At 67.1% G+C, this 55,608-nt stretch carries 55 protein-coding genes and 4 pseudogenes (1 of these 59 running past the window's edge); 30 read left to right on the top strand and 29 right to left on the bottom strand.

Features of this window, described 5'->3' with window-relative positions; genetic code table 11:
• From AB0I98_RS02705 to AB0I98_RS02695, 3 genes and pseudogenes are all read right to left on the bottom strand, one after another.
• Positions 1-619, bottom strand: partial view of a hypothetical protein gene (locus AB0I98_RS02705; RefSeq protein WP_362934847.1) — the 5' portion only. Its footprint begins 113 nt before the window's first position; 619 of the gene's 732 nt are visible here — the first part of the coding sequence; the start codon lies at positions 617-619; its stop codon lies beyond the left edge, outside the window.
• 121 nt (positions 620-740) lie between these two features.
• Positions 741-1,040, bottom strand: a pseudogene (locus AB0I98_RS02700) (3-beta hydroxysteroid dehydrogenase); the annotation flags it as partial.
• 67 nt (positions 1,041-1,107) lie between these two features.
• Positions 1,108-2,208 carry an ROK family transcriptional regulator gene (locus AB0I98_RS02695; RefSeq protein ID WP_362934844.1) on the bottom strand — a complete coding sequence of 367 codons (1,101 nt, stop codon included), beginning with the start codon at positions 2,206-2,208 and terminating at the stop codon, positions 1,108-1,110.
• 101 nt (positions 2,209-2,309) lie between these two features.
• Here AB0I98_RS02695 and AB0I98_RS02690 point away from each other — a divergent pair, with 101 nt between their 5' ends.
• Together AB0I98_RS02690 and AB0I98_RS02685 are read left to right on the top strand one after the other, a co-directional pair.
• A complete protein-coding gene (locus AB0I98_RS02690; protein WP_362934199.1) occupies positions 2,310-3,383 on the top strand; it encodes a Gfo/Idh/MocA family oxidoreductase in 1,074 nt (357 codons plus the stop codon).
• Positions 3,380-3,886, top strand: a complete 507-nt coding sequence (locus AB0I98_RS02685) for a heme-degrading domain-containing protein (protein ID WP_362934195.1) — start codon at positions 3,380-3,382, stop codon at positions 3,884-3,886. Before AB0I98_RS02690 ends, AB0I98_RS02685 begins: the two co-directional genes overlap by 4 nt.
• Positions 3,887-3,971: 85 nt before the next feature.
• On the opposite strand, the gene AB0I98_RS02680 is transcribed toward AB0I98_RS02685, so the two are convergent.
• A complete protein-coding gene (locus AB0I98_RS02680; RefSeq protein WP_362934192.1) occupies positions 3,972-4,829 on the bottom strand; it encodes a fumarylacetoacetate hydrolase family protein in 858 nt (285 codons plus the stop codon).
• A 202-nt stretch (positions 4,830-5,031) separates the two neighbouring features.
• On the opposite strand from AB0I98_RS02680, the gene AB0I98_RS02675 reads away from it, so the two are divergent.
• Positions 5,032-5,817 (top strand): SAM-dependent methyltransferase, encoded by a 786-nt coding sequence (locus tag AB0I98_RS02675; RefSeq protein WP_362934189.1) that lies wholly within the window; start codon positions 5,032-5,034, stop codon positions 5,815-5,817.
• Positions 5,818-5,830: 13 nt separating this feature from the next.
• Here AB0I98_RS02675 and AB0I98_RS02670 read toward each other — a convergent pair whose 3' ends face one another.
• The 3 genes from AB0I98_RS02670 to AB0I98_RS02660 form a co-directional block, all read right to left on the bottom strand.
• A complete protein-coding gene (locus tag AB0I98_RS02670; protein WP_362934186.1) occupies positions 5,831-6,553 on the bottom strand; it encodes a YidC/Oxa1 family membrane protein insertase in 723 nt (240 codons plus the stop codon).
• 97 nt (positions 6,554-6,650) lie between these two features.
• Positions 6,651-6,926, bottom strand: a complete 276-nt coding sequence (locus tag AB0I98_RS02665) for a DUF6412 domain-containing protein (protein WP_362934837.1) — start codon at positions 6,924-6,926, stop codon at positions 6,651-6,653.
• 101 nt (positions 6,927-7,027) lie between these two features.
• Complete coding sequence (locus AB0I98_RS02660) at positions 7,028-7,555, bottom strand: helix-turn-helix domain-containing protein (RefSeq protein WP_362934183.1); 528 nt, start codon at positions 7,553-7,555, stop codon at positions 7,028-7,030.
• A 69-nt stretch (positions 7,556-7,624) separates the two neighbouring features.
• Between AB0I98_RS02660 and AB0I98_RS02655 the strand changes: the two genes are divergently transcribed.
• Positions 7,625-9,022, top strand: a complete 1,398-nt coding sequence (locus AB0I98_RS02655) for an MFS transporter (protein ID WP_362934180.1) — start codon at positions 7,625-7,627, stop codon at positions 9,020-9,022.
• An 89-nt stretch (positions 9,023-9,111) separates the two neighbouring features.
• Entirely contained in the window at positions 9,112-9,957 is an 846-nt protein-coding gene (locus AB0I98_RS02650; protein ID WP_362934177.1) for an alpha/beta hydrolase, read from the top strand.
• Positions 9,958-10,035: 78 nt separating this feature from the next.
• Here AB0I98_RS02650 and AB0I98_RS02645 read toward each other — a convergent pair whose 3' ends face one another.
• On the bottom strand, positions 10,036-10,812 hold the full coding sequence (locus tag AB0I98_RS02645; protein WP_362934834.1) for a class E sortase: 777 nt from the start codon (positions 10,810-10,812) through the stop codon (positions 10,036-10,038).
• Between the two features lie 230 nt (positions 10,813-11,042).
• Here AB0I98_RS02645 and AB0I98_RS02640 point away from each other — a divergent pair, with 230 nt between their 5' ends.
• From AB0I98_RS02640 to AB0I98_RS02630, 3 genes are all read left to right on the top strand, one after another.
• Entirely contained in the window at positions 11,043-12,515 is a 1,473-nt protein-coding gene (locus AB0I98_RS02640; RefSeq protein ID WP_362934174.1) for a beta-1,6-galactanase, read from the top strand.
• Positions 12,516-12,856: 341 nt separating this feature from the next.
• A complete protein-coding gene (locus AB0I98_RS02635; RefSeq protein ID WP_362934171.1) occupies positions 12,857-13,897 on the top strand; it encodes a hypothetical protein in 1,041 nt (346 codons plus the stop codon).
• Positions 13,898-14,151: 254 nt separating this feature from the next.
• Positions 14,152-15,159, top strand: a complete 1,008-nt coding sequence (locus AB0I98_RS02630) for an SEC-C domain-containing protein (protein ID WP_362934168.1) — start codon at positions 14,152-14,154, stop codon at positions 15,157-15,159.
• Positions 15,160-15,223: 64 nt separating this feature from the next.
• On the opposite strand, the gene AB0I98_RS02625 is transcribed toward AB0I98_RS02630, so the two are convergent.
• A complete protein-coding gene (locus AB0I98_RS02625; protein ID WP_362934165.1) occupies positions 15,224-15,892 on the bottom strand; it encodes an HAD-IA family hydrolase in 669 nt (222 codons plus the stop codon).
• A gap of 594 nt (positions 15,893-16,486) precedes the next feature.
• Between AB0I98_RS02625 and AB0I98_RS02620 the strand changes: the two genes are divergently transcribed.
• From AB0I98_RS02620 to AB0I98_RS02610, 3 genes are all read left to right on the top strand, one after another.
• Positions 16,487-18,037, top strand: a complete 1,551-nt coding sequence (locus AB0I98_RS02620) for an ATP-binding protein (RefSeq protein ID WP_362934162.1) — start codon at positions 16,487-16,489, stop codon at positions 18,035-18,037.
• A gap of 112 nt (positions 18,038-18,149) precedes the next feature.
• Positions 18,150-21,086, top strand: a complete 2,937-nt coding sequence (locus AB0I98_RS02615; protein ID WP_362934158.1) for a Z1 domain-containing protein — start codon at positions 18,150-18,152, stop codon at positions 21,084-21,086.
• A 16-nt stretch (positions 21,087-21,102) separates the two neighbouring features.
• Positions 21,103-22,068: a NaeI family type II restriction endonuclease gene (locus AB0I98_RS02610; protein ID WP_362934155.1), complete on the top strand. Its 966-nt coding sequence runs from the start codon at positions 21,103-21,105 to the stop codon at positions 22,066-22,068.
• Positions 22,069-22,103: 35 nt separating this feature from the next.
• Here the strand turns inward: AB0I98_RS02610 and AB0I98_RS02605 are convergent, their stop codons facing one another.
• Positions 22,104-22,943, bottom strand: a complete 840-nt coding sequence (locus tag AB0I98_RS02605) for an NgoMIV family type II restriction endonuclease (protein ID WP_362934152.1) — start codon at positions 22,941-22,943, stop codon at positions 22,104-22,106.
• Positions 22,944-23,028: 85 nt separating this feature from the next.
• On the opposite strand from AB0I98_RS02605, the gene AB0I98_RS02600 reads away from it, so the two are divergent.
• Positions 23,029-23,496, top strand: coding sequence for a very short patch repair endonuclease (locus AB0I98_RS02600; protein WP_362934148.1), 468 nt, complete (start codon positions 23,029-23,031; stop codon positions 23,494-23,496).
• Here AB0I98_RS02600 and dcm read toward each other — a convergent pair.
• Positions 23,493-24,659, bottom strand: coding sequence for a DNA (cytosine-5-)-methyltransferase (gene dcm, locus AB0I98_RS02595; protein WP_362934145.1), 1,167 nt, complete (start codon positions 24,657-24,659; stop codon positions 23,493-23,495). The genes AB0I98_RS02600 and dcm overlap by 4 nt on opposite strands.
• A gap of 161 nt (positions 24,660-24,820) precedes the next feature.
• Between dcm and AB0I98_RS02590 the strand changes: the two genes are divergently transcribed.
• Positions 24,821-25,594 (top strand): HNH endonuclease, encoded by a 774-nt coding sequence (locus tag AB0I98_RS02590; protein WP_362934142.1) that lies wholly within the window; start codon positions 24,821-24,823, stop codon positions 25,592-25,594.
• On the opposite strand, the gene AB0I98_RS02585 is transcribed toward AB0I98_RS02590, so the two are convergent.
• A complete protein-coding gene (locus AB0I98_RS02585) occupies positions 25,567-26,199 on the bottom strand; it encodes an ATP-binding protein (RefSeq protein WP_362934139.1) in 633 nt (210 codons plus the stop codon). The two genes, AB0I98_RS02590 and AB0I98_RS02585, sit on opposite strands and share 28 nt — an antisense overlap.
• A gap of 215 nt (positions 26,200-26,414) precedes the next feature.
• Here AB0I98_RS02585 and AB0I98_RS02580 point away from each other — a divergent pair, with 215 nt between their 5' ends.
• From AB0I98_RS02580 to AB0I98_RS02560, 5 genes are all read left to right on the top strand, one after another.
• Positions 26,415-27,260: a helix-turn-helix transcriptional regulator gene (locus tag AB0I98_RS02580; protein ID WP_362934136.1), complete on the top strand. Its 846-nt coding sequence runs from the start codon at positions 26,415-26,417 to the stop codon at positions 27,258-27,260.
• Positions 27,261-27,461, top strand: coding sequence for a DUF397 domain-containing protein (locus tag AB0I98_RS02575; RefSeq protein WP_362934133.1), 201 nt, complete (start codon positions 27,261-27,263; stop codon positions 27,459-27,461). It begins immediately after the preceding gene.
• A 227-nt stretch (positions 27,462-27,688) separates the two neighbouring features.
• A complete protein-coding gene (locus AB0I98_RS02570) occupies positions 27,689-28,852 on the top strand; it encodes a DUF262 domain-containing protein (RefSeq protein ID WP_362934130.1) in 1,164 nt (387 codons plus the stop codon).
• Positions 28,853-28,860: 8 nt separating this feature from the next.
• Positions 28,861-29,391, top strand: a complete 531-nt coding sequence (locus tag AB0I98_RS02565; protein ID WP_362934127.1) for a HEPN domain-containing protein — start codon at positions 28,861-28,863, stop codon at positions 29,389-29,391.
• 65 nt (positions 29,392-29,456) lie between these two features.
• A complete protein-coding gene (locus AB0I98_RS02560) occupies positions 29,457-29,918 on the top strand; it encodes a DUF397 domain-containing protein (protein ID WP_362934831.1) in 462 nt (153 codons plus the stop codon).
• Between the two features lie 92 nt (positions 29,919-30,010).
• Here the strand turns inward: AB0I98_RS02560 and AB0I98_RS02555 are convergent, their stop codons facing one another.
• Entirely contained in the window at positions 30,011-30,181 is a 171-nt protein-coding gene (locus AB0I98_RS02555) for a hypothetical protein (RefSeq protein ID WP_362934124.1), read from the bottom strand.
• 148 nt (positions 30,182-30,329) lie between these two features.
• Here AB0I98_RS02555 and AB0I98_RS02550 point away from each other — a divergent pair, with 148 nt between their 5' ends.
• A complete protein-coding gene (locus tag AB0I98_RS02550; protein ID WP_362934121.1) occupies positions 30,330-30,992 on the top strand; it encodes an HAD family hydrolase in 663 nt (220 codons plus the stop codon).
• On the opposite strand, the gene AB0I98_RS02545 is transcribed toward AB0I98_RS02550, so the two are convergent.
• Complete coding sequence (locus tag AB0I98_RS02545; RefSeq protein WP_362934118.1) at positions 30,973-32,247, bottom strand: transcriptional regulator; 1,275 nt, start codon at positions 32,245-32,247, stop codon at positions 30,973-30,975. The two genes, AB0I98_RS02550 and AB0I98_RS02545, sit on opposite strands and share 20 nt — an antisense overlap.
• A gap of 212 nt (positions 32,248-32,459) precedes the next feature.
• On the opposite strand from AB0I98_RS02545, the gene AB0I98_RS02540 reads away from it, so the two are divergent.
• The 3 genes from AB0I98_RS02540 to AB0I98_RS02530 all read left to right on the top strand — a co-directional run bounded on the left by AB0I98_RS02540 (position 32,460) and on the right by AB0I98_RS02530 (position 33,943).
• Complete coding sequence (locus AB0I98_RS02540; RefSeq protein WP_362934115.1) at positions 32,460-32,936, top strand: hypothetical protein; 477 nt, start codon at positions 32,460-32,462, stop codon at positions 32,934-32,936.
• Positions 32,937-33,139: 203 nt separating this feature from the next.
• Positions 33,140-33,364 carry a DUF397 domain-containing protein gene (locus AB0I98_RS02535; RefSeq protein ID WP_362934112.1) on the top strand — a complete coding sequence of 75 codons (225 nt, stop codon included), beginning with the start codon at positions 33,140-33,142 and terminating at the stop codon, positions 33,362-33,364.
• A 111-nt stretch (positions 33,365-33,475) separates the two neighbouring features.
• Positions 33,476-33,943 carry a hypothetical protein gene (locus AB0I98_RS02530; protein WP_362934109.1) on the top strand — a complete coding sequence of 156 codons (468 nt, stop codon included), beginning with the start codon at positions 33,476-33,478 and terminating at the stop codon, positions 33,941-33,943.
• A gap of 95 nt (positions 33,944-34,038) precedes the next feature.
• On the opposite strand, the pseudogene AB0I98_RS02525 reads toward AB0I98_RS02530, so the two are convergent.
• A pseudogene (locus AB0I98_RS02525) lies at positions 34,039-34,450 on the bottom strand (hypothetical protein); the annotation flags it as partial.
• A gap of 71 nt (positions 34,451-34,521) precedes the next feature.
• Here AB0I98_RS02525 and AB0I98_RS02520 point away from each other — a divergent pair.
• Complete coding sequence (locus AB0I98_RS02520) at positions 34,522-35,325, top strand: hypothetical protein (RefSeq protein WP_362934106.1); 804 nt, start codon at positions 34,522-34,524, stop codon at positions 35,323-35,325.
• Between the two features lie 877 nt (positions 35,326-36,202).
• On the opposite strand, the gene AB0I98_RS02515 is transcribed toward AB0I98_RS02520, so the two are convergent.
• The gene (locus AB0I98_RS02515; RefSeq protein WP_362934103.1) at positions 36,203-36,469 is read right to left on the bottom strand and encodes a hypothetical protein; all 267 of its coding nucleotides are present in this window, start codon (positions 36,467-36,469) and stop codon (positions 36,203-36,205) included.
• Positions 36,470-36,953: 484 nt separating this feature from the next.
• On the opposite strand from AB0I98_RS02515, the gene AB0I98_RS02510 reads away from it, so the two are divergent.
• Positions 36,954-37,841: an alpha/beta hydrolase gene (locus tag AB0I98_RS02510; RefSeq protein ID WP_362934100.1), complete on the top strand. Its 888-nt coding sequence runs from the start codon at positions 36,954-36,956 to the stop codon at positions 37,839-37,841.
• Here the strand turns inward: AB0I98_RS02510 and AB0I98_RS02505 are convergent.
• Complete coding sequence (locus AB0I98_RS02505) at positions 37,838-38,233, bottom strand: VOC family protein (protein ID WP_362934097.1); 396 nt, start codon at positions 38,231-38,233, stop codon at positions 37,838-37,840. The genes AB0I98_RS02510 and AB0I98_RS02505 overlap by 4 nt on opposite strands.
• An 80-nt stretch (positions 38,234-38,313) precedes the next feature.
• On the opposite strand from AB0I98_RS02505, the gene AB0I98_RS02500 reads away from it, so the two are divergent.
• Positions 38,314-38,979: a nitroreductase gene (locus AB0I98_RS02500; protein WP_362934828.1), complete on the top strand. Its 666-nt coding sequence runs from the start codon at positions 38,314-38,316 to the stop codon at positions 38,977-38,979.
• A gap of 163 nt (positions 38,980-39,142) precedes the next feature.
• Positions 39,143-39,604, top strand: coding sequence for a GNAT family N-acetyltransferase (locus AB0I98_RS02495; RefSeq protein WP_362934094.1), 462 nt, complete (start codon positions 39,143-39,145; stop codon positions 39,602-39,604).
• Positions 39,605-39,661: 57 nt separating this feature from the next.
• On the opposite strand, the gene AB0I98_RS02490 is transcribed toward AB0I98_RS02495, so the two are convergent.
• From AB0I98_RS02490 to AB0I98_RS02475, 4 genes are all read right to left on the bottom strand, one after another.
• On the bottom strand, positions 39,662-40,156 hold the full coding sequence (locus tag AB0I98_RS02490; protein ID WP_362934091.1) for a hypothetical protein: 495 nt from the start codon (positions 40,154-40,156) through the stop codon (positions 39,662-39,664).
• Between the two features lie 98 nt (positions 40,157-40,254).
• Positions 40,255-40,689: a VOC family protein gene (locus AB0I98_RS02485; RefSeq protein ID WP_362934088.1), complete on the bottom strand. Its 435-nt coding sequence runs from the start codon at positions 40,687-40,689 to the stop codon at positions 40,255-40,257.
• Between the two features lie 55 nt (positions 40,690-40,744).
• Positions 40,745-41,317, bottom strand: coding sequence for a dihydrofolate reductase family protein (locus AB0I98_RS02480; RefSeq protein ID WP_362934085.1), 573 nt, complete (start codon positions 41,315-41,317; stop codon positions 40,745-40,747).
• Between the two features lie 376 nt (positions 41,318-41,693).
• Positions 41,694-42,824, bottom strand: coding sequence for a sulfatase-like hydrolase/transferase (locus AB0I98_RS02475; RefSeq protein ID WP_362934082.1), 1,131 nt, complete (start codon positions 42,822-42,824; stop codon positions 41,694-41,696).
• Positions 42,825-43,122: 298 nt separating this feature from the next.
• Here AB0I98_RS02475 and AB0I98_RS02470 point away from each other — a divergent pair, with 298 nt between their 5' ends.
• Entirely contained in the window at positions 43,123-44,031 is a 909-nt protein-coding gene (locus AB0I98_RS02470) for a LysR family transcriptional regulator (protein ID WP_362934079.1), read from the top strand.
• An 87-nt stretch (positions 44,032-44,118) separates the two neighbouring features.
• Here the strand turns inward: AB0I98_RS02470 and AB0I98_RS02465 are convergent, their stop codons facing one another.
• The 4 genes from AB0I98_RS02465 to AB0I98_RS02450 form a co-directional block, all read right to left on the bottom strand.
• Positions 44,119-44,949 (bottom strand): tetratricopeptide repeat protein, encoded by an 831-nt coding sequence (locus tag AB0I98_RS02465; RefSeq protein WP_362934076.1) that lies wholly within the window; start codon positions 44,947-44,949, stop codon positions 44,119-44,121.
• 286 nt (positions 44,950-45,235) lie between these two features.
• On the bottom strand, positions 45,236-46,789 hold the full coding sequence (locus AB0I98_RS02460) for an acyltransferase (RefSeq protein WP_362934073.1): 1,554 nt from the start codon (positions 46,787-46,789) through the stop codon (positions 45,236-45,238).
• A gap of 178 nt (positions 46,790-46,967) precedes the next feature.
• Complete coding sequence (locus AB0I98_RS02455) at positions 46,968-47,225, bottom strand: hypothetical protein (RefSeq protein ID WP_362934070.1); 258 nt, start codon at positions 47,223-47,225, stop codon at positions 46,968-46,970.
• 200 nt (positions 47,226-47,425) lie between these two features.
• A complete protein-coding gene (locus AB0I98_RS02450; protein WP_362934067.1) occupies positions 47,426-48,532 on the bottom strand; it encodes a DUF4037 domain-containing protein in 1,107 nt (368 codons plus the stop codon).
• Between the two features lie 128 nt (positions 48,533-48,660).
• On the opposite strand from AB0I98_RS02450, the gene AB0I98_RS02445 reads away from it, so the two are divergent.
• A complete protein-coding gene (locus AB0I98_RS02445) occupies positions 48,661-50,517 on the top strand; it encodes a hypothetical protein (RefSeq protein WP_362934064.1) in 1,857 nt (618 codons plus the stop codon).
• Between the two features lie 30 nt (positions 50,518-50,547).
• Here the strand turns inward: AB0I98_RS02445 and AB0I98_RS02440 are convergent, their stop codons facing one another.
• On the bottom strand, positions 50,548-50,868 hold the full coding sequence (locus AB0I98_RS02440; RefSeq protein ID WP_362934061.1) for a hypothetical protein: 321 nt from the start codon (positions 50,866-50,868) through the stop codon (positions 50,548-50,550).
• Positions 50,869-51,002: 134 nt separating this feature from the next.
• Here AB0I98_RS02440 and AB0I98_RS02435 point away from each other — a divergent pair, with 134 nt between their 5' ends.
• Complete coding sequence (locus tag AB0I98_RS02435; RefSeq protein WP_362934059.1) at positions 51,003-51,782, top strand: hypothetical protein; 780 nt, start codon at positions 51,003-51,005, stop codon at positions 51,780-51,782.
• A 78-nt stretch (positions 51,783-51,860) separates the two neighbouring features.
• Entirely contained in the window at positions 51,861-52,289 is a 429-nt protein-coding gene (locus AB0I98_RS02430; RefSeq protein WP_362934056.1) for a hypothetical protein, read from the top strand.
• 18 nt (positions 52,290-52,307) lie between these two features.
• Here the strand turns inward: AB0I98_RS02430 and AB0I98_RS02425 are convergent, their stop codons facing one another.
• The 3 genes and pseudogenes from AB0I98_RS02425 to AB0I98_RS02415 form a co-directional block, all read right to left on the bottom strand.
• The gene (locus AB0I98_RS02425) at positions 52,308-54,011 is read right to left on the bottom strand and encodes a glycosyltransferase (protein ID WP_362934053.1); all 1,704 of its coding nucleotides are present in this window, start codon (positions 54,009-54,011) and stop codon (positions 52,308-52,310) included.
• Positions 54,012-54,210: 199 nt separating this feature from the next.
• Positions 54,211-54,918, bottom strand: a pseudogene (locus AB0I98_RS02420) (pectate lyase); the annotation flags it as partial.
• A 189-nt stretch (positions 54,919-55,107) separates the two neighbouring features.
• Positions 55,108-55,503: pseudogene (locus tag AB0I98_RS02415) on the bottom strand (RICIN domain-containing protein); the annotation flags it as partial.
• Positions 55,504-55,608: the final 105 nt, after the last annotated feature.

Here is a 55,608-nt window from a genome sequence, read left to right as displayed (position 1 = left end):
CGAAGGGGAGGGGGCGGGTGGTGGCCGGGGCGGAGGCGTCGGTGTGGGGCGGGGTGGGTTCCTGGTCGGCGTCGATGCCGAAGCGGTAGTCGTTGGACTGGCCGACCCAGTCGCCGTCGTCCTCATGCCGCTGTACGACGGCCGCGTTCGCGGTGACCCGGTTCGGCGCCGCGTCCGACGTCACCGCGAGCCTCACCTTCACGGTGACCGTCGCGCCCGCGCCGACGGTGAAACCGGGAAAGCCGTCGTGGTCGCCCCCGAAGGCCCCGACCAGCTCATCGGCGTCGGTCGCCTCGAAGCGGACCGGACGCGGGCGGGGTCCGTCGTAGAACTCGAGCCGGGGCTGCGAGGGCTTCAGCGTGTGCCGTTCGTCGACGAGGACGACGACCGGGTGGATGCCGGAGCAGGTCCGGTCGGTGGTGTTGGTGAGATCGAGAGACCAGGTCCCATAGCCACCGCCGGCCTCATAGGAGGCGGGGCCGCCGTGGATACGGGTGGTGAGGGGAAAGGTGCCGTCGTCGGGGGCGGTACAGGCGGCTTCGATGTCCGCATGTGCCGGCGCGGAGAGCAGGGCGGCTGCCACCGCGAGGCAGAGGGAGGCGGGCGTGAACAGTCGCATGAGCACATGAGCATGGTGGGCAGGGGTGGGGGTTCCGGTGTGCCATGCCGGGAGTGCCCTCGGATGGGGGTGGGGATGCGCTCGATCGGGGGCGCGGATCACGTTCCCCTTCAGCCGGCCGTCAGGGCTGAATGTTCTCCAGGTCCTCGAGAAGGCCGGGGTGCGTCGGCTGCCAGCCGAGGGCGTCGCGGGTGTGGGCGCCGGACGCCGGCTGGTCCATGGCGAACATCGGGCCGAACGGGCCGAAGTCTTCCTGCGGAACCTCCTTGACCGGCAGGCCCAGTCGCCGCCCGATGACGGTCGCGATGTCCCGCACTGCGTCGCCCTCGTCGGCGACGGCGTGCCATACGGTCCCGGCCGGGGCCGATTCGAGGACCAGCCGGAACAGAACCGCCGCGTCGCGCGCGTGCACGGCCGGCCAGCCCGCGGCGACCGCGTCTCTGGGCTGATCGGTGCCGCCTGCCTGATCCCCTCACCTCACCTACCCGCTACCCGTCCCCCCGCCCGAACACCGGCGCCAACAACAACTGCGCCGCCCCCTCCGCAACCCCCCGCACCCCACCCGGCGCGACCCTCACCGGCACCCCACCCTCCCCCGCCCCCTCCCGCCGAGCCCGCTCCTCCAGCACCGCACCCACTCCCCGCACGAACACCTCCGGCGCCGCAGCCACCGTCCGCCCTCCCAGCAGCACCACATCGATGTCCAGCAATCCGACCAGATTCGCGGCCCCCGCCCCCAGCACCCGCGCCGCCTCGTCGACCTCACCGCGCGCCACCGCCCCCAGGCACAGCGCCTCGATGCAGCCGCGGTTGCCGCAGGTGCACGGCGGTCCGTCGAGCTGGATGACCTGGTGCCCGAACTCGCCCGCCCCGGTCCGCGCCCCCCGGTGCACGTTCCCGCCGATCACGAGCCCGGCCCCGAGCCCCGTACCGAGATGGAGATACGCGAAGGACCCGCCCCCGCCGCCACGGCCGACGGCGATCCCGAGCGCGGCGGCGTTGGTGTCCTTGTCGACGACGACCGGCACCCCCAGCCGCGCCTCCAGCACCTCCCGCAACGGAAACCCGTCCCACTCCGGAAACCCGGTGACCCGGTGCAGCACCCCCCGCACATGATCGAGCGGCCCGGGCAGCGCGACCCCGACGCCGGTGAGCCCGCGAACCACCCCCGTCCCCAGCACAGCGGCAACCGCCCCCTCCACCTCCCCCAGCACGGCCTCGGCCCCCGCCCCCAGGTCCAGCGGCGTGCACCGCTCCCCCACCACGCTGCCCTTGAGGTCGACGAGGACCGCCCGCAGCTCATCCCGGTCGAGATGCACCCCGACCGCATGCCCCGCCTCCGGAACCAGCCGAAGCACGGTCCGCGGTTTCCCGCCCGTGGACGCGCGCCGCCCCGCCTCGGCCACGAGCCCTTCCTCCCGCAGTCGGGCCGTGATCTTGCTGACGGCCTGCGGGGTGAGCCCGGTGCGCTCGGCGAGTTCGAGCCGGCTGATCCCGTCGGCGTCGGCCGCCCGCAGCAGATCGAGCACAAGTGCGGTGTTGTGACTGCGCAGGGCAAAGAGATCCGCGCCACCGACCGCCCCCCTCAAGCCACCCGCCCTGCCCTCGTCACGGCCACCCTTCGTCCTGTTCACGCCCCCATTCTCCCCACCGCTTGCACTTTGGCAACAGCGTTGCGAAAGTGGGAGCCATGAGTGCTACCCCTCTCCGCGTCGGCCTGGTCGGCTACGGCCTCGCAGGCTCCGTCTTCCACGCCCCGCTGATCGCCGCCACCGAGGCCCTCACCCTCGACACGGTGGTCACCTCGAACCCCGAGCGCGCGGAGCAGGCCCGCGCCGAGTTCCCGGACGTCCGCGTCGCCGCCACCCCGGACGAGCTGTTCGACCGGGCCGACGAGCTGGACCTGATCGTCGTCGCGTCCCCGAACAAGACGCACGTCCCGCTCGCCACCACCGCGCTCAAGGCGGGCCTCCCCGTGGTCGTCGACAAGCCCATCGCAGGCACGGCGGCCGAGGCACGCGAACTCGCGGCGCTGGCGGACGAGCGCGGACTGCTGCTCTCCGTCTTCCAGAACCGCCGCTGGGACAACGACTTCCTGACCCTGCGCAAGCTGCTGGCCGAGGGCGAACTGGGCGACGTATGGCGCTTTGAGTCCCGATTCGAGCGCTGGCGCCCGCAACTCAAGGGCGGCTGGCGGGAGTCCGGCGACCCCGCAGAGATCGGAGGTCTCCTCTACGATCTCGGCAGCCACGTCGTCGACCAGGCCCTGGTCCTCTTCGGCCCCGCGACGTCCGTGTACGCCGAGTCGGACATCCGCCGCGCCGGAGCCGAGACGGACGACGACACGTTCATCGCCATCACCCACGCGAGCGGCGTCCGCTCCCACCTCTACTGCACCGCGACGACCGCCCAGCTCGGCCCCCGCTTCCGGGTGCTGGGTTCGCGGGCGGGCTATGTGAAGCACGGCCTGGACCCGCAGGAGGCGGCACTGAAGGACGGGCAGCGGCCCTCCACGACCGCCGACTGGGGCACGGAACCCGAGTCCCTCTGGGGCCGCGTCGGCTCCGGCGAGTCCCCGCTGACCGGCGGCGGCCGCCCCGAGCCGACCCTCCCCGGCGACTACCCCGCCTACTATGCGGCCGTGGCGAAGGCCCTGCTGGACGGCGGTCCCAACCCGGTGACCGCGCTGGAGGCGGCCGCCGCCCTCGACGTACTGGAGGCGGCCCGCCGTTCCGCCCGCGACCATGTGACGGTGACGCTGTGACACACAACCCCGAGCTGACCCCCAAGTTCCACCCCGAACTCACCCCGCCGCTGGAGGAGTTGGAGGCCCAGGAACGCCGCCTGGTCTTCCGCGAGTTCACCTACGACGACGCCTGGGCCCTGGGCTCCCTGCTGGTCGAGATGGCCCGCGAACGCCAGGCCCCGGTCGCCATCGACATCCACCGTGCCGGCCAGCAACTCTTCCACGCGGCCCTCCCCGGCTCCACCCCCGACAACGACGCCTGGATCAACCGCAAACGCCGGGTGGTCGAGCGTTACGGCTCAGCGTCCTACCTGGTAGGCGCCCGCTTCCGAGCCAAGGGCACCACCTTCGAGGACTCCTCCCGCCTCAACCCCGACGAGTACGCAGCCCACGGCGGCTCCTTCCCGATCACAGTGGAAGGCGCAGGCGTGATCGGTTCGGTAACGGTGAGCGGCCTGCCGCAGCTGCAGGACCACAAATTCGTAGTGGAAGCCCTGGAGCACTACTTGGAAAAGCAGTAGCTACAACGCCCTATAGGGGCGCGGGGAACTGCGCGAGAAACCACAGACGGCCCAATGCCGCCCTACCACCGCAGCCCCCCGCCCCTTAGGCGTCTTTAAACTCCTGCCTCTGCCGACCGAGCCCCTCAATCTCCAGCTCCACAACATCCCCAGAACGCAAATACGGCTTGGGCTCAGGCCGCCCCAGCGCCACCCCCGCCGGCGTCCCCGTATTGATCACGTCCCCGGGATAGAGCGTCATGAACTGACTGACGTACCGCACAACCTCCCCCACGGGAAAGATCTGCTCAGCCGTAGTCCCGTCCTGCTTCAACTCCCCATTGACCCACAGCTTCAGCGAAAGCCCCTGCGGATCCGCCACCTCGTCCGCCGTCACCAGCCACGGCCCCAGCGGATTGAACGTCTCGCAGTTCTTCCCCTTGTCCCACGTGCCGCCCCGCTCGATCTGGAACTCCCGCTCGGACACGTCATGCGACACCGCATACCCGGCGACATGAGCGAGCGCCTCCTCGGCCGAGTCCAGATACCGGGCCGTACGCCCGATGACGACCGCCAGCTCGACCTCCCAGTCGGTCTTCACGGACCGACGAGGAACCAGCACCGTGTCATGCGGCCCGACCACCGTGTCCGCGGCCTTGAAGAAGATCACCGGCTCGGGGGGCGGCTCGGCCCCCGTCTCGCGGGCGTGGTCGTGGTAGTTGAGCCCGATGCACACGATCTTGCCGATCCGCCCCACCGGCGGCCCGACCCGCAGCCCGGCCGCGTCCAGCTCGGGCAGTTCCCCGGCACCGGCGGCCGCCCGGATCCGGCCGAGCGCGGCGTCATCGGCGAGCAGTGGCCCGTCGATGTCCGGGACGAGGCCGGAGAGGTCCCGCAGGATCCCCTGGTCGTCGAGCAGCGCGGGCCGCTCGGATCCCGCCGTACCGACTCGCAGCAGCTTCATGTTCACAATCTCCCTCGATCGCGGGCGCCCGGCCGACGGCCACGGCCGGTGTGCGGCCCACACGCAGCCATCGGAGGACTGGTCGATCCTCCAAGGTCACCGACCGCTCCGCAAGACCCGGTTCACGGACTGGACCGGAGTGCGCCCCGCAGAAATCCAACTACGTTCCTACGCCCTGAAGTTGATATGTAAAGCTATGGCCATGAGCGCCGAGGAGATCGACACCAGCCGGCCGCACCCCGCGCGGATCTACGACTATCTGCTGGGCGGCAAGGACCACTACGAGGTGGACCAGGCCGCCGGTGACGCCCTCGCCGCCAAGGCGCCCGAGGTGCGGATCAGCGTGCAGGCCAACCGCGCGTTCCTGCAGCGTGCCGTCCGGTATGTCGTCGGCACCGGCGTCCGCCAGATCCTCGACATCGGCACCGGGCTGCCCACCTCGCCCAACGTGCACGAGATCGCCCACGAGGCGGCGTCCGACGTACGCGTCGCCTACATCGACAACGACCCGATCGTGAAGGCGCACGCCGACGCGCTGCTCAGCCGGTCCGGCGCGACCAGCATCGCGCTCGGCGACCTGCGCGACCCGCAGGCGATCATCGAGCACCCCGATGTGCGCCAGGTCATCGACTTCGACGAGCCGGTCGCGCTGCTCCTCGTCGCCATCCTCCACTTCATCACCGACGCGGAGAAGCCCGCGCAGATCGTCGCCACCCTGCGCGACGCGCTCCCGCCCGGCAGCTACCTGGTGCTCTCCCACGCGACCGGCGACCTCGCGGACCGCCGCGACGCCCAGGCCATCTACAACAACGCGACCGCCACCATGAACCTGCGCACCCGCGCCGAGGTCGAGCGGCTCTTCGACGGCTTCGAGCTGGTCGAGCCCGGCGTGACCCAGGTCCCGTTCTGGCGCCCGGACACCCCGCCGCCGGCCCGCGCCGCCGAGATCGGCTTCTACGGCGGCGTGGCCCGCAAAACCACCGGCTGACACCGGCTGCTGCTCAGCGGTACAGCGCCGCCCGCTCCACCGCACTCCAGGTCGTACTGGTCACCACATACAGCGCGGCGGCGAGCGGCACCACCGCCACCGTGATCAGCGTGAAGAAGGACATGAACGGCATGACCTTCCTCATCGCCCCCATCCCGGGGACCTGATCCCCGTCGGCCGCCGGTACGGGGGCGCCCGCGACGCCCGCGGCCATCATCCGCTTCGTCCGGCGGTAGTTGAACACCGCGACGGCGGCGACCAGCGCGAACAGCCCGACGTACACCAGCCCGGCCGCCCCGAACGCCCCGCCGTCAGCCAGAGCGTCCGCCCAGCGATGGCCGAGGGGCGCGGCCAGCAGCTCATGGCTGAGCAGTTCGTTCGCCTCACCGCCGATCGTCGGGTTGGAGAACAGGTGGTAGAGCAGAAAGAACGCGGGCAACTGGAACATCCCGGGCAGACACCCGGCCAGCGGTGACACCTTCTCCTCGGCATGCAGGTCCAGCACGGCCCGCTGGAGCCGCTCGGGGTTCTTCCCGTGCTTCTTCCGCAGCTCGGCGATCTTCGGCTGCAACTCCGTACGCGCCTTCTGCCCGCGCGCCGCCGCCCGGGACAGCGGATGCACCAGCAGCCGTACGAACGCGGTGAACAGGACGATCGCGGCGGCGGCCGCGGAGGCGTGGAAGAGCGGTTCGAGCAGCTGCGCCAGTTGCTCGACCAGGTTGGCGAAAACGGACATGGGTGAGCCCTCCGTGGGGTCTCGTCGTGCCGGATCAGGGATGGCGGCATGACGACCCGCGCGGGGTCACGGACGGAAAAGAAAGAAGGTGCGTGCCCTACGCGACGGTCGTCGGGAGGGCCCGTCCGGGCGCCCGGGGCCGGGTGCGCCCCCTGGCGTCAGGATCGCGTTGCGGCAGGAACGCCGTACGAAGGTCACGGTCGCGGATGGCCGTACGCACCCGGGTGGGCGGCACGGCGGGCGCGCAGCGCGAGACGAGGAGCGAGCAGGCGGCGAAGGCGGACCCGGCGGCGGCGGTCGCCGCGAGGGCGACGGTGGCCGAGAGGCTGCCCGTGTCGAGCAGCGCGACCTGGACGAGCAGAAGCAGCAGCATCAGGGCGGGACGCAGGCCGGTCCGACTGCTGCGGATCACTGCGACTCCCCCCTCTCGCTCACCTGCGCGCACTACTCAACCCGTATTACTGGTCTCGTTCGTTATACAGGATCCGTCTCGAGCGGCTGCAGCAGCCTCTTGGGCTTGAGCAGCGCCCGGCTGACCGGATCCGCCGGGTCCGGATCGAGTCCGGGTCCCGGCAACATTTCTACGTCCGGGAGGCGTACGACGGTTCCGCACACGGGACATTCGCCGTACGGGCCGAGTTCGGTACCGCATTCCGCATGCCGGAAGATGCGCAGCTGGGCCTCCCCGAAGTGCTCCCGGCCCCACAGCCCGAGCGAGCGCAGCGTGGGCCACAGCGCGATGCCGCGGTCGGTCGGGACGTACTCGTCGCGCGGCGGCGACTGCTGGTACCGGCGCTTGGCGAGGATCCCCTCGGCGGTGAGCGCCTGGAGGCGGGCGGCCAGGACGGCGCGCGGGATGCCGAGGTGGACGAGGAAGTCGTTGTAGCGCCGTACGCCGTAGAGCGCGTCGCGCACCACGAGCAGGGTCCAGCGCTCGCCGACGATCTCCAGCGCCCGGGCGATCGAGCACTCCTGTGTCACGTAGTCCTTGCCCAATGCCATGGCGTCCACTGTAACCAGTTTTCCGGCTGTTGGTTCATTGACTGAACCTTGGGTGTTACGGTACGGGGCATGCCCAGGTTCAGTGAACGAACTCCGACGATCCGGCCCGCCGCCCCGGCCGCTCCCCGTCCCGAGTCCGCGCCCCGCCCCACGGCCACCCTCGCCGTGACCAGCGCCGCCACCGCCGTGGCCCTCATGACGTACACCGCGCCGATGGTCACGCTCCCCGAGACCGCCGCCGCCCTGCACACCCCGCTCTCCGCCCAGGCCTGGCTGCTGAACGGCACCCCGCTAGGCCTCGCCGCCCTGCTGCTGGTCGCCGGCAGCCTCGCCGACGACTACGGCCGCCGCCGGATCTTCCTCGTCGGCACACTCGCCCTGGGCATCACCACGGCGCTGGGCGCTTTGACGAGTACGACCGTGCTGTTCACGCTGGCCCGCATCGCCCAGGGCGCGGCCAGCGCCGCCCTCCTCGCCAGCAGCCTCGGCCTGCTCGTGCACGCCTTCCCGACCCCACGCGGCAGGCTGCACGCGACCGGCGTGTGGGGCGCGTTCGTGAGCGGCGGCATCGCGCTGGGACCGCTGGTGGTCGGGGCGATGCCCAACTGGCGGGTGGCATACGGGGTGTTGGGCGCCGCGGCGCTGATCGTGGCCGCGCTCGGCATCCGTACGCTGGCGGAGTCGCGTGCCCCGAGAGGCGGGCGGCCCGACTTCGGAGGGGCGGTGACCTTCGGGCTGGCACTGGTCGCGCTGGTGGCGGCGCTGACGCTGGGGCGGGACGGCTGGCTGCGGGCGCCCGTGGGATTGCTGCTGGCCGCGTCCGCCGCACTGGTGGGGATCTTCGTGCTGGTGGAGCGCCGCGCGGCGACGCCGATGATCGACCTGGGCCTGCTGCGCCGCCCCCGCTTCCTCGGCTCCTCCGTCGGCGGCCTGTTCACCGGGCTCGCGGTGATCGGCCTGTTCAGCTTCCTGCCGGCGCTGCTCCAGCAGACGCTGGGCCTGTCCGCGATGGACACGGCGTGGCTGTTCCTGCTGTGGTCCGGGCTGTCGTTCGCAGTGGCCCTCCAGGCGAAGCGACTGGCGGGCCGCGTACCGCCACGCCTCCAACTGGCCCTCGGTTTCCTGCTCCACGCGGGCGGCGCGATGGCGATGCTGGGCGCGCTGGACTCCGGCTCCTGGGCCCGTCTGCTGCCCGGCCTGGTGATCGCGGGCGTCGGCAGCGGCCTCCTGAACGCCGCGCTGCCGCTGCTCTCGGTGGAGTCCGTACCGGCCGAGCGGGCGGCGATGGGGTCGGGGGCACAGCAGACGTTCCGCTACATCGGCTCGTGCGCGGGCGTCGCGCTGACCATCGCGCTGGCGACATCGTCGGGGAGCCTGGCGCGCGGCGCGGATGTCGCGATGGTCGTGTCGGCGGGGCTCGCGGTGGTCGCGGCGGTGGGGGTGGGGGTGCTTCGGGAGAGGACGTGAGGGGCGGCCGGGAAGGTGCGGACGTGCGTACGGCGCCGGTCCGAGGGAACGGATGTCTAGATCCACGCCTACCGAAAGGACGAGCCCCGTTGACTGAATGGCAGTTGACCCAGACCTTCCGCAGCAGCTCCGGGGACGTCCGCTGGGACAGCCTCGGACCACCCGGCCAGGACCCGGTCGTGCTCCTCCACGGCACCCCCTTCTCCTCGTACGTCTGGCGCGCCGTCGCCCGCGTACTCGCCCGCCGGCACCAGGTGTTCGTATGGGACATGCCCGGTTACGGGGAATCGGAGATGTTCGCCGGCCAGGACGTGTCCCTGGCCGCCCAGGGCCGGGTCTTCACCGACCTCCTGGCGCACTGGGGCCTGACGGAGCCAACGGCGGAACCCCTGGTGGTAGCCCATGACTTCGGCGGCGCCGTCTCCCTGCGGGCCCACCTGCTGCACGGCGCCCGCTACCGTGCGCTCGCCCTGGTCGACCCGGTCGCGCTGGCGCCCTGGGGTTCCCCGTCCTTCCGGCTGCTCGGCGAACACGCCGAGGTCTTCGAGCAGTTGCCGCCCGCGCTGCACCGCGCCCTGGTGCGCGAGTACGTGAACTCGGCCAGCAGCCCCGGCCTGCACCCGGCCACCCTCGACCGCCTCGTCCGGCCCTGGCTCGGCGACCCCGGCCAGGCGGCCTTCTACCGGCAGATCGCCCAGGCCGACCAACTCCACACCGACGAGGTCCAGCACCGGTACACCGAGATCGACATCCCGACCCTGATCTGCTGGGGCCAGGACGACACCTGGATCCCCCCGGCAAAGGGCCAGGAACTCACCGCCCTCATCCCAGGCGCACGGCTGGAGCCCATCGCCGGCGCGGGTCACCTGGTACAGGAAGACGCCCCCGCGGAACTCACGGCGGCCCTGCTCCTCCATCTCCAGGCGCCCCTTTAGGGGCGCGGGGAACTGCGCGACCAGCCACAACGGCGCCGCAGCCAACCGACGACCCATCCCGGCACTGACAGCGGACCGTCAGCGCGGCCGCATAGACAGCAGCTTCCCCCACACCACCAGCCGGTACTTCGACGTGTACTCGGGAGTGCAGGTGGTGAGGGTGAGGTAATAGCCGGGGTCGGTATAGCCATGGCCGGGCCGAACCGTGCTGCTCGGCACGGGCCGGATGACACCGGTGTCCCGCGCGGAGGTCTGCGCAAGGATCCGGTCGACGGCGTACGTATAGACCGCGTCCTCCGTCTCCACCTGAACCTCGTCCCCCCGGCCGAGCCGGTTGACGTACCGGAAGGGCTCGCCGTGAGTGTTGCGGTGCCCGGCGAGCGCGAAGTTCCCGGCCCGGCCCGGCTGTTGGGTGCCGGAGTAGTGGCCGACGTACCCCTTGTTGAGGACGTTCTGCTTGCTGGTGCCCTCGGCGACGGGGACGCGGAGGTGGAGGCGGGGGATGGTGAGGATGGCGTAGGCCTGGGACCAGTCCGGACCGGCGGACGTGGCACGTCGTGCGGCGGGCTGCCGCGGGGGCACGTCGGTCTCCTCGGGCGCGGCTGACGACGTACCGGATGTACCGGAATCGTCCGGAGCGCCCCCGCCCTCCGGCACCCCCCACTCTCGCTCCAGCGCCTCCACCTTCCGCTCGGCGCCGACCTTGGCCTGCCGGTTGGTCCACCACAGCTGATGAACGACCAGCAGCAGGAGTACGACGCCCACGGTGACGAGGACCTCGCCGCCCGCCCACACTCCGCGCCGCAGCAGCACACGCCGTCGCCGGCTGCTGTGCTGCACGACGAGAACCCGCATCATCGGTGACCTCCTTCGCCGGGGCCGCCCGCACGATAAGGGCCGGGGCGCGAGGTCTCCAGACGTATGCGCGTCCGGTACCCCGAACACTTCCTCCACAGGTTTGAGAAAGGGCTGTCGGAACCCTCGACAACCCCACGCGCCACACCTGATGCTTCCTGTCGGCATGCACGGGACAAGCCACGACGCCGGTTCGACGACGACCGGCCGTTGAGCGAAGCGGAGAAGTCATGATCCGACGCAGAACTCTGCTGGCGGCGACAGGCGGCGCACTCGTCGGCAGCGCCCTGGCGACCGGCACCGCCCACGCGGACGCCACCATCGCGGTCAACCCCGGTACCAGCTACGGCACTTGGGAGGGCTGGGGCACCTCGCTCGCCTGGTGGGCCAACGTCTTCGGCGCCCGGGACGACTTCGCCGACCTCTTCTTCACTACCAAGTCCGTGACCTACAACGGCACTTCGCTCCCCGGCCTGGGCCTCAACATCGCCCGCTACAACCTCGGCGCGTGCAGCTGGAACAGCGTCGGCGGCGAGTCGATGGTGAAGTCGCCCAACATCCCCGCCTTCAAGCAGATCGAGGGCTTCTGGCAGGACTGGAACAACGAGAACCCCACGTCCTCCGCCTGGGACTGGACGGCGGACGCCAACCAGCGCGCGATGCTGGTGAAGGCGACGCAGCGGGGTGCGGTGAGCGAGCTGTTCGCCAACTCCCCGATGTGGTGGATGTGCAAGAACCACAACCCGTCGGGAGCAGCGGGCGGCGCCAACAACCTCCAGACCTGGAACTACCGTCAGCACGCCTCACACCTGGCGGCCACAGCCCTGTACGCCCGCAACAACTGGGGCGTGAACTTCGCGACGGTCGACCCCTTCAACGAGCCCGCCTCCACCTGGTGGACCGACACCGGCACCCAGGAGGGCTGCCACATGGACCCGGCGGTCCAGGCGGCCGTACTCCCGCACATGCGCAGCGAACTCGACGCGCGCGGCCTGACGGGCATCAGGATCTCCGCCTCCGACGAGACCAACTACGACACGGCCCGCTCGACCTGGTCCTCCTTCAACTCATCCACCAGGGCCTTGGTGAGCCAGGTCAACGTCCACGGCTACCAGGGCTCCGGCGGCCGCCGGGACCTCCTCTACACGGACGTCGTCACGACCTCCCGCAAGAAGCTGTGGAACTCCGAGACCGGCGACAGCGACGGAACCGGCCTGACCATGGCCTCGAACCTCTGCTACGACTTCCGCTGGCTGCACCCGACGGCCTGGTGCTACTGGCAGGTCATGGACCCGAGCACCGGCTGGGCGATGATCGCGTACGACGCGAACACGCTCCAGCCGACCACCATCCAGACGAAGTACTACGTCATGGCCCAGTTCAGCCGCCACATCCGCCCCGGCATGACGATCCTCGACACCGGCGTGAGCTACGCGACAGCGGCATACGACGCGTCCGCGCGCCGCCTGGTGATCGTCGCGGTGAACACGTCCTCGTCCGCCCAGACCCTCACCTTCGACCTCTCCCGCTTCTCCACGGTCTCGGGCGGCTCCGGCGGTCTGGTCCCCCGCTGGAACACGGCCACCGCAGGCAGCGACCGCTACCGCGCCTACTCGGACACCAGGCTGAGCGGCAAGTCGGTGAGCGTGCCGTTCGCGGGGGGTGCGGTGCAGACGTTGCAGGTGGATGGGGTGACTTTGTAGCGAGGCCCGGGCGCTCCTCCGGGACGGGATGACCGAGGGGGGGCTATGGGCGGGCGGCGGCTGCGAGGGGAATGTCGGCGGGGCGGAGCGGGGGGGCCGTCGCGCCCCGCTCCCCACTGATCACTGATCGCTGATCTCCGATCGCCGCCCCCCTGCCACCGCGTGGCCCAACACCCTCGCCACCACCCGGGCCAAGTGGCGGCCCGCGGTACACCGTCCGGTGGCTTATGACTGCCACCGCGTTAGTCATATAACCCGTTTTCCTATGAATTCCACTATCCAGCCCTTGGTGCTGACCAGCCGTCACAAGGCCCTGAACCAAGTCGAGGAGAGTGGATCACATGACGACATCGCCACGCTGGCGATCTGTCCTGGCCTCAGCCGCCACAGCCGCCGCACTCACCGCAGCCACCCTGGCGACCGCGGCGCCAGCCAACGCCGAAGCCCAGACCCCGCACCCGCCCCACCCGGCGAAGCCCGCGTACCCGGCCAAGCCTGTCCACCCGGCGAAGCCGGACCATCCGGCTAAGCCCGTCCACCCAGCGAAGCCCGCTTACCCGGCGAAGCCCGACCACCCTGCCAAGCCCGCTTACCCGGCGAAGCCGGTCCACCCGGCCAAGCCCGCATACCCGGTGAAGCCCGACCACCCTGCCAAGCCCGCATACCCGGTGAAGCCCGACCATCCGGCTAAACCCGTCCACCCCGCCAAGCCCGCATACCCAGCGAAGCCGGTCCACCCGGCCAAGCCCGCATACCCGGCTCACCCCGCGAAGCCGGCCCACCCGGAACACCCCGCAAAACCTGCCTACCCGGCCCACCCCTCCAAGCCGGAGCACCCGACGAAACCGGCGTACCCGGCCCACCCCAGCAAGCCCGACCACCCAGCAAAGCCTGCTTACCCCGAACACCCGGCCAAGCCCGCTTACCCAGCTCACCCGGCAAAGCCCGCCTACCCCCAACACCCCGCCAAGCCGGCACATCCCACGAAGCCTGACCACCCAGCTCACCCGGCAAAGCCCGCTTACCCGGAACACCCGACCAAGCCCGCCTACCCCACAAAGCCCGCCCACCCGGAGCACCCGGCGAAGCCGGCCTACCCGGAACACCCGACCAAGCCCGCTTATCCAGAGCACCCCACCAAGCCGGCCCATCCGGAGCACCCCACGAAGCCCGCGTACCCGGAGCACCCCTCCAAGCCGGAACACCCCACGAAACCGGCCTACCCGGAGCACCCCTCCAAGCCGGCGCACCCGGAACACCCAACCAAGCCGTCCCACCCGACGCACCCCACAAAGCCCTCCCACCCCACGAAGCCCGACCACCCCACGAAGCCGGAACACCCGCACCACGCGAAGTCGGAGCACGGGCAGGAGCACGACTGACCACCGTCCCGACGCCAGTGACAACGACACCAGTGACAACCAGGCCTGCACCTGCCCACCCGGCGGCCACGACCACGAGCCACCGGCACCCGCACCCAGCCCTCAGCCACCAGCACCAAGCCCCCCGCACCCGGCCAGAGCGCACCCGCAGCCGATGTCACTGACCGCCCGCAGTGCCGGGCCCGGACCCCCGGGCCCGGCGCTGGCCTGCCCATAGCTCACCTTCGTCACCGACCGGCGCTACGGTGTCCCCCATGCGCCCCGACACGCCTGCCGAAAACGTCGACCACGCCGCCGAAGCGGCCCGCCTCGAGCGGACCGCCGGCCTGTACCCCGAGGACGCCGAGGCCCTGCTCCTGCAGGCCGCGGCCCATCTGGAACTGTCCGGCGACCGCCCCGCCGCGACGACGCTCTACGACCGCCTGCTGTCCTCGTCCGCCGGGCTGGAAAACCCGTACCTGGTACGAGCACTCAAGGCATCGAACCTCTGGGAGTACGGCCACGAGGCCGAAGCCAGGGCCATCATCGAGGGAGTCCGCACGGCATCCCCCCGCGACCCGGCCCCCTGGGTGATCGTCGCGGAGGCCCTGGAATCACACGACGAGCTGGAGCAGGCGCAGGAGACGTTCACTCAGGGCGTACGGCTCCTCCTCACGGACGTACCGGAGCCCCCGTACGCCACACACCCCCTCCTCTTCGGCCGCCACCGCGTACGCCGCATGCTGGGCGCAGGCCACGACGAGTGGGACGCCCTCGCGGACACCGTCAACGCCTCCCCGGTGTCCCTGGACGAACTCCACGACCCCAAGCGCCTGTGGTCCCTGGGCTCGGACAACCCGGCAGAACTGCGCGCAGAAATCTCAAGGTTGCAGGCGGAACTAGGCACGTACAGGGCGGCACTGTCCCGCCCCTTCCCGGTGGCCGTACTCCACTGGCCGGCGACCGAACTGGCGGAACTGACCGCCGCCTACCCCACCCTGGCCACGGAGTACCCCTCCCACGAGGAGCACCTGGCGACGATAGAGGCCTCCCTCCGAGAACTCGCCTCCTCAGGCACCCCGAACCTGGGAATCGTCACGGGAACAGTCCCGTCGTACGAGGCCTTCGCCGCATCGGAAGGCGCATCCCCCGCAGACCCAACGCTCCTCCCCCAGTACGCGACCACACTCGCAGCCCGGGGCCGCGCGGTGGAGTGGCCACCGCAGGGCGGAGTCTGCTGGTGCGGCTCAGGTCAGACGTACGGGGACTGCCACGGGTCGTAGCCCCGGCACCGCACGCCGTCGCCCGCCCAAACCAGCAGGGGCGTGATCACCGGCCAGACGGTGATCACCCCACTGCGTCTGATCCCTCCAGGCGGGCAAAGCCGAGGATGTCGGGGACCGCTTCACGCAGGCTCCCGAAGTGACGGTGCACGCCGACCACCGCAACCTCAGCGTTGACCCCCCACACGGTCATCCCGGCCCGCAGCCCTGCCTCGACTCCGGAGGGAGCGTCCTCAACGACCAGGCAGTCCTCGGGCCTGGCACCAAGCTGCTCCGCGGCCAGCAGATAGGGCACGGGCGACGGCTTGCCCTCCTCCACCGCGGCGGCATCGACAATGACACGCGGGACCGGCAGCCCCGTCCGGGCAAACCGCCCGCGCACCCGATGCTCATAGTTCGAGGTCACCAACGCCCACGACCCCACCGGCAGGGCGTCCAGCAGCTCAGACGCCCCGTCGAAGGCCGCATAGACACCGGACCGAACGTCCTCGTCCTCCAGCTCATGCAACACAGCCAGACACTCCGCCGGATCCTGCTCCGGAGCCACCTGCACGAACGTCTCCATCGGCCGCGTCCGCAACGCCACCCGATAAACCTCATCCGCGTCCAGCCGATACCGCCCCGCCCACATCCCCCAGACCCGCCGTTGATTCTCCAAGGCGTCGATCAACGTACCGTCGACATCAAAGAGGACGTACTTCCTGGGACTGGACTGCACAAATTCACTGGTCACGCCATGATCATGCCAGGACCCCCTGAAGACCACTTACGGACCGTCCCGCCCCCACCCCCGCACCGATCGCCGCCAATCCGCCCGGCGTGCAGGCGAGACGCAACCGCGCCCCCAAACCCCGGCCCACACCCCACCAACCCCACCCCCAACCTCCCTCGGCCACCCGCCTCTCCGGGCCGCCCGCTCGCTTCCAACCCGTGCTGGAGCGGCCCGTGTCCAGGGTGGCCCGAAGGGCCATCAGCGCAGCCGACGCGAAGCGCCCTTGATACGGGCCGCGGAAGCACGACACTGACCAAGAAGCGGGCGGCCCAACGGTGCCTATGAACTCCGGCAAGGCAAACACCGGCACTGCACCCCAACGAGCACGGCTCCTGCACCTGGGCGGCTCATCACCACTGCGGCCAGAAAGATCGAGCAGAGTGCGCCGACCCTTCCATGACACCCCAACACCATTGGAAGATATGGAACTTATCCCCCCACTTAAGAGTTCAACCTCCCCCTATGTCCCACCTTTGCAGTACGGTCACATCTACCGTCTGAGCTGAGGGGCTGCTGTTTCGGAACGGGCCCTGACCTGTGCATTTTGAGGAACCGATGCCCTACGAGCCCGGCACCGTCTGGCAGTACGACGTCCCCACGACCGGCAGCACGCATCTGCCGCCAGACGCCGGCTACGGCAGAGCCCTGACTAACCAGGGTTACGGCTTCGAGGTCGCCGTAGCGGACCTGATCGACAACTCGATCGACGCGGGCGCAGACAAGATCGTGGTGCACTTCCTGCGTGACGCCAAGCGGATCCTGACCCTCCTGATCATCGACAACGGCAAGGGAATGGACGAGGCCGGACTCGATGACGCGATGACGGTCGGGAGGCGCCGCACCTACGGCGAACACGCCCTCGGCATGTACGGCACCGGCTTGAAGGCCGCATCACTCTCGCACGCTTCGTCCCTGACCGTGGTCAGCCGCACCAAGCGCAGCCGCGCCACCGGCCGCCGCCTAACCGCCGAGGGCATCGAGGACAGCTTCCGCTGCGACACCGTCGACCCTCGCTACGCACAGGACCTCGTCGACCGGTACGACGGCATCATCGAGTGGCACGGCACGGTCGTACGGTGGGACCAGGTACGCGCCTTCGAAACCGTGACACCCGGGCAGAGCGACCAGTACCTGTCGCAGGCGATCGCCCGCCTGGAGACACACCTCGGCCTCTACTTGCACCGCTTTCTGCAGCGCGGTCTCCAACTGGACATCGCCGTATGGGACGTGAGCAGCAGCGCGAACGAACTCGGCGAAGAGGTGGACCACATCGCCGTAGAGGCGCTGAATCCCTTCGGATACAAGGTGCCTGGAAGAAAGGGATACCCGCGGCAGTTCACCGCGCCCGTGGAGGGCATCGGGGACATGCGCCTGACCGCCCACATCTGGCCGGCCAAGTCGAAGCAGGCGGGCTTCCGGCAGATCGGTGCGCTCGCGGAGCGTCAGGGCTTCTACTTCTACCGGAACGACCGCCTCGTCCAGGCGGGAGGCTGGAACGGCCTGCGCAATCCCGAAGGACACCTCGTACTGGCCCGGGTGGCCGTGGATCTCCCCTCGCACGAGAACAGCGTCCTGAGCCTCGACGTGAAGAAGGAAAGGGTCACGGTCACCCCGGCCTTCACTCTCGGTGTGGACAAGGCGGTGGATTCCGAGGGCAATACCTTCCATCAGTACCTCGGTGACGCCGAGGCTGCCTACCGGGACGGCTCAAGGCGCACCGAGATCGTCCGTAAGCCGGTCACTCCTCCCGGCAAGGGGATCGACCCGAAGGTGAAGCGGATCATCAAGGAGGAACTGCCGGAAAAGGGAGGCGAGGAACCGATCACGTTCAGCTGGGCAGCACTTCCCCGCGACCGCTTCTTCGACCTGGACCGCGAGAACAATGCCGTCATCCTCAACAAGGACTTCCGCGAGGACTTCAACGACGGCAAACGCGGCGGCGCGAACGACGCTCCGGTCACAAAAACCTTGCTGTACCTGCTGCTTGAGGACTGCTTCGGGCTTGGACGCTGGGAACGAAGCCGCCAGGACCGCGTGGACTACTGGAACACCATCCTTCTGGCTTCCGCGGAAGCACATCGCGCACGGCGCACACAGGCGTTCTGACCGCCGTGCTGCACTTTTCCTGGCCCCCCAACCGACCGCTGATTGAGGCCTGCACATGAGCCCCACCCCAGCCAACGTTCTCCTGGACATCCATGCTTCCGCGCTCGCAGGCATGACCAGCAGTCCCAAGCATTTCGAACGCTGGGCCGCGCTGGCCGCCGACGAGGACCATCCGGACGCCGATCTCAGCGAAGAGCGCTTCCACGAGAGCCTAGTCAGCGCGGACGAGGCACTGACAGCCCTCTGGAGCCGCCATCTCACGGCATGGGACTTCGCGGAAGAACCTCATTGGGCATTGGGAACCCCCGCCCGCACCGACGAACGACGGGCAGTCGTCTACGACCGGCTCAGATTCGGCAGCGATCTGCGGAAGGCGCTGGACCATGCCGTTCCCGTCGCGAAGCTTCCCGGTCCCACGGTGATCGACCGCGACTTCACCCCCTGGTACACCCCGGAGCGCACAGCAGCCCGGTCCTTCTACTGGAAGTCGTATGAGGGGAAGCTCCGCGCCAAGGGCTGGTCCGAAGCGGCGATAGCCGGTCTGGACGAGGCGAGCCGAGCGGTCGTCGCACGCCTCACCGATCCCGAACAACCCGCGACCCGGCAGGCGAAGGGCCTGGTCGTGGGATACGTCCAGTCGGGCAAGACTGCGAACTTCACCGGAGTCACCGCCAAAGCGATCGATGCCGGCTACCGCCTCGTCATCGTCCTCGGCGGCACCCTCAACCTCCTGCGAGCACAGACGCAACGCCGCCTCGACATGGAGCTGCTTGGCCAGGAGAACATCCTGCGGGGAGCCGACATCAACGACCTGGACTCCCTCGTCGGCGTCGACTACGTCAGCGACGACGACGCTGAGTGGCCCCACTTCGTCCAGCACGGCGGGCGTCCCTCCGTCCTGGGCGCCTTCGACATCGAGCGCCTGACGACCCGGGACAAGGACTACAAAAGCCTGGCTCAGGGCATCCGGGCCCTGGAATTCGAGAAGCGCGAACCCACTCGCCCCCTGCACGACCCGGCGAACCTCCATCACGCTGCAGCCCGCGTTCTCGTGGTGAAAAAGAACAAGTCCGTCCTCACCAAGCTCGTCAAAGACCTCAAGCAGATCCACGGCCTGCTCGGCGAACTCCCCGCCCTGATCATCGATGACGAGTCCGACCAGGCTTCCGTGAACACCCTGGACCCGAAGAAGTGGGAGGCCGGCACCACTGACCGAACCGCGATCAACGGTCTGATCTCCCAGCTGCTCAAGCTCCTGCCGCGGGCACAGTACGTGGGCTACACGGCGACGCCCTTTGCCAACGTCTTCGTTGACCCCGGTGACGACGAGGACATCTTCCCGAGCGATTTCCTGATCTCTCTTCCTCGACCGACCGGATACATGGGCATTCAGGACTTCCACGATCTGGACTCTCCGGTAGCGGAAGACGAGCGGACATTCGCAAACTCGCAAGAGAAGGCGCACGTCCGGGGTATCTACGAGTCGACTGGTGATCGCCTCCAGGAGGCTATGGACGCCTTCGTGCTGTCTGGTGCCCTCAAGCTCTACCGGGCCGATCACGGCGTTCCAGAAGACCCATTCCGACACCACACGATGCTGGTCCATCAGTCCGTACGCAAGGACGACCACGCCGAGCTCGCGTTGCGCATCAACTCCATGTGGCACCAGGCGGGATATAGCTCCTCGGCTGGCCATGAGCGCCTAGCCTCTCTTTGGGCGGCAGACTTCATCCCGGTGAGCGAGGCACGTGCGTCTGACCTCCCCGCGCCCGCAGCTTACGAAGAACTGCTCCCATACGTCAGCGAGGCACGGCGACGCATCGGTTCAAACGGCCAGCCGGTCATCGTCGTAAACGGCGACAGCGATACCTACTTCGATCAGCTCGACCTCGACTTTGACAGGACCCCGCGCGTCTGGAAGATCCTGGTCGGAGGTACAAAGCTGTCGCGTGGCTTCACTGTGGAAGGCCTGACCATCACCTATTACCGGCGTACCACTCAGCAGGCGGACACGCTGATGCAGATGGGGCGTTGGTTCGGGTTCAGGCCCGGATACCGGGACCTGGTCAGGCTCTATATCGGGCGGGAAGAGCCCTTCAGGCGCGACAAGGCTGCGGACCTGTACGAGGCGTACGAAGCGATCTGCCGGGACGAGGAAACCTTCCGAGAGCAGCTGGCCCAGTATGCCGTGGTGGTCGATGGACAGCCCCAGCTGACGCCAATGGAGGTGCCCCCTCTTGTCGCACAGCACCTGCCCTGGGTGAGGCCGTCCGCACGCAACAAGATGTTCAACGCGGAACTCGTGGAGATCCGGTCCCCTGGACGTCCCATCGAGCCCGCCTCGTACCCGCTGAACAACAGCGCGGCCCACAAGCGGAACACGGAACGCTGGCGGCCACTGCTGGACAGACTCGGCACCAAGCCGGTGTCGTTCACCAATCCGCCGGACAACTCCAGCTCACTGACGCGCACCTTCGAAGCACTCACCGGGATCATTGCTCACGAGGATCTCCTGAGCGTGCTGTCCCAGCTTGAGTGGGAGCGTCCAAGCTACTTCGACCCCCACCTGACCTATCTGAGGCAGCTTGACGGCTCGCTGGCGAAGGTGGACAACTGGCTGCTCGTCTCGCCCCGGCTGGCCTCAAACAAGCGTGTCGAAGCTGGCATCCTCGGCTCCACACCGCTTTCCCTGGTCCGACGCAAGCGGCAGGCCGGCAAGACCTCCTTCGGCCGCATCGCCAGCGTCGAACACCGCATGGCCGCACAGCGCCTCATCGACAACGCGGCAGCACCGCTCGCTCTCCACCCGGATCAGAACGCCGGAGTCGGCCCCACAACCGGAGTCATCCTTCTGTATCCCGTCGTCGACGGCGACAGCCACAGCGACGTCCACGCTGTCGTACGCAACGGATCGGCCGACCCCTCAAAGATCGTGATGGCCTTCACCCTGATCCCGCCGACCTCAGCCATGAGCGGGGACCGCCGTCTGGTGCGATTCCGCGCGAAGGACTCCCGACACTTCAACGACGCTACGATTCCGGTTAGTTGAACTGAGGGGGATCCACTTGCTGCCCATCGACATCCATGCCGCACAGAACATCCGCCTGGCGGACGAGCTGCGACTCGACGCCGAGCTCCAGGCAGTGCACGCGGAACTCAGCAGCATGGATCCCGCAGGGGAACGGTTCGCGACAGTGCTCCGGAACACGATCGATCAATTGCTGAACGGAGAGGTCACAGGCCGTTACGCCTGGGAATCCCTGTACAAGACAGAGCGGACCCACGCGGGAACTCTTGTAGAGATCAATCTGCAGCGAGAGTTCAAGTTCGAAGACGGCAGGGCGATGGACTACCGGATCGCCAACATCGAGGTGGACTGCAAGTACTCGCAGAGCTTCGGCGGCTGGATGATCCCACCCGAGGCCAGGGGTCATCTCTGCCTGCTGGTGTGGGCAAACGACCAGGAGAGCCGCTGGAGCGCCGGCCTCTTCCGGGTCAAGGAAGAGTGGCTGAACCAGGGAAGCAACCGCGACGCCAAGCTCACGATAAAGGCCATACACCGGGACAAGATCCACTGGCTCTGGCGCGATGCGGCACTCCCGGAGAACGTACTCCTCCACATGGACCCATCCGATCGCGACGCGGTCTTCGCACCGCAGTCCGGTCAGCAGCGCCTCAACGAGCTGTTCCGGCGCGTCCAGAAACGGCGCATCAGCCGTAACGTGGTGCGGACTGTGGCGCAGCAGAAGGACTACATGAAACGAGTTCGCGGCAATGGTGGATGCAGGTCAGCGTTGCAGCCCGAGGGGATCATCATCATGGGCGACTACGACAGCCACAAGCGCATAGCCGCCCAACTAGGGCTACCAATCCCCCAAGAAGGAGAGTTCGTTGCCGCGCGTGTCGTTGAAGTGCAAGCGTCGGAGCTCGATCGCCCCACCGCGTTCCTCAACGGGCATTACTGGGCATGCGCAAGAGAGCGGGACGCCCCCCACCCAGCCCCACCCCTTCCATCACACACCAGGCAGTAGATGAATTTCTACAAACACTATCGAGAGACATCATTTCACTCAGCGAGGATGTCACTAGCCAATTCCCGGTAGTCCCTGAGGCGCCCGGTTTTTATCATTGCATTCAGATGTTCTTGCTGCGACTTCTCACCCTTTTTCAATGACAGCGGCGTGTACTCACCCACTGCTTCCCTCAAGAGTTCATAAGCGACATGGTAGACGGCGTCAATCTCACCCATTCCTTGCGTCAATGCGCTCAACCTGCTCGGCAGCGGCTCAGCCGTTACCGCGACCAGGTGGGGTGCTCTACCACGACGTGACTTAATGAGCGAGTTGAACTCGTGACGGACATTTTGCGCACGGTCGGATCTGATTGTCCACTTGCAGGAAACGACCGCCCGCAACACTTCCCCGTATCGGCCCGGAACACCTACAGTGACGTCCGGATCGATCAGGTAGTCACCCGCAATGAGATCCGTCAAGTCGGGGTACTCTTCAGCAGCTTCCTTCAACTCCTGGATATGCGCATACTGCCAGAAGTTCCAGATCTTACTATTCCTGGAAACCTGCCATTTTCCGGACTTGGGATCGCTTCCGAAACACTCAGCCAAGTGCTTCTGGACGCTCACCTCCAAGAGTTTCCCAAGGCTCTCGTCGTCGTCTTCGGTTTCTTTTGCGATCTGCAGTCGATCGAAGATGTGGCCGGCGATCCCAAGGCTCGCCCTCTGCGAGCCGTCCGCGATATTCGGAGCAGTGCCCCTTCCGAGCGTCTTCTCCACCAAAATCTGGTTCCCCTTCGTCGTCGGCTTCCACGCAAACAGCTCAGGGAGCCACGAGGGCACCGTCGCGAGAGCGGGCTTCACCCCCAGGCCGCTCTCTGCATCACTTGCTGGCATTGGCATAGGGTGCTCCTGATCGCTGACCAAATCTCAGTACACGCGCAGGTTCAGAGCTTACTGATCTACGTCCAGGAGGGCAGAGGTGTCTGACAACTGGAGTCCTCCTCAAGGATCTTGGGCCTCCTCCGCAGCCCGCCGACGCAACATGCAGGCCATCCGGAATAGGGACACCAAGCCGGAGTGGCTCATCCGAAGGCTCGTCCACGCCCAAGGTCTGCGCTACCGAGTCGCCGCCAAGCCGCTTCCGGGCCTTCGCCGGACTGCGGACATGGTCTTCGGTCCGGCGAAGGTGGCTGTCTTCATTGACGGCTGCTACTGGCACGGATGCCCTGAACACTACGTACCGCCGAAGACCAACCCGGGCTACTGGTCCGACAAGGTTGCCCGGAACATGGCCCGCGACCGGGACACCGACCAGCGCCTCGAAGAGGCTGGCTGGACGGTGCTCCGGTTCTGGGAACATGAGCCCTCTGAAGACTGCGCCGCACGCATTGCGGCCGAGGTCGAGAAGCGCCGCAGCGTAGTCCGGAAGGCGAAGCCGAACAGCTAGTTCTTCTTCTGATCGCGCTCCCGTGCCGCCTTCAGCACGTCGATGATCGATTCACCGATGGCCTGCGCGACCGGCGGCGGGAAGGCGTTTCCGACCTGCCGGTACTGGGCTGTCTTACCCCCGCTGAAGTCCCAGGCCGTCGGGAAGCCTTGAATGATCGCGGCCTGCCTCACCGTAAGCATGGGCCCCTCTTCGCCGAACAGATCCCTGTTTTCGGTGCCCGTCGGCTTACCGTCCACGGGCGCGTTGGCCACGCCCATGCCCGAGACCCCTAGCGCTCGCCACGCCTTCTTGGCTCTGCTGGGACCAAGATCGGCACCACCGTGCTTCTTGGACCCACCGACGAGTGTGGGCGCAACGTCCTTGTCCGCATCCCGCTTCCAGTCATCGAAGACCTTCCGCGCCTTGGCAGCACGTGGCCCGTTCCTAAACACCCGGATGCGCTCCAGCATTGTCTCCTCCAGCGCCTTGAAGACCGAGACTCTCTCAGCACTGGGCGCGGGAGCTTCGTACTTCAGATCCTTGAGGACGTCCCTCCGGAAGGCGACAAGGATCGAGCGGGGCCGGAGCTGCGGAACGCCGAATTTCTCCGCCTCAAATACCTCCCACCCCACGACCTCATAACCAGGCAGCCCGTCGTCGCTTGGCTCCATCTCCTCGAGCTGGGCCTGAATCCGGGACCTGTAGTCGTCGAACTTGGCGTCCATGAGGCCGCGAACGTTCTCGATCATCACGGCTCGGGGACGGATCTGCTCGGCCAGAGCCAAGATGCGGGGAAAGAGGTCACGCTCATCGTCTTCACCGAGCTGCTTGCCAGCGTGGGAGAACGGTGGGCACGGTACGCCGCCGGCTAGGAGGTCAACCTCACCTCGGCGGTAGAGTCTGGCGCTCTTCTTCAGGTCACGCTCAGGCTCAAACTCCAGCACGTCTTGGCAGAGAACGTCGCAGTTGTCCCGCTCCCAGTCCCACTTCGGGTGCACCTCGATGTTCTCGCGCAATGTGGCCGCGGCATACTTGTCGATTTCGACCAAGGCCAGGTGCCCGAAGCCAGCCTGATGCAGCCCGATGGCCTGCCCGCCGGCTCCGGCGCAGATCTCGATCGACGTGAACTCAGGCTCACGCACCTCAGTAGTGACCTGCTCCGATTCCTTCGTGTGGGTCATGCCCCCTCCTTACAGCCGTACAGCGGCAGACACATCTTGCAATCCACCATCACTGAGGGTGACAGACCCCACTGACAACGAGACCTCACCAAGTTTGCAGTACGCCCCGCGGTTCGCTGAACGCACCCTCCGATGCGCCGAACACTCATACGATATTGCGCATGCGGATACCTGCCTGGACCGAGGACGAACTTGTACTGGCCGGAGCTCTCGTCGTGAAGAACGGCTGGCGTGAGTTGCGGACCAACGACCGGGAGGTCCAAGAGCTGTCGGAGCTGATCCGTTCGCTTCCGATCCACACTCCGGAGGAACGTGCCCTTCCCGGATTCCGGTCCCCCGACAGCGTCAGCCGCAAGACCACCGACTTCATGACGAACCACAAGCTGTACACCGGCAAGGCCACCCGATGCGGCAAGCCCACGCTTCTCATGATCGAGGCCTTCACGGAGCGCGAGGCCGAGATGCTTCAAGCAGCCCAGGCCCTTGAATACGGCATCGGCTCGGGCCATCTGCAGCTCATTGCCCCACAGCCAGACGAAGTCGACGACTCTGGAGCCACGGCCATCGAGGGCCGGCTCCTCGCCCGCTGGGCGCTTGCCCGCGAGCGAGACCCGAAGCTCCGCAAGCTCAAGATCGAGCAAGTACGTCGCCTCAGGGGCGCGCTGCGCTGTGAGGTTTGCGACTTCGATTTTGCCCGCACCTACGGAGACCTGGGCGAGGGCTATATCGAAGTGCACCACGTCACTCCCCTTTGCATCTCCGGAGCCCGGGAGACCAAGCTCGACGACCTTGCGTGCCTGTGCGCCAACTGCCACCGCATGTGCCACAAGAGCCGTCCAGGAGAATCCTGGCGCACACCTGCGTCTCTGCGGGGCCAGATACAGAAGTCGGCTACGGCATCCGCGCACTACGCAGCCTCCACTTCGGCCTCGTAGTGCGTCTGAGCACGGTCGAGGATGTCGTCTGGGTCATAACCGCGGGCTGCCGTCCAGTGGAGAAGGTCCGCGATCAGCTCAATCGCTGACTCCTCGAGGCCCGCTTCGCGCTTTGCTTCCTGCAGGCCAGCACCGCGGCTTGCGCCTTGGTAGATCTCGAGGGTTTCAACTGCTCGCTCAAGACGCCGACAGACATGTCCCGCGTCGAGCGCGATCTCGCACCAAACAGCCTTGCCCACCGCGGTGAGCACCGTCCCCCAGTCCACTGCCACCGCCGCGAGCAGATGCAGTCCGCGCCCACACTCCTCGGCGCAGTCCACTCCTCTGAGGGACGGAACCACCTGGCTCCTGTCATGGACTTCCAGCCGGAGCCGCTCGCCCTTCCACTCAAGGACCAACGTTGCAGAGACGCCCTCGCCCACGTGCTTCACGACGTTGGTCGCCAACTCCGCAACGAGGAGTTCTGCCTCATCCACAGCGATGGGCATCCCCCATCGGCCCAACTGCCTTACGACGGCTCTCCGAAGCAGGCGCACTTCTGCTGGTGCAGCCTCGAAAGGCAGGACACAGCGGAGTCGAGGTTCGGTGACTTCGTAGCCAGGCACGGCCACTCCTCCCTCCCAGCCACGCACGTGCTGCGCCTGCCGTATCCGTACGGCTGCACTGCGTAGCGATCTGTGAGGGAGCATGTCACAGAGAAGTCTCATTGTGTAACTTCTCACGAGAATCCATCGAGTGAACCTGATGGTTAGTCGCATCCGGGCTCCCTAGCCTGATGGAGATCTCCGGGCGAGCCGCCTGGGGCTGGCGAAGGAGCCGCATGCCCGAACGAACCACCACCCGCCGCCGTCAACTGGGCGCGATGATGCGCAAGTTGCGTGCCCGCAAGGGGCTGACTCTTGAGGAGGCCGGGCGGATCGTTGGCGTATCGAAGGCAACGGTCAGCAGGTACGAAACCCAAGCCGGGCCGGTCAAGTGGATCGTCGTCGATGCACTGTGCCGCGAGTATGGGGCAACTGAGGCCGAACGCAAGGCTGTTGTAGGAATGGCGAAGGATGCCAAGCAGCAAGGCTGGTGGAGCTCGTTCGCGGACGCCATCCCGGAGAGCATGAACCTGCTGCTCACGCTTGAGGACGAAGCCGTGCGCGAGAGCCACTTCTCATGCGTCTACGTGCCCGGCCTCCTCCAGACGCGCGCTTACAGCACAGTCCTGCAGCAGGCCAACGAAGTGCCTCTGGAGCCAGCAGAGATCGAGCAGTTGGTCAGCATCCGCATGAAGCGGCAGGAGATCCTCACCCGTCCAAAGCCGCTGCACCTCTGGGCCATCCTTGACGAGTCCGTGATCCGGCGCACCGTCGGATCTCCCCAGGTGATGAAGGAACAGCTCGACAGATTGCTCGAGGCCAATGAGTCCCCTCACATCACGCTTCAAGTCCTCCCTTTCTCCAAGGGGGCCCACGCTGCCGCGCTGGGAAGCTTCGTGATCATCGGGGGCACGGAGCCGGCCCTCGACGTCGTGTACGTCGACTTCCATACGGGCTCCCTCTTCCTGGAGAAGGACGAGGAACTAGACCGATACAGACTTGCGTTCGAGTACCTCCGCGCACAAGCGTTGGACATGGAGGCCTCCTCCGCCATGATCCATCGCGCCCGCAAGGAGCTGTGAATGTCCGACCGCCCTCAGGCTGTCTCCGAGCCAACCTGGTTCAAGTCATCGCACAGTGGTGGCAATACCACCGAATGCATAGAGACTGCCCTCGCCTCATCTCATGTCCTTGTACGGGACTCTAAGACGCCGCAGGGATCGCACCTGTCAGTCTCAGCCGAGGCTTGGACGAAGTTCGTGAAGGGGCTGACAGACACCTGAGGTGTGAGCGCAACGTGGCCCTCACCGCTTTCTAGCAGCCGGTACAGGCCCAGCCGTGGCACCCAGCCCAAGACGGGCCACACCCATCCTGGACTCCCTGCCCTACATGCACAGAGAAGGGGTGCATATGCCTGCGCACGAGATCCAAGCCGTGCCATGATGCCGTAACCCCCAACCGAGCGCACCCTGTTAACTATAGAAATCAATTCAACAGCAAAGGTTTACCGATGGATTCCTCCGACAAGAACGCCTGGCTCGACGAAAAGCAGCTGGAGGAGGATGAAGAGTATCAGATCGAAGAGTATGACCTGATCAGCACTCCGAACGATTTCAATGTATCTACAATCTTCAATTTCATTAACCGCGGATCAGTCAAGATCCCGATCTTCCAGAGAAACTATGTCTGGGATATTCGCCGAGCCTCGAAGCTAATCGAATCAATAATCCTGGGACTCCCAGTCCCTCAGGTGTTCCTGTACGAAGAGGGAACAAATAGGTTTCTTGTAATCGATGGGCAACAGCGACTCCTGACGTTGTATTTCTTCATCAAGGGAAGGTTCCCCCGCAAGGACGGACGCGCAGAGTTCCGAAGGGTGTTTTCCGGGCCTCCGGCCGAAGTGGACGATTTCCTGAGCGACGATAATTTCTTCCAGCCCTTCAAACTCTCATTCGCTAAGTTTCCGGACGGCAGGAAAAATAAGTTCAGTGGCATGACTTACGAGGATCTGGGCGAGTATAAGGAGCGATTTGAACTCCGCCCACTGCGCAATATTATCGTCAAGCAAGTGAAGCCAGCCGGAGACGACTCAGTCTTCGAGATGTTCAATCGCCTAAACACAGGCGGCAGTAACCTGCAAGCACAAGAGATCCGAATGAGTCTTTATCATTCCGATTTCATGGAATCCCTTTACGAAATGAACGATCGCCCCCGCTGGCGAGAGCTCACAGGGACATCCAATTCCGATCCGCGAATGAAGGACATCGAATTGATCCTTCGCGCTTTCGCGCTTGCTCGCGGCGTGGAATCATATTCAGGATCCATGACAGGATTCTTGAACAGGTTCTGCAAGACAGCCCAGGGGATGACCGCAGAGCAAGTCCGATCTACGGCTGTGACCTGGGATTGGTTCCTTGGCCTGACCGAGGGAATGCCAAACACATTGTTTCACTTGGCGACCTCTGAAAGGTTCAGCCCGCTTCTCTTTGAGAGTATCTTTGCCGCATGCGTCCAACTAGAGAAGGACGGGCACGAATTCATCCTCACGGAGGAAAAGCTATCGAAGGCAGCTAGGAGAATTTCAGCACACGCCCAGGAAGGTGTAACCAAGACAAGGCACGTGCAAGGCCGCTATGAGGAAACCCTCAAAATCCTACGCGGGGACGAGGAGTAGGTCCACACATGTCGGCCGTTATCAACATGTACCAAGAGCACCAAGCGCTCATGGAATTCTTTGGTGACGACAACCCGTCATACCAGGCGAGCCTTGAGCGGACGTTGCCGAAAGTGCTCCTGCTAGCTGCCGCTAGCGAGTTCGAGGTCCAAGTGTGCCGCCACATTCGAGAGTACGCGGCAGCCTCAGCCAGCGACAAAAAGCTAGCCATCATGATTGACAAGTGGGTCTTGACCCGCCAGTATCACAAGCTATTCGACTGGGATAACAAAAATGCAGGGCCTCTCTGGGGTGCGCTGGGTGAAGAATTCAAGAGGCACATGAAGGCCAGACTGAGAGAGGACAACGCCCTAAAGGAACAGCTAGATGCTTTCCTTGAGATCGGGCGCCTGAGAAACGAACTGGTGCATCAGGACTACGCGAACTACGCTCTCTTGAAAACTTCGGCAGAGATATTCAAGCTGTACAAAAAAGCCATTTGCTTTATAGAGGCACTGCCTGAGATCCTCGCCACACAGCTTCCAGTTGAAAACTCATAGCGCCGCCCTGCGAGTTGTCGCTGACAGGCTATTACCTAGCGGCAAGCCAGGAGCTGGATCGCTATGTGTTGGCGTTTCGAGTACCTCAGCGCACATGGACTCGACCTCGAGTCCTCGGCGGAGATCGTCCACCGCATAAGCAAGGAGTCCTGAAGACTGCGCCCTCGACGTACCAGTGGTTCAAGTCCTCCTACAGCGGTGGGAGCGGGACCGAGTGCGTAGAGGCCGCCTTCGTCCCCGCAGGTGTGCTGGTGAAGGACTCCGAAGTGCCGGACGGCCCTCATCTAACGGTGTCGGCCGAGGCCTGGCGCAGGTTCGTGGGTCGCTCGGCGGAGCAGCGATTGGCGCATTTGGGCCAACTCTTGCGGTCGTGCGCAGGTCTGACCCAGATCCCAGTGGCCCGAATTCACCAATCGCTCCACCGCTCACCTTCGAAGACCCACATGCCCCCCCGGCCCCTCTCACCCCTCCGCCACCCGCCGTACCGTCGGCGGCTGCACGAGCCGAAGCCCGGCCTCGACGAGTAGCGAACCAAGTCGAGCCCGGACTGGCATGCCGTTCCGGCCCGTGTCGGCGGTGCGGGCAGTCCGGCGCAGCCTCCAGGCACCGGCCTGTGCGTTCAGGTCTGCGGCACGATCAGGAGCCTGTTGCTCTCGCGGACTCGCTCTGCGTCGATGGCAAGGGGTGGCTCGTCATCGCGCTGGCTGCGCGCGAGGAACGTCATCGCAAGTTGCAGGGCCTCGTCCTGCTCCATCATCCGTCTCCAGCTGGTCGGCTCGATGAAGCGCACCCTAACCACTCGCGGATGATCTTCGCGTGGCCGATAGCGCGGAGATGTGCAGCCCTCAGCCTTCCTTCCTCACCACATCCGACCGAGACTCACTTCCGCCTCAGACCCGAAGTCGGAGCGACAGGGACGACCTCGATACCCTGCCCCCATGATTCGCGCAGTGGTCTTCGACGTCGGCGAGTGCCTCGTGGACGAGACTCGTGAGTACGGGACATGGGCCGACTGGCTAGGCGTACCGCGGCACACTTTTCACGCGATGTTCGGGGCCGTCATCGCCCAGGGGCGGGACTACCGAGAGACGTTCCAGGAGTTCCGTCCGGGCTTCGACCTGTATGACGAGCGCGAGAAGCGGGCCGAAGCCGGGCAGCCGGAGACGTTCGGGGAAGACGATCTGTACGCGGATGTCCGACCGGCCCTCGATGCGCTCCGAGCTGATGGGCTGTGGCTCGGCATCGCAGGCAACCAGACCGTGCGAGCCGGTCGGATCCTGCGGCAGCTCTTCTCCGGCGACGTCGACTTGATCGGGACGTCCGACGACTGGGGCGCAAGCAAACCCGACCCCAAGTTCTTCAAGCGAGTCGCCGAGGCCCTGCCCTTCGAGGCCGGCGAGATCCTGTACGTCGGCGATCGGTGCGACAACGACATCCGACCCGCCGTGCAGGCCGAGATGCACACAGCCCTCGTGCATCGAGGGCCCTGGGCCACGATTCAGTGGAACAGCGTCGAGGCCATGGAGCTGCCGACGTTCCGTATCGACAGCCTGCTGGAACTGCCTGGTCGAATCCGGGAGTTCAACGGCTCAACGCGCTGACGGTGGTCGACCAGTCGTACAGGCGGTCGTCGAGGTCGCGGACACAACGCTCGTGCTGGTGTGCGGCGAGTGCCCGGCGAACCTCGCGTACGCGGTCCATGCCGGTGGCGTACCAAGTGATGGCCAGTTGATCGAGGGCTTGTCCCGCGTATCGGCACGCCTCCTCCGGATTCCCGGATGCCACTTCGACGGCGGCCAGATCGCCGTAGATGACCGAACGCTGTTTGTCCTCGGTTGGCGACATGGTGTCCAGAGCACCGAGGAGAGTGTCGCGGGCTTGTGGCAGGTGCCCCGCGATCAGTTGGGTGTTTCCCTTGAACGCAGCCAGCCGGGCCGGAGAGAACCAGTCCAGCCACTCGGGCGACGGATGGTCGTTCCCTGCCGCCAGGACGTCTTCGGCGTGGCCGATCAAGTGCAGTGCCGTACGGGTGTTGCCGCATCGGGTCTCGCATTCGGCTTCCACAGCATCGAGCCACGCAAGGAACTGGGCGGAGGCAGGTGACCGGCGCGCGTAGGTCCGAGCCGCCGTCATGCGCTCCAGCGCCGCGTCATGGTCGCCGAGCCAGCCCGGAATGAACGCCATGTGAGCGAGGATCGCGGAACCGACCAGCGGATCGTCGGCCTCGCCTGCCGATTGAAGGGCCAGGAGGAGAGTGGCGTTCGCACTGCTCGGCTCGCGGAGATCGAAGAACTCGATCCGGCCCGCGAGGAGATACGTCTCGGCGAGTGCGGCTGCGAGCGTGCGGCGCGTCGAGTCCCCCGTCTCCGGGAGGAGGGCACAGCCGAGCGTCGCGTGCGCGATGACGGCGGGGTGCAGCTTGTCCGGAGCAACGGACCAGTAGAGCCGACGGTGAGAACGCGTCACAGCCTCGAAGTCCGAACCGATTGTGGCCGGATGTGACGCCGCTACGGCTCGGCCCGGGACCACCGCAAGGCTGAGAGCGGCAGCGCTGCCCGCTACCGGTGCTCGACGCGTTTGGGCGGGCTTCGCGGCCTCCGAGCCCCAAGGGGGCGTGAAGCCGAGCGACTCCATGCTCTGCCCCAGCAGGTGTACGAGTACCCGCTGGCAGTCCGGCTGTGGCCAAGGGGGACTGTCGGACTCCCAGCGGCGCACCTGCCGTACTCCGACGGACAGGCCTCGAATGCCCATGTCCTTGGCGCACTTGGTCAGGGCGTCGGCCAGGTCTTGTTGAGAGTTGAAGCCGGCTGCCACCCGAGCAGCCTTGAGCCGGACATTGCCTGCGGGGCGCGGCACGGAGAGCACCTCCTGGTGACGGCTGTTCCAACCGTCCCACAGTAAGTCCTCTCCAGAGCCCACTGTCACCCTCAAGGGCTCAACAAGGCCCTAATGAAGGCCTATTGGAGGCCTGTCAAAGTCCTCGAATCGCACCTGCCGCTCGTGGACTCTGTGTGCCGTACCTGATCGCACGAGAACGACAGGGGTCAGATGTGTACACGCAAGAGGCCTTGGACAGGGCGATTGCCGAGTGGCTCCTTCTTGCCCACCCGGCACCGGAGCAGGCGCGGATGGAATGGGCGACGCAGTCCGTGGCGCTGCTGCCGCTCGGCGAGCGATTTGCCGCCGTGCGCATGGCATCCGACGTGGTCCACTCCGCGGTCGGCTCGGCTGATCGCGATGAAGTGGCCGTACGCCTGGGCGAGTTACTGGGAGGCTCGATCATCTACGACCGTCGGGTCCTGGGTGGGACGTACTACGCCCTGATCCAGGCTCACGCCGGTCTGGTCTGGGCGTACGAGGACGTCGCCACGTGCCTCGGTCAGGGCACCTACTTGGGCGTGCCGTGCCTCAGCCGACAGCAGCCGCCCGGCTCGTACTGGGTCGTTCCACCCCGCTACGAGGGCGACCTCTGCGCGCCGCGAGCGATCGTCGCCCTGATCGAGACAGGGCAGTCTCGGCTGTCCGAGCAGACGGTCGACGCCTGACACCTCCTGCGGCCAGCCACTGGGCACTCGACTGACATTCGCCACTCAGAGGACCCGCCCAAAGACTCGTACCGGCCGCTCCCTCGTCACGACGCCGAGTTCGCCATGCTCACCGCGCTCCGCGTCAACGACAACGAACTCCCGCCCACCAAGGGCGGCGGCGGTCACCCACGACCGCGACAGCTGACCAGAAAGGTGCAGAAATGCTGGACGGAACCAACCTGTACGGGCTCGACATCAACGGAGCTTCCTTCGTGAAGGCCTGCGGAGGCCCCTGTACGGAAGGCTGCGTGACCCTAGCCCGGATCGGTGACAACGCCTGGGCGTTGGGGGACAGCAAGCGGCCGGACACGGAGCCCTTGCGGTTCACCACGGTGGAATTGACGGCGGCCGGGATCGACCCGGCGCGGTTCGGTCTGTCCGTCTGATCCTTCCCTCTTCGGCCGGCCCCGGCTGACTCTGTCGTCGGATCGGGGCCGGCTGGTCCCCCTTGGGCCTTCGAGACTCTTTCGACCTTCCACACCGAAGGGGTACGAGCGGTGCACCATCACGGCTACCTCTGGACCGGCCCGAAGGAGCGCTTCGACGACGAAGCCCTACGACGGCCCCCACACCCGGAGCCGCCCCCGGCCGGAAGCAGGCCTGAGCTGATCCAGCGGTACCGGGAGGTGGCGGCGGAGTTCCGGACCACGGATCTTCCGCCTCTGGAAACGGCGTACTGGCTCGTCAAGCCGCGTGACCTGGTTCGTGGCACGTGGGACCAGGCCAAGGAAGCGGCGGCCTGGCTCGGGGAGCAACTGGCCGAGTACGCGCCTCGGTTCGCCTCGGAGAGGGATCGCGACGTCACCCTCCTGGCACGGCTGGTCGACTCCGCTGCCGAGAGGCTCGACGCGGGGGATGACGTATCGCTCGGCTTCTATCTCGAACGCCCCTCGTATCTGTCGCTCGCGGTGGTGACGTGCTCTCCGAACCGTGCGAAGCCTGAGCTGGGGTGTCCAGTTCAGTAGACGGGCGCAATGTGACGGCGACTCCGGCAGGTCGGCGACGTCGAGGAGCGGACCATCCAGGAGTACCGGAGCCTCCTTCGAGACCGCCCGCGCAGTCAGCCCGCCTGAAACTCGTTGATGACCTGCTCGGCGGTGCGCCGGGTGGGTTCCAGCCGAGGATCCTCCGGGTGCGCGTACGGCCCGGGGATCTACGAGCAGGCGAACAACGTCATCAACTTGCCGTCCCGGCTCTCGAAGTCGAACTGGCGCTCGTGCCGTACGCGATCGGCCGGAACCGGAACGGCAAGGGAACTCGCCCACAGGGAGGCCGAGTCCAGCCCCAACGGTGTGTTACCCCAGTGGTCCGCGTGGGCCGACACACACCGCTCCACAGTCGTATCGAAGTCGTCGGGAAAACCCCGCGGATGGACTCCGTGACGAGGGCCTGGGTGATCGTAACGGTGTCGGGTGTGTCGCGACCCGCCTCGTGTCCTGTGCGGCCAGAGCATCCAACGAGGCGTTCAAGGCACGCCCCCACGATGCGCCGTGAAGGCCTATGTTCCGCAAGAGCATTGACGATCTGCCGCCAGATGCACACCATGACCGCCATGCGCTTCCTGCGACGAGTGCGTCAGGACTTGTCCCACGGCGAGAACCTTGAGATCTACTCAACCGCCCTGCTCTCCTTGGCCCTTGCGGTCCTGGGGGCTCTCGACATGGCCAGCGGCAAGGTCCTGGCCGCCGCGACATTGGCGACGCTCGCATTGCTTGCCGGAGGTCTGCTGGGTAGCCGCAGGCAGGTGGCAGAGCTGGCCGCACAGATGCGCTCCCGTCTCGCAGGAGAGGTTTCCGCAGAGGAATTCCTCTCCCGTGACAAGCCCGACATCATTGAGCAGCTACGCAATGCGCAGGACATCAGAATCGTCGGCGTGACCTTGTCGCGCACCTTGCGGAACACGGTCGACGAACTACAGCGCCGCGCGGGCGCCGGTGCGACGATCAAGGTGGCGCTGATCGATCCAGCGACTTCTGCCCCGGCTGAAGCAGCTCGTCGCAGCACCATGCGCGACCGGCCGAGCGTCTTCGAGAACAGGTTGCGACCGTCGATCGACCTGCTTCGGGAGCTGATGGAGACTCGTGGGGTGGAAGGCCGGGTCGACGTGCGCTTTCTGCCGTTCGTCCCTGCCTTCGGCCTGGTGCTGTTGGACCCGCTTCAGCCGAGCGGTCGCATCCACGTCGACATCTACTCGCACAGCTCCGCAACAGGAGACGCCGTTTTCACGCTGCTCCCGGACCGTGACGGCGAGTGGTACCAGCACTTTCAGATGGAGTTCGAACGGATCTGGGCTTTTGGCCGACCGGTCGATGCATCCGATGGGTTCTCACCCAGCCCACGCGCATGAATGTCCAGCCTCCCATGACGCGATCAATAGTCCGGACCGAGAGATATCCAACGACGCCCAAGTCGCAGCACAGGGCGAGATCCACTCCGTGACCAGCACCTTAAGGCGGTGGATCTTCACTCGCCCTCGAAAACCACTTTGAATACTTTGTGGTAGCCGGGGTTGTCCCACACCCTGAAGATGAAGCCCTGATTGCTCCGCCACTCGAGAAAAGAGGCAAGAGCGTACGGGAGCCCACAGAATGCAACGAATCCGAGCAGGAAAGCCAACCATGAGCGACCTTCAAAGACAGGTAGCGAAAAACTCCAAAAGAGTCCCACCGTCAGCAGCAGCTGCAACACACCCAGTATCAGGTACCGCCTCCGCGCCCTAAGGGTGCGACTGTGACTGTGGACACGCATACGGACGGTCATGCCGCATACACTGCAAGGAACTTCGAGGAGGGCACTTCCCTGATCAGGTCGACGGAGTCGGAATCGGATTATCGCGAATCGGGTTACGGCCTCGTCTTCGTTTCTCCATGCCTCAATGCGGCACCCTAACTCGATCTCGAACTCTTCGACAATCTTTATCACTTTTCACCCATATTCTGGGATCCAGGGCCCATACCTCTTGAGTTGAGTGAGGCTTTTCCGACCTCACGTTGAGGGTGCGTGATGGACGATCGCTCGGAACAGCTCCCGAGCCCGCTCGCAGAACTGCTCAACATCTGTGATGTTCGACTCGTCACCGTCCGCCGGCATCCGGGCCTGCAGTTGCTCGGAGCGCAGCCCGCCGTAGCGGTAACAACCGCTACTCGCCGGTGCACCTGATCGGACAGCAGGTGCGGGTCCTGCTGCACGCCGAGGAACCGATTGATTACGACATCACACAGGCCCTAGTCGGGATACAACACAGCGAAGAGGGCCGTAGCCCAGCCGAAGACCAGGAGGGACGCGCCCCACCAGTGCATCGGAACGGCCCACATGGTGTGATCGCGGCCGTACCTGTTGAGGTTGCGTCCCCAGAACCAGAGCACCAGGCACGCGGCGGATCCGCCGATCAATGGCCCCCAGTTGGGTCCCATGAGGCTGCCGATGACTATCCCGATCACGAGGATCGGGAACGTCAACAAACCCAAGCCGCTCCAGGCGATAATGATCATTGAAGCCTCCCGGTGTCTCGCCTCGCTCACGGGCTTGACGCACCAAGCCCTTTCAGCAAGGCGATTACGGGTATGGATTCTCTCTCGCGGCTGCGGGAGGGGTCCCGGACGCAGCCCGCTCCGTCGGCCACAGCGTTGAGCTTGCCTTTCAGACCACTGGTCGGATGGCCCTGGAATTCCATGGTTCCCGGAGGGAAGTACCGCACGCGGAAACGGCCTTCGCTTGGTCCGTGCTCCGTCACTACCCGACGCCGACAGCCGAACCCTCCGAGATGTGGGGCCAGCCCAAGCCGTCCGCCGGGGCCGTCGAAGATTGCCGAAGCCAGCCATGCCGTCACATTGCGTGGGGCGCGAGTCGGTGATCATCGAGGTCGACGGGGCACTCGTAGGCTGGACATGCACCGTGGGCTCCGGGAATTCGCCAGGGTTCCAGAACGGGGCTCCCGGCATCGTCGCTACGCAAACCGGCCAAGGAGACCCCCGGATGGATGTGATCCAAAAGCCACGCCACCGCAGCCTCGACGTGGGCGGCCTCGAGATCTTCTACCGCGAGGCCGGGGCGGCGGACAGGCCATGCGTGCTGCTACTGCACGGCTTCCCGAGTTCCTCGCACCTCTTCCGGCAGGTGCTCTCACCGCTGGCCGAGGTGAGCCGGGTCGTCGCCCCCGACCTGCCGGGCTTCGGCTTCTCCGCCGCGCCCGGCACCGATGAGTACGCGTACACCTTTACCAACCTGGCCGACACCGTCGAGGCGTTTCTGGAGCGGATCGGCGTGGGCGAGTTCTTCGTCTACCTGCACGACTTCGGCGCCCCCGTCGGCTACCACCTCGCCACCCGCCGTCCCGACCGCGTCCTCGGACTCATCGTGCAGAACGGCAACGCCCACGACGACGGCCTCGGGAGCCAATGGGACACCGCCAAGGCCTACTGGGCCGACCCCACGGAGGCCAACCGTGCCCGGTTGCCCGAGTGGCTGAACTTCGAAGGCGTCCGCGACGAGTACGTGGGCGGACTGCCGGACCGGCTGCGCGAACTCGCGCCGCCCGAGTCGTGGCACCTGGACTGGGCGCGGCTCTCGCGGCCCGGCAACATCGAGGCACAGTTCCAACTCTTCTACGACTACGGCAACCACGTAGGCCGCTTCGGTGAACTGGCCGACTACCACCGAACCCACCAGCCTCCATGCCTGCTCCTCTGGGGCCGCCACGACCCGTACTTCGACCTGGCCGAGATCATGGGTTATGCCCGGGTGCTGGACCGACTGGAGATGCATGTCTACGACGCCGGCCACATGCTGCTGGAGACCCACGCACCCGAATGCGCCGCGGTGATGCGCGACTTCGTCGCCGGGTACGCCCCAGTGATGGCCTAGTTCTGCGCGGCCAGGGTGCGCAGGACGCAGAACTCGTTGCCCTCGGGGTCGGCCATGACCACCCAGTTTCGGTCCGAGCCCTGGCCCACATCCGTCTTGGTGGCGCCGAGGCCGAGCAATCTGGCCACCTCGTTCTCGGTGCTGCCGTCGATCGGGCTGACGTCGAGGTGAAGCCGGTTCTTCACGGTCTTGCCCTCGGGCACCTGGATGAACACCAGGGTGGGCGGCATCTGGCGGGCCCGGACATCCTCGACGGTCGGCACCCAGGAGCCGATCTCGACCTTGCCTTCGCTCCGGTCGATCACCTTGAAGTCCAGGACCTCGCACCAGAAGGCCGCGAGTCTCTCCGGATCGTGGCAGTCAACGGCCAACTCGGTGAACCTACTTGTCATGACTCTCCCCGATAGTGATGTCGGTGATCAGGGTATTGGCCCGTGTCGCTGCCTGCCTTGGAGTGAGAGGACGAGATGACGTGGATGTGTATGAAGCCGTGGACAGTCGCAGGGCTGTGCGGGCGTTCAGCGATGAGCCGGTGCCCAGGGATGTCCTCGAACGAGTGCTGGCCGCGGCGACGCGGGCTCCGTCGAGTGGGAACCTCCAGCCGTGGCATGTGTATGTCGTGAGCGGCGAGCCCTTGGCCGAGCTGAAGAGACGCGCGACGGCCAGGGCGCTGGCGGGCGACCCGGGTGATGAGCGGGAGTATCCGATGTACCCGGCAGGACTGAGCTCGCCGTACGTGGACCGTTTTTCCGCGGCGGCTGCCCAGCGGTACAGAGCGCTGGGGATCGAGCGCGACGACCCCGACCGGCCCATGAAGATCGCCGCCTTGAACTCGGAGGCGTTCGGGGCGCCGGTCGTGCTGTTCTGCTACCTCGACCGGACGATGGGGCCCGGGCAGTGGGGGGACGCGGGGATGTATTTGCAGACGGTCATGCTGTTGCTGAGGGCGGAAGGGTTGCACAGCTGCCCCCAGGTGATGTGGACGATGTACCGCAAGACTGTCAGCCAGATGGTCGGAGCCGATGACGGGCTCGTGCTGTTCTGCGGTGTCTCGGTGGGGTTCGAGAAGGAAGGCGTGCCACGGCTGCGCACCGGGCGGGCGGACATGACAGAGACGGTGAGCTTCCTCGGGGTGTGACGCCCTGACCGGCGATCCTCGCAACCGACGGTGCCACCAAGTCGGACCTCCAGCCGTGGCCTCCTGAACGCTCGTCCTGTCCAGCCAGAGGCCATCGCGTACTGTTCCCGCACGCTTGCAGGGGGAGAAAATCCCAAGACCTACACCTGAGCGGGGGACGTAGATGGACGTGCTGATCAGGCCCGCACGGGCAACGGAAGCCGAGGTGCTCACCGACTTGGCGCTGCGGTCCAAGGCGCATTGGGGCTATGACGCCGAGTTCCTGGAAGCGTGTCGAGAAGAACTCACCGTTGCTGCGAACGAGGTCGTACGCCGGCGAACCACGGTGGCCGACAGAGACGGTCACATTCTGGGCTTTACGAATCTTGTGGGAGAGCCACCCACAGGAGTTCTGGGCATGATGTTCGTCGAGCCGCAGGCCATTGGCCAGGGGATCGGCCGCCTGCTGTTCGAGCACACCGTCGCAGCTGGACGAGACTTGGGGTTCACCCAGCTCACGATCGACGCGGACCCGAATGCCGAGCCTTTCTACCGCGCGATGGGCGCAGTCCGCGTAGGAAACGTTCCCTCGGGCTCCATCGCCGGCCGAGTGTTGCCACAGATGATCGTCACCATCCAGCGCTGAGACAGCACCGCTTGGCAACATCATTGGGTCCCTTTACGTCTCACAGTCGCCGGTCCGTCAACCCTCCGTGCGGGGACGCAAGGTCACGTGGAAGTTCTCTCCGCCGTACAGGGACTCGTAACGGATCTCCAGGTGGAGGCGACGAGTTATGAGGTCTATGAACTCGGCGTGAGCGTGGGGCTCGTACGGGTCCACGCTCAGCAAGAACTCCTCGTAGTCGGTGGCGATGGTCTGGGACTCGGTGAACGTCACGGCGTAGGGCCAGGCGACGAGGCCTTCACGTGCACGGTCCGCGCCGGCCTTGTTCCAGACGCCGACCACTTCGCCGTCCACCGTCAGGGAGGTGCTGAGGACGACGGCCGGGCCGAGACCGGCGTTGATGAGCCTGATCCCGGCTTTCTGTCCCTTGGACATCCTGCGTTGCAACTGGAGTATGGGCCGCACCGAGTGGCGGTTGTGCTGCCGCGTCGCGCGTACCTCGTAGACCGAGACGGCGAACGATGCCACGGCGATGGCGACGGCACACGCCGCGATGACCGTCTCCCCGTCCATTCCGGGACGCCCCCCTCCTCCGGCTCATCCCGCTTGGGATGCCCGAAGAAGGAAGAACCCATGCAGCGCGGCGCCGGAGAGTTGGGATGTCGCAGCCCTCAGTCGAGACAGAACTCGTTGCCCTCGACGTCCTGCATCGCGATGCAGGACTCGTTGTCTTCGTCAGCGAGCAGCAGTTGCACGCGTACCGCGCCGAGCGCGACCAGTCGGGCGCACTCGGCTTCGAGCACGGCGAGGCGCTCTTCGCCCACAAGGCCGGTGCCGACCCGCACGTCGAGATGGACGCGGTTCTTGACGACCTTGCCTTCGGGAACGCGCTGAAAGTACAGGCGCGGGCCCACGCCCGAGGGATCACTGCAGGCGAACCAGGCACCCTGATCCTCAGGCGGCAGGGAACGGTTGTAGTCGTCCCACGTGGCGAACCCTGACGGTGGCGGCGGTACGACGTACCCCAACACCTCGCACCAAAAACGAGCGACGAGCTCAGGTTCTGCGCAGTCGAAGGTGACCTGGAACTGCTTGATCGACGCCATCGGCACACCATAGCGAGCCCTCGGGAGACGATGGCAGGCGAGGGCGGGAGCCTTGTCAGCGGACGACGTCGAAGACGTTCTTCTGCAGACCGTTGGCGTAGACCTCGTGCTCGACGAGCTTCAGTTTCTGGGTGTCCTTGTCCGTGGCACTGAAGAGCCGCTTGCCCGCGCCGAGCAGGAGCGGGAAGACGAGCAGGTGGTAGCGGTCGATCAGGCCGGCGTCCGAAAGGGCCTGGTTCAGGGTGGCGCTGCCGTGGACGATGATCGGGCCGCCTTCGGTCTCCTTCAGTGCGGCGACTTCGTCGAGCGAGCGCAGGATCGTGGTGTCGCCCCAGTTCGACACCAGGTCGTCCTCGGTGAGGGTGGTGGAGACGACGTACTTCGGCATCACGTTGTAGTCGGGGAAGTCCTCCATGCCGGGCCACACCGAGCTGAACGCCTCGTAGCTGGTCCGGCCCAGCAGCATCGCGGTGGCTTCCTTCTGCTCCCGGCCTTTGAGCTCGTATGCCTCGGGGAGGAACTCGATGTCCTTGAAGGTCCACCCCGAGTTGCGGTAGCCGGGCTCGCCGCCGGGGGCCTCCATGACGCCGTCGAGCGAGATGAAAGCGGTGCTGATCAAAGTACGCATCAGGGTTCCTCGGTGTCTCTTGTCCGGTTCTCAGCGGGTTCGGTTGGCACACGCTTCGCCCATACTCGCGGTGCCGCGCACCAACCGTGAACTCTGACCGCAGATCACGCAGAAACTCATCGGTCGTCGCCCACCCCTCCCGGCGACATCGCACCTGGGACAAACACACGCGTGCCGTGTAGCTCTGCATCACGATCCCGTGTCCAGGTCGAGTTACCAAGCGCGGATGGCGCGGCCGTGGACCCGGGTCCGGCCAAGCAGCGCAGGTCCTCGCTTCCTAGGATCCCGAGGGATCGGCAAGTTGGGCCAGAAGGCGATCGAGGGCTGCCTGGCCGTCACCGACGGCCGACCTCAGGTTCGGTACAGCAACAACAACTCAGGGCAGCGCGGGGGCGCCGGAGTCGTGGAGGGCCTGGCGCAGGGTGTCGAGTACGGAGTCGTTGTCCTCGATCATCTGGTCGATCGACTCGGCCTGGGGCCACTCGTCGATCCGGTCGAGGCCCCAGAACTGCGCGTCGGAAAGCGAGCTGTTGCTGGCGCGCATCAGGCGCACGTCCAGGTAGGGGTAGTCGCGGGCGTGGGCGCGCAGCCAGCCCTCCAGGCGGAGGTACTCGGCGATCTGCCGGTTGATCCGCTCGACGCGACGGGGCGCCCCGGGCGCGCGGGGCCCGGCGTCCCCGGGGCGGTCGTCCGGCCGTATCTCGTCCAGCGCGCGCCCGGAGCCGCCGTCGTCGCTGGGCGAGGGGACCTGCGCGAGAGCCGCCACGGTGGGGGCGATGTCGATGTTCTCGGCATACGGGATGCTCCTGCCCTTCGCCACCCCGGGGCCCGCGAAGATGAGCGGGGTGCGCCAGGAATCCTCAGCCTGGACGGGGTGCCAGCCGAACCGTGACTGGCCGTCGGAGAGCAGGACGAGCAGCGTGTCGTGCGTCATGCCGATCCGCTCCAGGCCGTCAAGGAACGTACCGAGCAGGGCGTCTGCTCGGCGGACCACCGCGGGGTACGGAGATCCCTTGGCGTAGATGTCACGCGCCCAGGGCTCGCCGGCCGGGGCATTGGCGACCTCCTGGCTGGCCGTGTTGGTGTCCTGGAGCAGCAGCCGCATGAAGGTGAGGTCGTCGTGCTCGCGCAGCAGACGCAGGCCGAGCCGTACGTTGTCCTCATCGCTGTCGTCGCCGCTCAGGCGGGTGAAGTCGAAGCCGGGGTTGAGGGAGCGGTACGCCTCGCTGTTGGCGATGTGCGCCGTGAATCCCCCGAAGCCGTGCTGGAGATAGCGCTGCTCATGCGAGGGGCGGAGGAACAGCGAGCCCGCGAAGGTGGTCGGGTTCGGGAAGGACGTGGTGGAGAGCGGCAGATAGCCGCTGACGGTGGGATGCCAGGGCGAGATGACCAGGGACTCCTTCACCTGGGTGCCCCGCTCGGCCAGACGCTGGACATTCTCCAGGCCGAGGTGCCGGGATGCCTCGTGGTGCAGGCTGTCGATGTGGAACAGCACCACGCGCCGCACGCCGCCAGAGGGTCGTACGGGGTGAGCGGCGGCCCGTATCTCGGCCGCACCAGCCGTCCCACCAGCCGCTGCGACTCCCGTACTGCCTGCCGCCGCCGCACCGGCAAGCTTCAGCACACGTCGACGACTCGGCGCCGACGAGACCCCATCCCTGTGCTCCGCACGCATAACGTCCCTCGCTCTTTCCTGACTACACTGCAGACGGCACTGTTCCGCCAGGTTGTCGGGTACGGACGTTTTCTTGCGGATCCATAGCACAATTGACCGCCAGTCATACGCGGTGCATATCGTGGGCCATGTGGAACTGAGACATTTACGGGCAGCCGTAGCCGTCGCCGACCACCTCCACTTCGGCCGCGCAGCCGCCGAACTGGGCATCGCACAGCCGCCGTTGAGCCAGGCCATCAAGGCGCTGGAGCGCGAGCTGGGCGTCTCGCTGTTCGACCGGGGCACCCGCCACGTGCGGCTGACCCCGGCCGGGGAGCACTTCGTCGCCGACGCGCGCGGCGCGCTGGCTCTGGCGGCGCGGGCGGAGACCCGCGCGCGTTCCGCCGGGCGCGGCGACATCGGCGAGCTCTCCGTCGGCATGGTCGGGTCCGCCGCGCTGCACCCGTTGCCCGCCGTACTGCGCGCCTACCGCACTCGCCACCCGGACGTGGTCGTACGCTTCAGCGAGCTCCCCACGGCCACCCAGATCGAGCGGCTGCGCGCACACGCGCTCGACGTCGGCTTCGTCCGTCCCCCGCTCCCCTCACCCGCCGACGCGGACTTCGCTCTCCTTCCGGTCTCCCGTGAACCGCTGCTCGTCGTGCTGCCCAGCGACCACAGGCTGGCCGACCGTCAGCGCCTGCATATCCGCTCGCTGGCCGACGAGCCTTTCGTACGCTTTCCCCGGCACCTGGGTGTGGGCCTCTACGACCAGATCACCACCCTCTGCCGGCACTCGGGCGGCTTCGAGCCGAGGGTGGTGCAGGAGGCGATACAGATGCAGACGATCGTCGGCCTGGTGGCGGCCGGCTGCGGCGTCAGCATCGTCCCGGGCTCGGTCGGGGCCCTGACCGGCCTGGGCGCGGTATTCGCCCAGCTGGTCCCCACCACAGCACCGACCGAACTCGCCCTGGCGGTCCCGCGCCACGGCGTCTCACCCGTCACCGCGAACTTCGTGGCCGTCGCACGGGACGTCACGCAGGTCCCGAAGACCGGTTGAACCGAACAGGGCAGGGAAACGTCCCTGCTCTGTCTGAGCGTCACCATCCCCGACTGCGTGCGCCTGCAGAGAGTCCGCCGCGCTCGGTCAAGCACCGTCGACGCGGTCGAGCAGCGCCCGCGCCTCGGCGGTACGGCGATGGTCCGGGCCGAAGGAGGCGAGGCATGCGTCGTGGGCGGCTGTGACGCGGGCGCGTGCCTCGCTGCCGCGGCCCAGCCCCAGGAGGGCGGTGGCCAGGGCCAGTTCGACGGCGCCGGTCTCCGAGCGGCACTCCTCCTCGGGCAGGCTGCGGCGCAGCTCGTCGGCGGACTCCGCCTCGGCGAGAGCCGCCTCGTGTCGGGCCTGGCCGTTGAGACTGCGGGCCAGGCCGAGCCGCAGGACCAGGGTGAACCGGTCCGGTACGTCGTGGGCGGCGAGGGCCTCGCGGGCGAGCGTCTCGGCCTCCGGGTGTCGGCCCTGCGCGTTGAGGGCGAAGATCAGTCCATTGCGGGCGGCCGCCACTATGTGCGGCATCTCCGGCCCTGCGCCGCGGGCCGCGGCCTCGGCGACGGCCGCGCACTCCGCCTCGCATTCGGCGTGCCGGGCGAGCGCGGTCAGCGCCTGGGCTCGATCCGAGCGCAGTTTGAGGGTCCCTGGGTGTTCGGCGCCGAAGATCCTGCGGAAGACCGGCAGCAGTGCGTCGTATGCGGCGAGGGCCTCGGCGTGGCGCCCCTGGGCGCCTGTCGCGTGCGCGGCGATACTCAGCGCCAGCGGTCTGTACGGGTCGTCACGCGGCCGGGCCCGGGCCGCGGCAACGGCGTGAGCCTCGGCCTCCGCCTCGGCATAGCGCCCAGCCCGGTACAGGGCCATGGCTTGCGCCAAGGGCGATCTCGCCACCTGTCTGGCCTGGCTGTGGCCCCGCGGCCGGAAGAGTCTCATGCCCGGAGCCTACGGATGCTGCGCACGCCCGCTCGACGATGGGGCAAGGGTCGGTCGGTGGTTCCTGCCCATCCCGGGTCGGGCGAGCCGTGCACACTGGCACCACACCGTTGTGAAGCGAGGCGTCGAGCGAGAAGTTGAGCGCCGGAGTGGCCGGTTGAGATGTCCTATGCCAAGTCGCTCAGTCCCTGTGGATGGCTCGAAAGGGGCCGCGCACCACGCCCGGAGCATGTCCGAGGGCCCGCCGAAGCCGCGTGCGACCCCGCTCCGGGCGCCCCTGGGGCCCTCAATTCCGGTATCTGGCGGGCCAGCAGGGACCCTTGACGGAGCTGACTTCGTGACGGCGGACTAGCGTCCGAGCCTCCGCCGTGCCCAACCCACCGCAAGGGCAACTGCGGCGATCGCAGACACGAGGATGGCCCCAAGGACCACCGTCACACCGGCTGAAATCACTGTTGTAACCACGATGACGATCCACAACGGCGCGTCGGACTCCATAGCGCACCCCCCAGCCGATCATGAGTACCAGGCAGGACGCCGGGCTGTGGACGATGGTTCCGCGGGCTCGACCACTGGGCGATGTGCATCGTGAGGTCGCAGGGCGGCGGTGGGGGGTGAGGGGCGGCAGGGGAGGTCGGGTCAGTCTTCGGCCCCATCTCTGGGCCGGTGCTTCGATATAGCGGTGCGTCAGTACGCACAGCGGTAACAGGGCGATGTAGAAGGCTACTTCGAGTACGAGGTCGTCGTGCGGTCGGCGTCCGATCGTGGCGTCGCTCACCGCCAGCAGCAGCGGGTGGACGAGGTAGAGCGAGTAGCTGATGGTGCCGAGTCCCGTCAGGAGGCGGGGGAACTGTCTTCGGCGTAGCGCCAGTCCGACGGCGAAGGTGAAGGCGGCCAGGGTGAAGGCCAGGATCCAGCCGCGGGGTGTGAAGTTGGCCCCGCCCTCGCCCCCAACCTCGCCCCCGTCGCCGTACGCACTTCCGACCGCGCAGGCCATCACCACGACGGCCGCGCACGCCACGTACGACCAACTGGTCTGGCCGGTGTCGGCCCGGTACACCGCCGTACCGAGGAACATCACGGCGAGGATCACCAGGCCTTCCCACACCGGGACCGTGCCGTTGAAGGCGACCAGGAGCAGGGCGAGGGCTCCGCCCAGTACGCCTCCGAAGAGGCGTAGCGCGGGCGATGCGGTGCTCGCGCAGCCGATGGCCATCACCATCACGGCCGAGGCGAGCGTGATCAGCGGGCCAGTGCCCAGTGCGTCGGACAGGGCCGGGGCTGGCAGTGCGAAGCCCGCCGCCACGGTCAGGGCTGCCAGTGCCGCCAGAGTGACGGCGACCGTGACGGAACGCCGGTGCAGGCGGACTGTGAAGAGGGCGACGACCAGGAGGTAGAAGGCCATCTCGTACGAGAGTGTCCAGAGGACGAGCAGGAGATTGGGTGTGCCCAACAGTTCCTGGAGCAAGGTGAGATGGGCCGCGGCCACCGACGCGACGCTCTGTCCGCCGAAGTCCCGGATCTCCGCCACGCCCAGCGCCCCGGCCGCCAGTGCGCCGGTGACGACGGCCGCCCACAGCGGGTAGATGCGGAAGACGCGGCTGATCCAGAACGTGCGTACGCAGCCTCGGCGTTCCAGCGATGCGGGGATGATGTAGCCGCTCACCAGGAAGAACACCAGGATGCCGTAGCGGCTGGTGTTGAACTCCGGCATCAACTCCCGTCGGAACTCCGCCATGAAGGAGTACGAGGAGTGGTCGAACACCACGACCAGCGCCGCGATGCCGCGCAGCGCGTCCAGCCAGCCGAGACGCGGCGGACCACCGGGCGGGCGGGGCATGACCGACGGACCGGACGTGGGTAATCGGGGCGGCGCGGAGAGTGAGGGCTTCATCTCCCTTCTCACGTGCCGTCCTTCTCTCCTGTTCAGCCGGAGACAGAAGCAGGGCCCCGGCCCCGGGCTTGTGGCCCGGGTGCCGAGACCCGTTGCGGTGAGCGCTACCAGTTTCGGATCTCCGCTAGTGGCCGTGGCCGCAGCTGGAGCCGACGTGCTGGTGCATCCCGCCCGCGTTGCCTTCGCCGTTGATGGCGTTGCCCAGGAGGCCGGGGAGGACGCCGATCTGGCTCAGAAGGGCGAGGTTCAAGTCGTGAGACTTGCAGCCTCCTCCGCCGCCGTACATGACGGGTGCGCTCTGGGCGGTCGCGGTGCCGGTGGCTATGCAGCTGAACGTCCCAATCATGGCGGCCGCAACAGCGGCCTTCTGAAGCTTGCGCATGTCTCCTCCTTCGTGAGTAGAGCGCACCATCAAAAGATCCACTTTGCGCTCGTATCGGAGGCTAATCCGATATGTCCCACGGCGCTCTTCGGAGCTGCCATCCGGGGCGCAGAGCTGCCATCCGGGGCACGAGACACGCCCAAACCGGCTACATCGGCCCCTTCCAGGGCCCTGGCTGATAACCCCTCACCCTTCACCGCTCACCGCGGCTTCCTCATCACGTCGCTCACCGCCCGCGTCAGTTCCGGTCGTGTCAGGACGTCCGTGCTGTCCATGAACTGGTCCGCAGAGCCGACGGCCGGCAGGTCCCGGAGGGTGGGGTCGGTGATGCGGGCGCTCAGGGCGCGGGCGAAGCGTTCGGCGTGCAGGACCTGGAAGGGGCGGGAGTGGTACGGGCGGGTGGTCGGGTCCATGCGGTCGGTGAGGTCCAGCTGGTTGTGGATGCCGGCGACGATCTCGTAGGCCTGCGCGAGGTGGTGTTCGCGGGTGTGCCAGTCCGTGGCCGCGAGGGCGGCGGTCAGGACGGGGGTGAGGCGGGGGGCCGCGTGGGTGCGGGCGAAGGCGCTGCCGAGCCATTTGGCGTACGGCGGGTAGCGGCGGTCCATGAGGAGGCACAGCCGCATCAGGTCACGGACGAGGCGGGCGGCGACGACGGCGGAACCGAGTTCGTCGCCGACCTCGCCGCAGCGGCCGACGAAGGCCTCTTCCTGGGAGACGCGCTGCCATTGGCAGGCCAGGACGTGGAGCCAGACGTCGTGCGGGTACCAACGGAGGGTGTGGCGTAAGGGGCCGAGTTCATGCAGGCCGTCGTGGAACACGGCGCCGCCGGTGACCTCGGCGAGGAGCTGGGTGGGTGTGGCCAGCCAGTCGGTGGGGGTGACGCCCTGCCACGGGTCGAAGCCGAGTTCGTCGGTGAACCAGGCGGCGCGGTGGGTGACCTCGATGCGGTGGTGGACGGGCCCGTCGGTGTCCCGCATGACGCGGGTGTCGCCGTCTCCGGTGGGGGCGAAGTGGGTGGGGTAGCCCGCGAAGGTCTTCGGAAGGTGTTCGGACAGTACGTGTCTGATCCGGCCGCCGTGCCGGGAGACGTCGCTTCTGCGGAGGAAGAGCTGCAGACGTGGGCCCCATTCGTGGTCCGCCGAGCGGGGGGTGTCGAAGCCGAGGACTTCCGATCCGCTTCCGATCCGGGCCGCGGAGTGCGGGATTCCGGGGGCGGCTTCCTCGAGGAGAGGGCGTACGGCATCTGTGTAGAAGCGACGGGAGAGTTCAAGGCCCGGTATGAATGGTGGCATATTCGTGAAGCTCATGCCGGTGCACCTTCCCCGTCCGCACATGATCGTGCCGAAAAGTTTCTCCTCCGCCGCGCGAACGTCGTACGGCATCAAGTCGCCTTGCTCGGAACGGCGTTGTCAGACCCGTCCGTTAGCGTTCTTTCATGACTTCAGGCAACGGGAACACCGCAGGTCGGCTGGACGAGTTACGCGCGGGCGTGGACACGGCCACGCCGGTTCAGGCGCGTAAGGCGGTACGAGAACTCGTCCTCGTCGTCGACGACGGGGAGGCACTCGAACTGGCCGTGCGGTACGCCCCTACGGCGGACCTGTCCTCCGAGATGCTGCTGCGGCTGTGGGAGGGGGCCGCCGATCCCGACGCGTTCTGTGCCGCCCTGCTCGCGCCCGCGTTCCGCCGCGAAGGACGGACCGAACTGCGGTTGCAGCGGCGCGGTTCGCTGCTGGGCCTGCGGCATCTGACCATGCTGCGTACGCTCCACCTCTTCCGGTGCAAGGAGATCACGGACCTCACCGAGGTCGGCGCGCTGAGCGGGCTGACCGAGCTCGATCTGAACGGCTGCTCGGGCATCGAGGATCTGACGCCGCTCGGCCGGCTCACCGAGCTGGTCCGGCTCAATCTGCACCGGTGCCGGGGCGTGACGGACTTCGTGCCGCTGCTGACGCTCGGACGGCTGCGTGAGCTGGACCTGAGCGTGACCAAGGTGTCCAGGCTGTCCGCCGACGACGGTCTCGGCCCGGCGTTCCCCGTGCTGGAGAGCCTGTCGCTGCGCGCGTGCCGTGCCTTCAAGGAGGCACGGCAGCTGTCCGGGCTGCGGCGGCTCACCCGTCTCGACCTGGGTCATACGCGCATCCGCGACCTGGCAGGCGTACGGGATCTCCCCGCCCTCACCCACCTGGATCTGCGGGACTGCGCCCAGCTGCGCGGCCTGACCGGCATCGACGCCCTGACCGCGCTGACCGACCTGGTCCTCGACAACTGCCCCCGCCTCAGCACCCTGAACGGCCTCGGCGCTCACCCCCGGCTGACCCAGCTCACCGTCGCGAAGTGCCCCGAACTGCGCGACCTGGTCGGGCTGTCGCCGCTGGCCGGCCTGACCGAGCTGAAGATCAAGCAATGCGAGCGGCTGATGTCCGTGCGCGGCGTCGGAACGCTGCGCACCCTGACGACGTTCCTTGTCACCCTCTGCCCCGCGCTGGAGGACTACGCCGAGCTGAGCTGCCTTCCGTCGCTCAGCCACCTGAAACTGCACGGACTTGAGCAGCTCCGGGATCTCTCACTGTTCGACGCCGTCCCGGGACTGCGGCGGCTGGACATATGGCACTGCCCGGGACTGACCGACCTCGAAACACTGGGAGAGCATGGCCAGTTGACCACGTTGACGGTCGGCGTATGTGAGAACCTGCGGACACCGGGCAGCCTCACCGGCCTGCCCGCCCTACGGGAGGTGGAGTTCAGCTGCCGGTCCATGATCGACCTGGGAGGCCTCGGCAATCTCCCCTCGCTGAGGAAACTCGTAGTGATCAGCGGCACGTTGGAAAGCATCGACCCCGTGGCCGGGACCCCGCTGGTCGAGGTGGCACTGTACGGAGTGGATGGACTGACGTCCCTTCGTGCCCTTGAGCAGTGCCCCGACCTGCGCGAGCTGACGGTCCACCGGTGCGTCCATGTCGAGGAACTCCCCGTCGGCACGCCCGGCGCGCTCTCCCTCGCCTTCCTGGACTGGAAGGACCTGTCACCCCTCACCGGCCATGACGGCATCCGCACGCTCCACCTCAACTCCATGAACGCGCTTTACGACTTGAGCGCCCTGACCACCCTCCCCTCCCTCACCCACCTCAGCTTCAACACCGTCTCCGGCCCGGAGAACTTCGAGATCCTGCTCGAACTGCCGACCCTGGAGCGGCTCACGATGCCGGGAGGACTACACAGGAGGAGAGGGCTGTACGACACCGTCGTGGACGAACTCGCCGGGCGCGGGGTGGCCGTATCGCACGGGTGAGGTTCTTCAGGACTCGCAAGGGTGAGGTTTTCAGGACGCCTGGTCCGTGCTGCCGCCGCCGCGTAAGGCGCGGGCGCAGCAGCCGATGATCGTGGCGTTGACGAGCGCCCCGATCACGACGGCGACGACGAGCATCGCGCCGTTGTCCGGCAGCGCGAGCAGCAGCAGGCTGACCGGGGCGGTGGCGAGCAGCGGTATGACACCCGCCATGGACTCGTCCGAGCTGTCGGCGACGGTCACCGCGAGCGCCCCTACGAGCAGGAGGGAACAGATGGCAAGGTAGACGCGGGCGACGATGTCGCTGAGCGCGAGACGCAGGATGCGGGGAAGGGATCGGCCGGAAGCTGTCACGGTGGTGGACTCCTCGGTGGGGTCGCGTGCTGTGCGGCGGTTCGCTCTCTTCGACCTGGACAACAGACCTGGACACCACCCCGGTTGACCGGCAACTCGCTTTCCATGCCCACCCGTACACAGGAATGCCACCGATGCGGCCGGAACTCACCGAGCACTACATCTTCAAGGACAGCAGGGCGATTGTGCTGGAGCGCGGATTCGAGTGGGATTCCGCGTCCGACCGGGATCCGCTCGAGTGGGAGCGCGTCACCGCTCACTATGCGGTCCGAGCACTGACCTCGCTGTGTGAGGGGCTCATCAGACCCATGACGTTCGGCGTGACCCGGCAGTGGGTGGATGAGGAGTTCGACGTGCCGCTCGGCGGTGCCGGCAAGCCACCGCGATGGAACTGGTTCCTGAAGACGCCGCAGTCACCGCCTGACGCCGAGTCGGCTTACGTGGATGAGCAGGTCATGGAGACGGCGACGCTGGACGAGCGGTCGATGCTCGCCGCGGTCGACCGCGCACTCGACGACCCGTGTACGGCACCCGAAGGCGATCGCCTGGCATGGGACGAGCTGCGCATCGACCACACCTGGGCCCGGCTGCCCGAACCCGAGCGGCACATGGAGAACGGCGAACTGTGCATCGACGACTACGACAACCAGCTGCACCGCGTTCGGATCCCTCTTGAGCGTGCGCACGGCCACATATGGGCGACCAAGGCCACGGTGTGGTACCCGTTCCTGCTGGGGGTGACCAACAAGCACGGCACGTCGTACCCCGACGGGCGCGAGTACGACGAGATCATCGAGCTGACGATCAGCGTCAACTGGTCCTTCTGGTGGAACCCCGGACCGGGCAGAGCCATGCTCGACCAAGCGGTGAACCGCCTCATTCGGCAAGGGTGGCGCGACGCGTACCCGCAGTGACTTCGGGACGGGTCCCCGGACCCAGCCGGTATCCATGGCTTGAGCTTCGGCAGGTCATTGGTGACGGGGTGGGTAGCGATGTTGTTGCTCAGCGAGATCGGGATGCGGGTGGGGACGGGCGCAGCCGGTGTGGGTTCGGCAGTTCTGGCGGTGACCTTCGGTGATCTTGTGATGCGCCTGGTGGCTGTCTGGCTCGCCGTGATCTTCCTGAGCCTGTTCACGGTGATGGTGGTCGCGGACATCCGGGAGTGGCGGGGCCTTCCGCCGCCGAAGATCCTTCGGACCGGCCGGCCCAGACCCGCCGAATGGGTCTACGTCGTGGTCTTCGACGCCCTCATGGCTCTCATCGTCTACGCATCAGTCCTCGACGTGCAGCGGGGCGGTACCGGCGAGTTGATGATCGCCGGCGTGATGTTCGGCGTGATGGCCCTGCTTCTCACCGGCGGCGTCGTGCGCCGTTGGTGGCGGCATCGCGGCGACGCCGGGACGACCGGCGGGAGTCGTTGAACGCCTCGTTGGGCGGCGTCAGCGTCCGTCGCCGGATGGTCGCGTCCATGGATCGGCTCTGCGGACGAGTGTCGTGACGTGGTGGCCCAGGGGCGGCGGGAGGCGGTGGAGGAGGGTGCGGGCCCTGCGGCGGAGGGCAGGGGACGTGGTGGTCCGCAGGAGGGCGCGGTGGGCGACGGTGGTCTTGCCCGGTGAGCCCACGGACAGGCGGAGTTGGGAGTCCCGGGGCGTCCAGTTGGGGATGACCAGGCGGGGTGGGGTGCCCACGGTCATCGTGGGCAGGTGCGGGCCCGGGCCTGTAGCTGCCTCGGGGTGCGGGGCCGCCGTCACGCGCATGTGGCGGCCCACGCCGAGGAGTTGGGCGTAGGCCCAGACGTTGTGGGTGCCGGGAGGCAGGGGCCGGCCGCCGGTCAGCGTCAGGGGCTCCAGGGCGGTCGTGCCCGAGACGACCACCCGGTGCCGGCCGCCGCCCAGCGGTTCGGTGCGGGGGGCGAGGTCGGCGTCCGGGTACCACGAGAGGTTGCGGGACGTGTCGTGGAGGCGCAGTTCCCCGTAGGCGTATCCGAGAGGGTCCGGCACATCCCAGTCCTCGGCGCCCTTGATGCCGTACAGGAGATCGGGGTCCAGGAGCAGGCGGCCGTAGCGCTCCACGAGGGTGAGGGGTTCGCCGTCGGGGCGGAACATGCCGATCGTCGTCGTCACGAGGAGGCGGTCCCCGTCACGGCGGATGGCGTCGACGGTGATCCAGGGTCTGATCTCCTGGACCCGGCGGGCCAGTTCGACCAGGGAGTCCAGCAGGCCCTCCTCCAGCAGGGTCGCCCTCAGGCGGGTGATCGCCGGGAGGCCCTGCCGGACGCCCGGCGGGTAGCAGTCGAGAGCCATACGGCGTACGACGGTGAAGTACCGCTCGAGGGCCTTCCCGGTGCGTTGCAGGGCGCGGGGCTCGCTCACCGGGCGGAGGAGTTCCACCCGGTAGGAGCGGCGGAGCAGATGGTCCTGGAGCGGGCCCGGTTCCGTGCCCTCCCTGATGGCTTCCACGACGGAGCGGAGGTGGCCGTAGTAGACCTCGGGGGTGGTGGCGCAGGCGCTGGTGTGGCCTCCGTCGTCGCGGCGGTTCCAGACGTAGCACGGGTGGTCGCCGAGGATGGAGACCGTCTTGGCGCGGACGTAGGCCCGGGCCATGAAGACCTGGTCCTCCAGGCGGACCCGGCCCTCGGGGAACTCGATGCCGTGGTCGAGCAGGAAGCGGCGCCGGAACATCTTGTGCGGGGTCAGGCTCTCGAAGAGCGGGGCGTCGGCGGCGGTGCACCGCTCGACGGTGCGTTTGAAGACGCTGCTCGGGCCCTGCATGGTGCCGATGACCTTGCCGAGGACGATGTCGGAACCGTTGCGGACGGCGAGCCGGTGGAGGCGTTCGAGCGCCTCGGGGGTCAGCTCGTCGTCCTGGTCGACGAACTGGACGTACTCCCCTCGCGCGAGACGGACACCGACGTTGCGGGGTCTGCCGGGCCAGCCGGAGTTCTCCTGGTGGACCACGCGGACGTGGGGCCAGGCTGCGGCCAGCCGTTCGAGACGTCTGCCCGAGTCGTCGGTCGAGCCGTCGTCGACGTAGATGATCTCGTACGCGTCCGGTCCGAGGCTCTGGCCGAGGAGGGAAGGGGCGCAGCGCTCGATGTAGCCGCCCGCGTTGTAGACGGGCACCACAATGCTGACCTTGAGCATCTCGACCCCCTCTGTATGGATCGGGTGTGGATCGGGGCAGTCACCACGTTATGAGAGGTTTCGGGCCAGGGCGAGCCGTCACGCACGTCGGCCCTCACCGCAGTGACCGTGCGGTGAGGGCCGAGGTGCCGCTCAGGCCCCGTTTCCTGAGCGTGTTGTGGTGAGCCCCTCGTCCCGGGGGCTCACCACGGGAGATGGATCACTGGTGGGTGACGGCCGAAGCGCTGTACTTGCAGTGCGTGCTGTCCGGGCCCGACCCCAACGACGTCGGCTCGTCACCGGAGTTGTTCCCCTTGAAGCGCTCGCAGACGGTGATGTCCTTGTCTCCGACGACGGTGACACCCGAAAGGGTGGCCGTGTCGCCGAAGTTGGCGTTGACGCCGACGAGGACCTGGCCGGGGGCGGTCGCCTTGACGTTGCTGATGACGAGATGGCGCTGGTACTGGGTGGAGCAGTTGCCGCAGGAGCGGACCAGCTTGCCGAAGTCCTCGACCTGGAAGTTCTTGATGGTGAGGGTGCCGGCGCCGTTGAACTGGAGGACCTTGTCGTCCGCCTTGCGCGCGCCACCGCCGTCGACGACGTACTTCGCCGACGCCGACTTGCCCTTGAAGCTGGCTGCGTCCTCGCCGACGTCCTCCCACCACACGTTCTGCAGCGTGCAACTGCCCAGGCAGTGAACGCCGTCGGCGGCCGGGGAGCCGAGGACGACGTTCTTCAGGACCGCGCCGTCGGCGAGTCGGAAGAGCGGGTCCTGCCCCTCGGACTGACTGTCGCCGCCGAGGCCGCCGGAGCCGTAGAAGCGGGCGAGGCCGCCGTCGTACGTACCGGAGACCGCGATCGTCGCCGACACCGCCTTGTTGCCGGTGGGGGTCGGCCAGGCGCCCAGGGTGGCGGTGCCGCTGGTGGCGGCCGGGGCGGCAGTGGGGGTCTTGGTCGCGGGGGCGGACGTGGAGGGGGTAGCCGAGGGCGACTTGGTCGCGGAGGCGGACGGCGACGGGGAGGGGGAGGGCGTCTTGGTGGCAGAGACCGTAGGCGTCGACGACGACGTCGGCGTCGCGTCCCCCTCCCCCACCAGCGTCCAGCTCTTCGTCGTCGCCTTGTCACACGAGTTCTGCTGGAGCAGCCCCGCCTTCACGTTCAGGCACTTGGCGCTCTTCGCATTGACCAGGTGGTACGCGTCCCCAACCGCGGCCGGCTTCCACACCTGCGCGGCACTGCCGTCGCACGCCTGCAGCTGTACGGCCTTCCCGGCCGACGTCGACGCGCCCTTCACCCCGGCGCACAGTGCGCCGCCCGAGGACTTGACGGTGAATCCGCCGTCGCTGTCGGCCAGTTGCCAGGTCTGGGCAGTCCGCCGGGAGCCGGTGTTCGCGCACGCGGCCGTCGCCAGCCGGGTTCCGGCCGCGGTCGACGGTACGGTCACGCAGGTGCTGTCGGCGGCGTTCACCAGGTGATACGTGCCGGTGCCGGGGCCCGACGCCGACGCCGTCATCAGCACACCGCCGGTGACCGCGCCAGCGCCGAGCGCCACGACCACGCCGCCGATCAGCACTCCCCTGCGGCGGCTCGTCTTCCTGCGCCGTGGCCTGCGCACAGC

It is taken from the genome of Streptomyces sp. NPDC050211 (assembly GCF_040656035.1).
Taxonomy (GTDB): domain Bacteria; phylum Actinomycetota; class Actinomycetes; order Streptomycetales; family Streptomycetaceae; genus Streptomyces.
The sequence above is the reverse complement of the archived record's forward strand: the minus strand, read 5'-3'. Positions and strand labels throughout refer to the sequence as shown.

What these genes read in the sequence shown, in the direction of transcription:
- AB0I98_RS02690 (WP_362934199.1), top strand. Translation starts at nt 2,310, where the DNA reads ATGAGTGCTACCCCTCTCCGCGTCGGCCTGGTCGGCTACGGCCTCGCA.
- AB0I98_RS02680 (WP_362934192.1), bottom strand. Translation starts at nt 4,829, where the DNA reads ATGAAGCTGCTGCGAGTCGGTACGGCGGGATCCGAGCGGCCCGCGCTG.
- AB0I98_RS02675 (WP_362934189.1), top strand. Translation starts at nt 5,032, where the DNA reads ATGAGCGCCGAGGAGATCGACACCAGCCGGCCGCACCCCGCGCGGATC.
- AB0I98_RS02670 (WP_362934186.1), bottom strand. Translation starts at nt 6,553, where the DNA reads ATGTCCGTTTTCGCCAACCTGGTCGAGCAACTGGCGCAGCTGCTCGAA.
- AB0I98_RS02665 (WP_362934837.1), bottom strand. Translation starts at nt 6,926, where the DNA reads ATGCTGCTGCTTCTGCTCGTCCAGGTCGCGCTGCTCGACACGGGCAGC.
- AB0I98_RS02660 (WP_362934183.1), bottom strand. Translation starts at nt 7,555, where the DNA reads ATGGCATTGGGCAAGGACTACGTGACACAGGAGTGCTCGATCGCCCGG.
- AB0I98_RS02655 (WP_362934180.1), top strand. Translation starts at nt 7,625, where the DNA reads ATGCCCAGGTTCAGTGAACGAACTCCGACGATCCGGCCCGCCGCCCCG.
- AB0I98_RS02645 (WP_362934834.1), bottom strand. Translation starts at nt 10,812, where the DNA reads ATGCGGGTTCTCGTCGTGCAGCACAGCAGCCGGCGACGGCGTGTGCTG.
- AB0I98_RS02640 (WP_362934174.1), top strand. Translation starts at nt 11,043, where the DNA reads ATGATCCGACGCAGAACTCTGCTGGCGGCGACAGGCGGCGCACTCGTC.
- AB0I98_RS02635 (WP_362934171.1), top strand. Translation starts at nt 12,857, where the DNA reads ATGACGACATCGCCACGCTGGCGATCTGTCCTGGCCTCAGCCGCCACA.
- AB0I98_RS02630 (WP_362934168.1), top strand. Translation starts at nt 14,152, where the DNA reads ATGCGCCCCGACACGCCTGCCGAAAACGTCGACCACGCCGCCGAAGCG.
- AB0I98_RS02620 (WP_362934162.1), top strand. Translation starts at nt 16,487, where the DNA reads ATGCCCTACGAGCCCGGCACCGTCTGGCAGTACGACGTCCCCACGACC.
- AB0I98_RS02615 (WP_362934158.1), top strand. Translation starts at nt 18,150, where the DNA reads ATGACCAGCAGTCCCAAGCATTTCGAACGCTGGGCCGCGCTGGCCGCC.
- AB0I98_RS02605 (WP_362934152.1), bottom strand. Translation starts at nt 22,943, where the DNA reads ATGCCAGCAAGTGATGCAGAGAGCGGCCTGGGGGTGAAGCCCGCTCTC.
- dcm (WP_362934145.1), bottom strand. Translation starts at nt 24,659, where the DNA reads ATGACCCACACGAAGGAATCGGAGCAGGTCACTACTGAGGTGCGTGAG.
- AB0I98_RS02590 (WP_362934142.1), top strand. Translation starts at nt 24,821, where the DNA reads ATGCGGATACCTGCCTGGACCGAGGACGAACTTGTACTGGCCGGAGCT.
- AB0I98_RS02580 (WP_362934136.1), top strand. Translation starts at nt 26,415, where the DNA reads ATGCCCGAACGAACCACCACCCGCCGCCGTCAACTGGGCGCGATGATG.
- AB0I98_RS02575 (WP_362934133.1), top strand. Translation starts at nt 27,261, where the DNA reads ATGTCCGACCGCCCTCAGGCTGTCTCCGAGCCAACCTGGTTCAAGTCA.
- AB0I98_RS02570 (WP_362934130.1), top strand. Translation starts at nt 27,689, where the DNA reads ATGGATTCCTCCGACAAGAACGCCTGGCTCGACGAAAAGCAGCTGGAG.
- AB0I98_RS02565 (WP_362934127.1), top strand. Translation starts at nt 28,861, where the DNA reads ATGTCGGCCGTTATCAACATGTACCAAGAGCACCAAGCGCTCATGGAA.
- AB0I98_RS02550 (WP_362934121.1), top strand. Translation starts at nt 30,330, where the DNA reads ATGATTCGCGCAGTGGTCTTCGACGTCGGCGAGTGCCTCGTGGACGAG.
- AB0I98_RS02535 (WP_362934112.1), top strand. Translation starts at nt 33,140, where the DNA reads ATGCTGGACGGAACCAACCTGTACGGGCTCGACATCAACGGAGCTTCC.
- AB0I98_RS02520 (WP_362934106.1), top strand. Translation starts at nt 34,522, where the DNA reads ATGACCGCCATGCGCTTCCTGCGACGAGTGCGTCAGGACTTGTCCCAC.
- AB0I98_RS02515 (WP_362934103.1), bottom strand. Translation starts at nt 36,469, where the DNA reads ATGATCATTATCGCCTGGAGCGGCTTGGGTTTGTTGACGTTCCCGATC.
- AB0I98_RS02510 (WP_362934100.1), top strand. Translation starts at nt 36,954, where the DNA reads ATGGATGTGATCCAAAAGCCACGCCACCGCAGCCTCGACGTGGGCGGC.
- AB0I98_RS02505 (WP_362934097.1), bottom strand. Translation starts at nt 38,233, where the DNA reads ATGACAAGTAGGTTCACCGAGTTGGCCGTTGACTGCCACGATCCGGAG.
- AB0I98_RS02495 (WP_362934094.1), top strand. Translation starts at nt 39,143, where the DNA reads ATGGACGTGCTGATCAGGCCCGCACGGGCAACGGAAGCCGAGGTGCTC.
- AB0I98_RS02490 (WP_362934091.1), bottom strand. Translation starts at nt 40,156, where the DNA reads ATGGACGGGGAGACGGTCATCGCGGCGTGTGCCGTCGCCATCGCCGTG.
- AB0I98_RS02485 (WP_362934088.1), bottom strand. Translation starts at nt 40,689, where the DNA reads ATGGCGTCGATCAAGCAGTTCCAGGTCACCTTCGACTGCGCAGAACCT.
- AB0I98_RS02480 (WP_362934085.1), bottom strand. Translation starts at nt 41,317, where the DNA reads ATGCGTACTTTGATCAGCACCGCTTTCATCTCGCTCGACGGCGTCATG.
- AB0I98_RS02465 (WP_362934076.1), bottom strand. Translation starts at nt 44,949, where the DNA reads ATGAGACTCTTCCGGCCGCGGGGCCACAGCCAGGCCAGACAGGTGGCG.
- AB0I98_RS02460 (WP_362934073.1), bottom strand. Translation starts at nt 46,789, where the DNA reads ATGCCCCGCCCGCCCGGTGGTCCGCCGCGTCTCGGCTGGCTGGACGCG.
- AB0I98_RS02455 (WP_362934070.1), bottom strand. Translation starts at nt 47,225, where the DNA reads ATGCGCAAGCTTCAGAAGGCCGCTGTTGCGGCCGCCATGATTGGGACG.
- AB0I98_RS02450 (WP_362934067.1), bottom strand. Translation starts at nt 48,532, where the DNA reads ATGAGCTTCACGAATATGCCACCATTCATACCGGGCCTTGAACTCTCC.
- AB0I98_RS02445 (WP_362934064.1), top strand. Translation starts at nt 48,661, where the DNA reads ATGACTTCAGGCAACGGGAACACCGCAGGTCGGCTGGACGAGTTACGC.
- AB0I98_RS02435 (WP_362934059.1), top strand. Translation starts at nt 51,003, where the DNA reads ATGCGGCCGGAACTCACCGAGCACTACATCTTCAAGGACAGCAGGGCG.
- AB0I98_RS02430 (WP_362934056.1), top strand. Translation starts at nt 51,861, where the DNA reads ATGTTGTTGCTCAGCGAGATCGGGATGCGGGTGGGGACGGGCGCAGCC.
- AB0I98_RS02425 (WP_362934053.1), bottom strand. Translation starts at nt 54,011, where the DNA reads ATGCTCAAGGTCAGCATTGTGGTGCCCGTCTACAACGCGGGCGGCTAC.